At 65.6% G+C, this 56,612-nt stretch carries 52 protein-coding genes (1 of these 52 running past the window's edge); 37 read left to right on the forward strand and 15 right to left on the reverse strand.

Features of this window, described 5'->3' with window-relative positions; genetic code table 11:
* Positions 1-234: 234 nt before the first annotated feature.
* The gene (locus HV773_RS23885; protein WP_129563810.1) at positions 235-834 is read right to left on the reverse strand and encodes a LysE family translocator; all 600 of its coding nucleotides are present in this window, start codon (positions 832-834) and stop codon (positions 235-237) included.
* Positions 835-1,228: 394 nt separating this feature from the next.
* On the opposite strand from HV773_RS23885, the gene HV773_RS23890 reads away from it, so the two are divergent.
* The 17 genes from HV773_RS23890 to HV773_RS23965 all read left to right on the forward strand — a co-directional run bounded on the left by HV773_RS23890 (position 1,229) and on the right by HV773_RS23965 (position 17,823).
* The gene (locus HV773_RS23890) at positions 1,229-1,921 is read left to right on the forward strand and encodes a beta-ketoacyl synthase chain length factor (RefSeq protein WP_129563809.1); all 693 of its coding nucleotides are present in this window, start codon (positions 1,229-1,231) and stop codon (positions 1,919-1,921) included.
* Complete coding sequence (locus tag HV773_RS36960; protein WP_129563808.1) at positions 1,905-2,699, forward strand: lysophospholipid acyltransferase family protein; 795 nt, start codon at positions 1,905-1,907, stop codon at positions 2,697-2,699. The genes HV773_RS23890 and HV773_RS36960 overlap by 17 nt, the downstream gene beginning before the upstream one ends.
* Positions 2,674-2,997: a phosphopantetheine-binding protein gene (locus HV773_RS23895; protein WP_237164612.1), complete on the forward strand. Its 324-nt coding sequence runs from the start codon at positions 2,674-2,676 to the stop codon at positions 2,995-2,997. The genes HV773_RS36960 and HV773_RS23895 overlap by 26 nt, the downstream gene beginning before the upstream one ends.
* A gap of 3 nt (positions 2,998-3,000) precedes the next feature.
* Positions 3,001-3,252 carry an acyl carrier protein gene (locus tag HV773_RS23900; RefSeq protein ID WP_129563806.1) on the forward strand — a complete coding sequence of 84 codons (252 nt, stop codon included), beginning with the start codon at positions 3,001-3,003 and terminating at the stop codon, positions 3,250-3,252.
* Positions 3,253-3,263: 11 nt separating this feature from the next.
* Positions 3,264-3,860, forward strand: coding sequence for a COG4648 family protein (locus tag HV773_RS23905; RefSeq protein WP_227875549.1), 597 nt, complete (start codon positions 3,264-3,266; stop codon positions 3,858-3,860).
* Complete coding sequence (locus HV773_RS23910; RefSeq protein WP_246282384.1) at positions 3,857-5,578, forward strand: ApeI family dehydratase; 1,722 nt, start codon at positions 3,857-3,859, stop codon at positions 5,576-5,578. Before HV773_RS23905 ends, HV773_RS23910 begins: the two co-directional genes overlap by 4 nt.
* Positions 5,575-7,299: a glycosyltransferase family 2 protein gene (locus HV773_RS23915; protein ID WP_129563804.1), complete on the forward strand. Its 1,725-nt coding sequence runs from the start codon at positions 5,575-5,577 to the stop codon at positions 7,297-7,299. The genes HV773_RS23910 and HV773_RS23915 overlap by 4 nt, the downstream gene beginning before the upstream one ends.
* The gene (locus tag HV773_RS23920) at positions 7,286-8,863 is read left to right on the forward strand and encodes an HAL/PAL/TAL family ammonia-lyase (protein ID WP_129563803.1); all 1,578 of its coding nucleotides are present in this window, start codon (positions 7,286-7,288) and stop codon (positions 8,861-8,863) included. The genes HV773_RS23915 and HV773_RS23920 overlap by 14 nt, the downstream gene beginning before the upstream one ends.
* Positions 8,860-9,300: an acyl-CoA thioesterase gene (locus HV773_RS23925; RefSeq protein WP_129563802.1), complete on the forward strand. Its 441-nt coding sequence runs from the start codon at positions 8,860-8,862 to the stop codon at positions 9,298-9,300. The genes HV773_RS23920 and HV773_RS23925 overlap by 4 nt, the downstream gene beginning before the upstream one ends.
* Positions 9,288-9,971, forward strand: a complete 684-nt coding sequence (locus HV773_RS23930) for a LolA family protein (protein ID WP_129563801.1) — start codon at positions 9,288-9,290, stop codon at positions 9,969-9,971. The genes HV773_RS23925 and HV773_RS23930 overlap by 13 nt, the downstream gene beginning before the upstream one ends.
* Positions 9,971-12,415, forward strand: coding sequence for an MMPL family transporter (locus HV773_RS23935; protein ID WP_129563800.1), 2,445 nt, complete (start codon positions 9,971-9,973; stop codon positions 12,413-12,415). The genes HV773_RS23930 and HV773_RS23935 overlap by 1 nt, the downstream gene beginning before the upstream one ends.
* Complete coding sequence (locus HV773_RS23940) at positions 12,415-13,599, forward strand: beta-ketoacyl-[acyl-carrier-protein] synthase family protein (protein ID WP_129563799.1); 1,185 nt, start codon at positions 12,415-12,417, stop codon at positions 13,597-13,599. Before HV773_RS23935 ends, HV773_RS23940 begins: the two co-directional genes overlap by 1 nt.
* Before the next feature lie 8 nt (positions 13,600-13,607).
* Positions 13,608-14,087 carry a hotdog family protein gene (locus tag HV773_RS23945; protein WP_129563798.1) on the forward strand — a complete coding sequence of 160 codons (480 nt, stop codon included), beginning with the start codon at positions 13,608-13,610 and terminating at the stop codon, positions 14,085-14,087.
* Complete coding sequence (locus tag HV773_RS23950; protein ID WP_129563797.1) at positions 14,084-14,809, forward strand: 3-ketoacyl-ACP reductase FabG2; 726 nt, start codon at positions 14,084-14,086, stop codon at positions 14,807-14,809. Before HV773_RS23945 ends, HV773_RS23950 begins: the two co-directional genes overlap by 4 nt.
* Complete coding sequence (locus HV773_RS23955; RefSeq protein ID WP_129563796.1) at positions 14,809-16,035, forward strand: beta-ketoacyl-ACP synthase; 1,227 nt, start codon at positions 14,809-14,811, stop codon at positions 16,033-16,035. Before HV773_RS23950 ends, HV773_RS23955 begins: the two co-directional genes overlap by 1 nt.
* Positions 16,032-17,282, forward strand: a complete 1,251-nt coding sequence (locus HV773_RS23960; RefSeq protein WP_129563795.1) for a beta-ketoacyl synthase N-terminal-like domain-containing protein — start codon at positions 16,032-16,034, stop codon at positions 17,280-17,282. The genes HV773_RS23955 and HV773_RS23960 overlap by 4 nt, the downstream gene beginning before the upstream one ends.
* 103 nt (positions 17,283-17,385) lie before the next feature.
* Positions 17,386-17,823, forward strand: coding sequence for an excinuclease ABC subunit A (locus HV773_RS23965; protein ID WP_129563794.1), 438 nt, complete (start codon positions 17,386-17,388; stop codon positions 17,821-17,823).
* A 51-nt stretch (positions 17,824-17,874) separates the two neighbouring features.
* On the opposite strand, the gene HV773_RS23970 is transcribed toward HV773_RS23965, so the two are convergent.
* Positions 17,875-18,612: a class I SAM-dependent methyltransferase gene (locus tag HV773_RS23970; protein WP_129563793.1), complete on the reverse strand. Its 738-nt coding sequence runs from the start codon at positions 18,610-18,612 to the stop codon at positions 17,875-17,877.
* A 162-nt stretch (positions 18,613-18,774) separates the two neighbouring features.
* Here HV773_RS23970 and HV773_RS23975 point away from each other — a divergent pair, with 162 nt between their 5' ends.
* Complete coding sequence (locus tag HV773_RS23975; RefSeq protein ID WP_129563792.1) at positions 18,775-20,040, forward strand: NAD(P)/FAD-dependent oxidoreductase; 1,266 nt, start codon at positions 18,775-18,777, stop codon at positions 20,038-20,040.
* Positions 20,041-20,088: 48 nt separating this feature from the next.
* Here the strand turns inward: HV773_RS23975 and HV773_RS23980 are convergent, their stop codons facing one another.
* The 3 genes from HV773_RS23980 to HV773_RS23990 form a co-directional block, all read right to left on the reverse strand.
* Positions 20,089-20,502, reverse strand: a complete 414-nt coding sequence (locus HV773_RS23980; RefSeq protein WP_129563791.1) for a g-type lysozyme inhibitor — start codon at positions 20,500-20,502, stop codon at positions 20,089-20,091.
* A gap of 110 nt (positions 20,503-20,612) precedes the next feature.
* A complete protein-coding gene (locus tag HV773_RS23985; RefSeq protein ID WP_129563790.1) occupies positions 20,613-21,902 on the reverse strand; it encodes an RNA polymerase sigma factor in 1,290 nt (429 codons plus the stop codon).
* A complete protein-coding gene (locus tag HV773_RS23990) occupies positions 21,899-22,270 on the reverse strand; it encodes a YciI family protein (protein WP_129563789.1) in 372 nt (123 codons plus the stop codon). Before HV773_RS23990 ends, HV773_RS23985 begins: the two co-directional genes overlap by 4 nt.
* A gap of 321 nt (positions 22,271-22,591) precedes the next feature.
* Between HV773_RS23990 and HV773_RS23995 the strand changes: the two genes are divergently transcribed.
* Positions 22,592-23,494 carry an HpcH/HpaI aldolase/citrate lyase family protein gene (locus tag HV773_RS23995; protein ID WP_246282385.1) on the forward strand — a complete coding sequence of 301 codons (903 nt, stop codon included), beginning with the start codon at positions 22,592-22,594 and terminating at the stop codon, positions 23,492-23,494.
* A 10-nt stretch (positions 23,495-23,504) separates the two neighbouring features.
* Here HV773_RS23995 and HV773_RS24000 read toward each other — a convergent pair whose 3' ends face one another.
* A complete protein-coding gene (locus HV773_RS24000; RefSeq protein WP_129563787.1) occupies positions 23,505-24,446 on the reverse strand; it encodes an NmrA family NAD(P)-binding protein in 942 nt (313 codons plus the stop codon).
* Between the two features lie 169 nt (positions 24,447-24,615).
* Here HV773_RS24000 and HV773_RS24005 point away from each other — a divergent pair, with 169 nt between their 5' ends.
* Positions 24,616-25,545, forward strand: a complete 930-nt coding sequence (locus HV773_RS24005; protein ID WP_129563786.1) for a helix-turn-helix domain-containing protein — start codon at positions 24,616-24,618, stop codon at positions 25,543-25,545.
* On the opposite strand, the gene HV773_RS24010 is transcribed toward HV773_RS24005, so the two are convergent.
* The 3 genes from HV773_RS24010 to HV773_RS24020 form a co-directional block, all read right to left on the reverse strand.
* On the reverse strand, positions 25,499-27,082 hold the full coding sequence (locus HV773_RS24010) for a tetratricopeptide repeat protein (protein ID WP_129563785.1): 1,584 nt from the start codon (positions 27,080-27,082) through the stop codon (positions 25,499-25,501). The two genes, HV773_RS24005 and HV773_RS24010, sit on opposite strands and share 47 nt — an antisense overlap.
* Before the next feature lie 180 nt (positions 27,083-27,262).
* The gene (locus tag HV773_RS24015) at positions 27,263-28,774 is read right to left on the reverse strand and encodes a CoA-acylating methylmalonate-semialdehyde dehydrogenase (protein WP_129563784.1); all 1,512 of its coding nucleotides are present in this window, start codon (positions 28,772-28,774) and stop codon (positions 27,263-27,265) included.
* Positions 28,775-29,077: 303 nt separating this feature from the next.
* Positions 29,078-29,983, reverse strand: coding sequence for a LysR family transcriptional regulator (locus tag HV773_RS24020; RefSeq protein ID WP_160113482.1), 906 nt, complete (start codon positions 29,981-29,983; stop codon positions 29,078-29,080).
* 151 nt (positions 29,984-30,134) lie between these two features.
* Here HV773_RS24020 and HV773_RS24025 point away from each other — a divergent pair, with 151 nt between their 5' ends.
* Entirely contained in the window at positions 30,135-31,298 is a 1,164-nt protein-coding gene (locus tag HV773_RS24025) for an amidohydrolase (protein WP_129563782.1), read from the forward strand.
* Between the two features lie 68 nt (positions 31,299-31,366).
* Positions 31,367-32,155, forward strand: a complete 789-nt coding sequence (locus tag HV773_RS24030; protein ID WP_129563781.1) for a transporter substrate-binding domain-containing protein — start codon at positions 31,367-31,369, stop codon at positions 32,153-32,155.
* A 134-nt stretch (positions 32,156-32,289) separates the two neighbouring features.
* On the opposite strand, the gene HV773_RS24035 is transcribed toward HV773_RS24030, so the two are convergent.
* From HV773_RS24035 to HV773_RS24045, 3 genes are all read right to left on the reverse strand, one after another.
* Entirely contained in the window at positions 32,290-33,603 is a 1,314-nt protein-coding gene (locus HV773_RS24035) for an NAD(P)/FAD-dependent oxidoreductase (protein WP_129563780.1), read from the reverse strand.
* A gap of 28 nt (positions 33,604-33,631) precedes the next feature.
* Positions 33,632-35,002 (reverse strand): glutamine synthetase family protein, encoded by a 1,371-nt coding sequence (locus HV773_RS24040; protein WP_129563779.1) that lies wholly within the window; start codon positions 35,000-35,002, stop codon positions 33,632-33,634.
* Positions 35,003-35,145: 143 nt separating this feature from the next.
* Positions 35,146-35,322, reverse strand: a complete 177-nt coding sequence (locus HV773_RS24045; RefSeq protein ID WP_160113481.1) for a hypothetical protein — start codon at positions 35,320-35,322, stop codon at positions 35,146-35,148.
* Positions 35,323-35,685: 363 nt separating this feature from the next.
* On the opposite strand from HV773_RS24045, the gene HV773_RS24050 reads away from it, so the two are divergent.
* From HV773_RS24050 to HV773_RS24095, 11 genes are all read left to right on the forward strand, one after another.
* Positions 35,686-36,153 (forward strand): Lrp/AsnC family transcriptional regulator, encoded by a 468-nt coding sequence (locus HV773_RS24050; RefSeq protein WP_129563778.1) that lies wholly within the window; start codon positions 35,686-35,688, stop codon positions 36,151-36,153.
* Between the two features lie 620 nt (positions 36,154-36,773).
* Positions 36,774-38,414 (forward strand): trimethylamine N-oxide permease, encoded by a 1,641-nt coding sequence (locus HV773_RS24055; protein WP_129564445.1) that lies wholly within the window; start codon positions 36,774-36,776, stop codon positions 38,412-38,414.
* 122 nt (positions 38,415-38,536) lie between these two features.
* Positions 38,537-39,376: a polysaccharide deacetylase family protein gene (locus HV773_RS24060; RefSeq protein WP_129563777.1), complete on the forward strand. Its 840-nt coding sequence runs from the start codon at positions 38,537-38,539 to the stop codon at positions 39,374-39,376.
* Positions 39,373-40,446, forward strand: a complete 1,074-nt coding sequence (locus HV773_RS24065; RefSeq protein WP_217481934.1) for a C45 family autoproteolytic acyltransferase/hydrolase — start codon at positions 39,373-39,375, stop codon at positions 40,444-40,446. The genes HV773_RS24060 and HV773_RS24065 overlap by 4 nt, the downstream gene beginning before the upstream one ends.
* 32 nt (positions 40,447-40,478) lie before the next feature.
* Positions 40,479-40,898 carry a VOC family protein gene (locus HV773_RS36675; RefSeq protein ID WP_217481935.1) on the forward strand — a complete coding sequence of 140 codons (420 nt, stop codon included), beginning with the start codon at positions 40,479-40,481 and terminating at the stop codon, positions 40,896-40,898.
* Between the two features lie 25 nt (positions 40,899-40,923).
* Entirely contained in the window at positions 40,924-41,739 is an 816-nt protein-coding gene (locus tag HV773_RS24070; protein WP_129563776.1) for an SDR family NAD(P)-dependent oxidoreductase, read from the forward strand.
* A gap of 27 nt (positions 41,740-41,766) precedes the next feature.
* On the forward strand, positions 41,767-42,801 hold the full coding sequence (locus HV773_RS24075; protein ID WP_246282386.1) for a Rieske 2Fe-2S domain-containing protein: 1,035 nt from the start codon (positions 41,767-41,769) through the stop codon (positions 42,799-42,801).
* Complete coding sequence (locus HV773_RS24080; RefSeq protein ID WP_227875511.1) at positions 42,798-43,763, forward strand: PDR/VanB family oxidoreductase; 966 nt, start codon at positions 42,798-42,800, stop codon at positions 43,761-43,763. The genes HV773_RS24075 and HV773_RS24080 overlap by 4 nt, the downstream gene beginning before the upstream one ends.
* Positions 43,764-43,827: 64 nt before the next feature.
* The gene (locus HV773_RS24085; RefSeq protein WP_129563775.1) at positions 43,828-44,634 is read left to right on the forward strand and encodes a gamma-glutamyl-gamma-aminobutyrate hydrolase family protein; all 807 of its coding nucleotides are present in this window, start codon (positions 43,828-43,830) and stop codon (positions 44,632-44,634) included.
* 64 nt (positions 44,635-44,698) lie between these two features.
* The gene (locus tag HV773_RS24090; protein WP_129563774.1) at positions 44,699-46,198 is read left to right on the forward strand and encodes an aldehyde dehydrogenase; all 1,500 of its coding nucleotides are present in this window, start codon (positions 44,699-44,701) and stop codon (positions 46,196-46,198) included.
* 23 nt (positions 46,199-46,221) lie between these two features.
* Entirely contained in the window at positions 46,222-47,358 is a 1,137-nt protein-coding gene (locus tag HV773_RS24095) for a porin (protein ID WP_129563773.1), read from the forward strand.
* 41 nt (positions 47,359-47,399) lie between these two features.
* Here the strand turns inward: HV773_RS24095 and HV773_RS24100 are convergent, their stop codons facing one another.
* Positions 47,400-48,731, reverse strand: a complete 1,332-nt coding sequence (locus HV773_RS24100; protein ID WP_129563772.1) for an MFS transporter — start codon at positions 48,729-48,731, stop codon at positions 47,400-47,402.
* Between the two features lie 113 nt (positions 48,732-48,844).
* Complete coding sequence (locus HV773_RS24105) at positions 48,845-50,416, reverse strand: sulfatase-like hydrolase/transferase (protein WP_129563771.1); 1,572 nt, start codon at positions 50,414-50,416, stop codon at positions 48,845-48,847.
* A 260-nt stretch (positions 50,417-50,676) separates the two neighbouring features.
* Between HV773_RS24105 and HV773_RS24110 the strand changes: the two genes are divergently transcribed.
* The gene (locus HV773_RS24110; protein ID WP_227875510.1) at positions 50,677-51,222 is read left to right on the forward strand and encodes a MarR family winged helix-turn-helix transcriptional regulator; all 546 of its coding nucleotides are present in this window, start codon (positions 50,677-50,679) and stop codon (positions 51,220-51,222) included.
* 65 nt (positions 51,223-51,287) lie between these two features.
* Here the strand turns inward: HV773_RS24110 and HV773_RS24115 are convergent, their stop codons facing one another.
* The gene (locus HV773_RS24115; protein ID WP_129563770.1) at positions 51,288-52,208 is read right to left on the reverse strand and encodes a LysR substrate-binding domain-containing protein; all 921 of its coding nucleotides are present in this window, start codon (positions 52,206-52,208) and stop codon (positions 51,288-51,290) included.
* 227 nt (positions 52,209-52,435) lie between these two features.
* On the opposite strand from HV773_RS24115, the gene HV773_RS24120 reads away from it, so the two are divergent.
* The 3 genes from HV773_RS24120 to HV773_RS24130 all read left to right on the forward strand — a co-directional run.
* A complete protein-coding gene (locus HV773_RS24120; RefSeq protein ID WP_129563769.1) occupies positions 52,436-53,728 on the forward strand; it encodes an MFS transporter in 1,293 nt (430 codons plus the stop codon).
* 67 nt (positions 53,729-53,795) lie between these two features.
* Entirely contained in the window at positions 53,796-55,481 is a 1,686-nt protein-coding gene (locus HV773_RS24125) for a thiamine pyrophosphate-dependent enzyme (RefSeq protein WP_227875509.1), read from the forward strand.
* A gap of 9 nt (positions 55,482-55,490) precedes the next feature.
* Positions 55,491-56,612 carry the 5' portion of an aldehyde dehydrogenase family protein gene (locus tag HV773_RS24130; RefSeq protein WP_129563767.1) on the forward strand. The gene runs 312 nt beyond the window's last position, so 1,122 of the gene's 1,434 nt are visible here — the first part of the coding sequence; its start codon is at positions 55,491-55,493; its stop codon lies beyond the right edge, outside the window.

Consider the following 56,612-nt stretch of genomic DNA (forward strand, 5'->3'; position numbering starts at 1 on the left):
CCTGTAGCTCTGGTTCATCCATCACCCCGTAGATTTTTTGCAATCCTTACAGGGGTGGAATCTCAATAAACGTCAGATTGCCTGTTTCAACGAACTTTCGGATTTATCCTAATCAGGATCATGCGTCGCGCATGACGCGTGTTGCAGGCAGACAACTCCAGGGAGCGACGCGCAGACGTGAGGTCGATCACGTTCCGCCTGGCGAGCGCATGCCTGAAGAAAAGTGCGTGACAGCTACCGAACGAGTGGCCACATCAGCGACACGGAGAAGGTCGCCACCACCACCGCCGCGCAATGCTGAACCAGCGCGGGGCGAATGCTTGGCATGCGCCCGTTGCGTGGCGCGGCGCCGATGGCGATCCACGCGAGGCCAATCGGTATCAACAGGACCGTGAAGATCGTCATGGCCGCAAGCCACGTTGCGGGGCTCGAGAACGCTGTGGGAGGAAATATCGAGCCCGCGAATAGCGTGGCCTTGGGATTGAGCACCGTTGCGCAGAATAGCGCGCGCACACCGACCACACCGGTGGCCGAGGACGCGACCGAATCCGCCGTGAGCCACAGGCGAATGGCGAGCCATGCAAGATAGAGGCTGCTGGCCACGCGCAGGAGCTTGGGCAGCCAGCTCATCGAATGCGAGGCGTGTGTGAAGCAAATGCCCCAAAGGGAAATCGAAACGAGGTAGCCGGCCAGTTCCGCGGCGGTGAGATGCGCTGAGCGGCGCACGCCTTGTCTCAGCCCGGCGGCGGCAAGCAGGGTGTTGGTGGGGCCCGGCATGAGGAGCACAATCGCGCAGCTCAAGGCCATCAGTCCGGCGGTCGAAGGGGAGAGCATGAAGGGGCGGGGGAAGAGGACTGAAGTGAGTTTGAAGACAGCTCGCATTCTACTGATTGCGTGTTCAAGCGCCTATTTTGGAGATGGCCTTGACCCTTGTGCGTGTACGATCTGATCAGTCGAGATATGCGAAATGGATGCTTTGGGCAGGTTGCCGAGATCTCGATTTGCGGCTTGAGGATAAATATAAGGCTTTGAATAAAAACAATAATTTCTCCAGGAAGCGAAAATCAACAAAATTTTCAAAAATGTCCTAAATAATTATCAAAACCCGCCGTTAGAATACGGGCGAGAACCCGGCTTCGAGAAATGACTCGCGGCCGAGGAGAATAAATTTCTGACGTTCAGGCCGCGAGACCGCAAGCCACGGCCATCCCACTGTCCATTCTTCTTTATGTCCGACTTATCGTGGACTTTGCCCATTGCGCGATGGTCTTTCTGGTCCTCTGCTTCGGAAAGCGTGCCTGAAGTCACATTCGTCGACCCCATGATGCGACGCCGACTGAGTTCGCTCTCGCGTATGGCCCTGAAAGTGGCGGGCGATTGCGTCGACACGCAGAAAAGCACGCGCGTGATATTCGCGTCGCGGCACGGCGAGTTGCGCCGCACGACGGATATTCTGCGCGATATCGAGGCCGGCAAACCGGTCTCGCCCAATGCATTCAGTCTTTCCGTGCTCAACGCGATGTCGGGGCTGTTCGGTATCGTGCGTAAGGACCGTTCCGCGGCAACGGCCGTTTCGGCCGGCGCGCAGACGCTCGGCTATGCGTTGCTCGAAGCTCATGCGCAGTACGCGGACGAGCCCGGCAGCCCGGTGCTGGTGGTCTATGCCGATGAGCCCGCCGATGCGCGCTACGGCGTGATCGAGCAGGAAGTGCAGCGTGGTGCGTTCGCGCTGCTGCTCGACCCCGAAGCAGCGCCGCAAGGCCAGTTGGCGTGCTCGGTCACCCGGCAGGCGTGCGCGCCAGGGCGCGAGTTCGCCACGCAGAGCGAGGCGCTTCAGCACTGCCTGAGCGCAGGCGAGCGCGCGGCGTGGCGCGGCAGTGGCGGCACATGGCAATGGAGCTGGGATGCGTGCGCGGCTTGATTACGGCTGGCGGCTTTTCGCTACCGCCCTCAGCTTCATCGTATTCGGCGTGTGCGGGCTATTTTTCTCGCTATTCGTGTTTCCGCTCGTGCTGGTGTGGCCGCATCGCGCCTCGCGGCAGCGCGCGGTCACCACCGTCATCCACGGGTTCTTCCGCGCATTGGTGGCCGCCTTGCAGCGCATGGGCGTCATGGAACTCGACGTCGCCGGCGTGGATGCGCTGCGCTCGGGCACGCCCGCGATCGTGGTCGCGAATCATCCGACCTACCTCGACGTCGTGGTGCTGCTCTCGCTCACGCCTTCCGCGTGCTGCGTTGTGAAGAACGCGCATTGGAGCAATCCGTGCATGTGGGGGATCGTGCGCGCGGCCGAATACGTGAGCAATGCCGATCCCGCGGGCTTCGTGAAGGACTGCGCGCGCCGGCTCGCGGACGGATACAGCATGATCATCTTCCCCGAAGGCTCGCGCAGTCCCGCGCCGAATCGGCTGCACGCGTTTTCTCGCGGCTTCGCGCACACGGCGCTGGAGGCTGGCGTGCCGATCCTGCCTGTGCTCATGCATTGCGACCCGCCTGCTTTTACGAAGCAGATGCGCTGGTATCACGTGCCCGAGCGGCCGTTCCGCATCACCGTCAATGCGCTGGCGCCCATCGGCGTCGAGCGGCTGGCGCCGCGCGAGATGCCCGCGGCGCTGGCCGCGCGCAACGTTACACGTGCCGTCGAGGCACACATCACTCAGTACTTGTTCGACTATGGATTCTTTAAAACTGGAAATTAAACAGCTGTTGATCGAGGCGCTGGATCTCGAACACCTGACGCCCGCCGACATCGACGACGATGCGCCGCTTTTCGACACCGACGGCGTGGGGCTCGATTCGATCGACGCGCTGGAGATCGGCATCGTGCTGCGCCAGCACTATCACTTGACCCTCTCCGCGGACGACGAAAGCGTGCGCGGCTATTTTCGCTCGATCAACACGCTCGCGGATTTCGTCGCGAGCAATCGAAACACCGCTGGCAACACCGTTGGCGACTCAGACGCGACGCTGGAAACCACAGCAGGCAAGGGGGATTGAATCATGAGCGACGCCGAAATTCTTGCCCGTATCCGCGAGATCTTTCACGAAAACTTCGACATTGACCCGTCGCGCATCACGCCGGAGGCGCACTTGTTTGCCGAACTGGATCTGGACAGCATCGACGCCGTCGACCTGGCCATCAAGCTCCAGGAAATGACGGGCCGCCGCATCAAGCCGGAAGAGTTCAAGTCGGTGCGCACGGTGGGCGGTGTGATTGCCGCTGTCCAGTCGCTGCTCGCGACCCAGGCTTGAAGCGGTTCGTGATGGCTCGCCCATGGCCGGGCGGCATGCGCATCCTCGCGAAACTCGCCTACCCGGTGGTGATTTTGTGCGCGTGGCGCTGGGATTCGCCGCGCTTTGTCGGTCTGCTGCTGCTCGCGTTGCTGCTGTTGCAGCGCGTGGCCGGCACGGGGGCGCTCGCCGCGTCGCTGCGCAAGCTCACACCGGTGGACTGGGCCGTGGCCATCGCGCTCAACGTCGCCTCGGTGGCGATCGTGCTGACCAATAGCGAATTGATTATGCGGTTGTACCCTTCGCTCGTGAATCTCGGGCTGCTTGTCGCCTTCGGCGCGACCCTCGTGAAAGGGCCGTCGATGGTCGAGAAGTTCGCCCGCCGGAATTACGCCGATCCTCCCGCCCACGTGGTGCGCTACACGCGCCGCGTCACGCAGCTCTGGTGTGTCTTTTTCGCGGTGAATGCCGTGTTTTCGGCATGGACGGCGCTGGGGTGGTCGACCAGAGCCTGGTCGCTCTACAACGGAGCCATTGTGTACGGCATTATCGGGGCGCTGCTCGCGGGCGAGTTCGTCTGGCGCAAATGGGTCATGCTGCCGCGCGCTGCCCGCCGGGAGGCAGCGTGATTGCGTTGCATGAACTGCTCGTGGCGCCGCGTCGCGAGACGCGGGACGCGGTGTGCATCGACGGCGCGAACGTGAAGCGCTTCGCTGCGTTTCGCGCGCGGGCGCTGGGCATTGCCGCGCGCGCGCGGCGGCAGCCGGGCGAGCGTTTCGTGTTGTGGAGCGACGATCCCTATGCGTTCGCGTGCGCTTTGTTCGGACTGCTATCGGCCGGCAAGGTGCCGGTGATTCCGGCGAACCCGACATCGGGCTATCTCGCGGAATTGCGCGACGCGTACGACGCCGTGCTCGACGACGGCGATCTCGCCGCGTGGTGCGCCGATGCGGGCGCGCCATCGCACGACGAACCCGATGAACTGGATGAGCACGCGGGCGCGATCGACGCGAACGCCTCGCTCACGCTTTTCACCTCGGGCAGCAGCGGTGCGCCGAAGGCCGTTCACAAGACGCTCGCGCAGTTCGACGCTGAAGTGCGCACGCTCGAAGCCGAGTGGGGCGCATTGCTCGGCGATGCAAGCGTGCTGGCGAGCGTGCCGCATCACCACATCTATGGGCTGTTGTTTCGCGTGTTCTGGCCGCTTGCCGCCGGACGCGCATTCGATCGCGCAACCTGTGCCGACCCGCTTCAACTGCGCTCGCGCATCGCGCAGTGCGGCGCGGCGGTGGTGGTCTCCACGCCCGCGCAGCTTTCGCGCTGGCCCGATCTGCCGGGTTTTGCGGCGCTTAGCCCCGCGCCTCGCGCGTTCTTTTCGTCGGGCGGGCCGCTGCCGTTCGAGGCCGCGCAGCGATATGCCGACACATTCGCCGCCGCGCCGCTCGAGGTCTACGGCAGCACGGAGACCGGCGGCATCGCATGGCGCAGGCAGAGCGAAACCGATGCATGGACGCCAATGCGTCGCATCGCTGTGCGCGCGGGCGCGGCGCACGAAGGCGGCGCGCTCGAAGTGCGCTCGCCGCATCTCGGCCACGACGGCTGGCATCGCACCGACGACAAAGCCGTGTTCGACGAGCGCGGGCGCTTTCGTCTGCAAGGGCGTCTCGACCGAGTGGTCAAGCTCGATGGCAAGCGCGTATCGCTCGGCGAGATCGAGAGCCGGCTGCTGCTGCACCCGTGCGTGGCTGAAGCGAGGACGGTGCTGCTCGAAGGCGGCTCGCGTCAGCGCATCGGCGCGCTCGTCGTGCTGTCCGCGCAGGGCCATGAGACGCTGCAACGCGATGGCCGCGTGCAGTTCGTCAAGGCGTTGCGCCGCCACCTCGCGGCCTGGTTCGACGCAGTCGTGTTGCCGCGCCATTGGCGCATTCACCGCGCGCTGCCGGTCGATGCGCGCGGCAAGGTTCAGGCGCAGGCGGTGGCACGCGCGTTCGCCGCGCGCGAAGAAGGTTTCGAATTGCTCGCGGAGTGGGACGAGGCACAAGGGCGCGCGTTCGAATTGCGCGTGCCGCCCGCGCTCGTTCATTTCGCGGGCCACTTCCCCGGCTTGCCGATCTTGCCCGGCGTCGTGCAGGTCGACTGGACCCTGCGGTTCGCGCGGGAATGGGTGCCGGGCCTGTGCGCGCTCGCCTCGGTCGAGCAACTGAAGTTCGCCGCGCCGGTGCCGCCGGGCGCGGTGCTCAAGCTCACCCTCATGCACGACGCGGCGCGCCGGCGCGTCTCGTTCGCGTGGCGTCTCGGCGAGCGCGGCTGCGCCTCCGGCGTCATCGTGTACCGGGAGGCCGCGTGAGCCTTTCGGCCTGCATCGTCATTCCGATCTACAACCACAAGGACGCGATTGGCGGGACCGTGGCGAACCTGATCGTCCACGGCCTGCCGCTGATCGTCGTGGACGACGGCAGCGACGAGGCCACCCAGCAGGTGCTGGCGGATCTCGCGCGGGTTCACGCCGGCCAGCTCACGCTGCTGCGCTTGCCCGAGAACGGCGGCAAGGGCATGGCGGTGATGGCGGGGCTGCGCGCGGCGCGCGACGCGGGCTACACGCACGCGTTGCAGATCGACGCCGATGGCCAGCACGACGCCGCCGATGTCCCGCGCTTTCTCGCCGCCGCGCGGTCGAAGCCGCATGCGGTCGTGATCGGCCGGCCCGTGTACGACGAAAGCGTGCCGAAGTCGCGTCTCTACGGGCGCTATCTCACGCATGTCTGGGTGTGGATCGAGACGCTCTCGTTCACGATTCGCGACTCGATGTGCGGTTTCCGGCTCTATCCGCTCGATCTCGCGTGCGCGCTGATCGACAGCGTGAAGCTGCCGGGGCGCATGGACTTCGATATCGAGATCCTCGTGCGCCTGCACTGGCGGCGCGCCGAATTCGTCTCGATCCCCACCGCCGTCAGGTATGCGACCGATGGCGTTTCGCATTTCGACGTGCTGTGGGACAACGTCCGCATCAGCCGCAGCCATACGCGGCTCGTGGCGGGCATGCTCGCGCGCTTGCCGCTGCTGCTCGCGCACAAGGTGCTGCCGAGGCGCGAGGGCGCGCCGGGCGGCTCCCCCTGGTGGCGCACTGCCGAGCGCGGCAGCCGCCTCGGCATGCAACTGCTGGCCTTGAGCTGCAAGCTGTTTGGCCGCCGTTTCACGGCGCTCTGGCTACACCCCATCGTCGCGTATTTTCTGGTGACTGGACGCCCCGCACGCGAAGCCTCGCGGCGCTACTTCGACCGGTTGAGCCAGTTTGCGCCGCAGCCGGACACGCCGCGCCCCGGCTGGCTCACCGCTTACCGGCACATGCTCACGTTCGCGCAATCGAGCTTCGACAAGCTGGCCGCGTGGTCGGGCCGGCTCGATCTGGCCGAGGTGGAGATCGACGATGCGCGCGCGCTCGACGCGCTGATCGCGAGCGGACGTGGCGCGCTCGTGATCGGCTCGCATCTCGGCAATCTGGAAATGGCGCGCGCGCTTGCGGTGCGCGGTGCGCAAACGAAGGTGACGGCGATCGTCTACACGGAGCACGCGAAGCGCTTCAATAGCGTGCTCGCTTCCGCACACGACAATTTCGCCGAGCATCTCGTGCAGGTGAGCGATTTCGGTCCGGAGACCGCGCTGATGATGCAGCAGCGCATCGAGCGCGGCGAACTGCTCGTCATTGTCGGCGACCGCACGCCCGCGCGCGAAACGGGGCGCACGACCGAGGCCCGGTTCCTCGGCGAGACGGCCGCTTTTGCTCAGGGGCCCTATGTATTGGCGCATGCGCTGGCATGCCCGGTCTATCTGCTGTTCTGCCTGAAAGAGCGCAGCGGCTACCGGCTCTATTTCGAGCCGTTCGCCGAGCGCATCGATTTGCCGAGGCGCGCCCGCGCCGAGCATATCGCGGCGTGGGCGCAGCGCTTTGCGGCGCGTCTCGAACACCACTGCCGCAACGCGCCTTACCAATGGTTCAACTTTTACGACTTCTGGGCGCGTCCCAGTCGGAATGCGGGGAAAGCGGGGAAAGCGAATGGCCGAACATGATCTGAAGGATGCCGAAGTCGGAGCGGATGCCGTGGTGATCGGCGGTCGCCGCCTGACGATCGAGGACGTGGTGGCGGTGGCGCGCCACGGCGCGCCCGTGCGTCTGAGCGATGCCCCGGAGTGGCGCGAGCGCATCGCGCGCGGCGCCGAGTTTCTGCGTCGCCATCTGGCGGCGGGCGCGACCGTGTACGGCGTCAATACCGGTTACGGCGATGCCTGCGTCGTCGACGTGCCGATGGCGCTGGTCGAGGCCCTGCCCTTGCAGCTCACGCGCTATCACGGCTGCGGCATGGGCGAGCATCTGGACGACGTGTCGGCGCTCGCGGTGATTGCCGCGCGCCTGAATTCGCTCGCCTATGGGCTCTCCGGCGTGCGCCCGGTGTTGCTCGAACGCCTCGCCGACCTCATCAATCATCGCGTGCTGCCGCGCATTCCCGCCGAGGGCTCGGTGGGCGCGAGCGGCGACCTCACGCCGCTTTCCTATGTCGCGGCGGCGCTGGCCGGCGAGCGCGACGTGAGGTTTCGCGGCGCGCTGTGCGAGGCGCGCGATGCGTGGCGCGCGCTCGATCGCGAGCCGCTCGTGCTCGCGCCGAAAGAAGGGCTCGCGCTGATGAACGGCACGGCGGTCATGACCGGTCTTGCGTGTCTCGCGTTCACGCGCGCGGCGCAACTTGCGCGGCTCGCGGCGCGCCTGACCGCGCTGGCGACGGTGGCGCTCGACGGGCGCGCCGCGCATTTCGACGCGCTCATCTTCGAAGCCAAGCCGCATGCGGGGCAGGGCGACGCGGCGGGCTGGATCCGTGCCGATCTCGCAGGGCGCCCGGACACGTCCGGCCACCGGCTGCAGGACCGCTATTCGATCCGCTGCGCGCCGCATGTGATCGGCGTGCTGTGCGATGCGCTCACGTGGATGCGGCGCGACATCGAGAACGAACTGAACAGCGCCAACGACAATCCGCTGATCGATCCCGACGGCGAGCGCGTGCTGCACGGCGGCAACTTCTACGGCGGGCATATCGCGTTCGCAATGGACGGCCTGAAGACCGCCGTGGCCAATCTTGCCGACCTGATGGACCGGCAGCTTGCGCTGCTCGTCGACGACAAATTCAACAACGGCCTGCCGCGCAACCTGACCGGCGCGAGCGCCGCGCGCGCGCCGGTCAATCACGGCTTCAAGGCCGTGCAGATTTCGTCGTCGGCGTGGACGGCGGAGGCGCTCAAGCACACGATGCCCGCGAGCGTGTTCTCGCGCTCCACGGAAGCGCACAACCAGGACAAGGTGAGCATGGGGACGATCGCGGCGCGCGACTGCCTGCGCGTGCTGCAACTGACCGAGCAGGTCGCGGCGGCGCATGCGCTCGCCACGGTGCAGGCCGCGCGCCTGCGCCTGCGCGGCAACGCCGTGACGGTGATTCCCGCGCCGCTTCATGACTTCATGGCGGAGGTGGCCACATCGTCGCCGTTTGTCGATGAGGACCGCGCGCTCGAACAGGAGTTGCGCGCGATGACGGAGCGGATCGCGGCGGGCGATTTCATCGCCAACCGGCACGGAGACAAGTCATGAGCGAAGCGAGCAAGGTGGCGGCGGTACTGAGGGCGAGCGCGCGCGTGGAGGTGCCGTTTCATGACGTGGATGCGATGAACGTCTGCTGGCACGGCCACTATCTGAAGTATTTCGAATTTGGCCGCGCGGCGCTGTTGCGCAACTTCGATTACGACTATCGCGAGATGCAGGCGTCGGGCTACGTGTGGCCCGTAGTCGAGGCACATCTGAAGTACGTGCGCCCGGCCGTCTACGGGCAGCAGCTGGAAGTCTGCGCGGAGCTGCTCGAATACGACAATCGCCTGAAAATCGGCTACGAAATTCTCGATTTCGAATCGCGCGCGCGGCTGACCAAGGGCTACACGATTCAGGTTGCCGTGGATGCCGTCACGCAGGAACTGCAATTCGTTTCGCCGCCCGTCGTGCTCGAAAAGCTGGAGCGCGCATGGGCACGTTGAATCGATGCAAGACGGCGGCAGCGTTGCTGCTCGCGCTGCAGGCGGCGGGGATGCCGGCATGGGCGGCCACGGCGGTTTCGAACGCAAGCGCCAGCGCAAGCGCCGGCGCGGCCGATACCGCGCTGGTCTCGCGCATCACGGCCAATCTTGCGCGCGTGAAGGGCGTGCGTGCGCGCTTCACGCAAACGCAGACGCTCGCCGCGATGAAGGCGCCGCTCGTGAGCACGGGCTCGCTGCTGTATTTTCGCGAGCGCGGCGTGATCTGGCAAATCGAAACGCCGTACCGTAAAACGTGGGTCATGAGCGACAGCGGGATGGCCGTGATCGACGCGGCAGGGCAACGCGTGGCGAGCCGCTCGCCGCAAGGCGCGCGCGGCGCGGCCGAGATCGCGAAGATGATGCGCACGATGCTGGGCGGCGACCTGAGCGCGCTGTACTCGCAATTCGACGTGGCGGCGCACGGCACGCCGTCGCAGTGGCGCATGCGCCTCGTGCCGCGCCAGCCGCAGATCGCGCAGTCGCTGCGCACGATCGAGATGGAAGGCGGCGACTATCTGCAAAGCCTGCGCATCACGCTCGCGAGCGGCGATGTCGTGCAGTACGACTTTAGCGGCAGCGCCGAGGTGACCGAGATCACGCCCGCCGACCAGAAACTCTTCGGGACACCGTAGTGGATCGGACTGAACTACCGGCCGAACTCCGTACCGCGGCGCCATCGCGGCGGCAGTGGGTGCTGCGCGCCGCCTGGCTGCTGCTCGCCGTGGCGGCGGCGCTGTACTGCGGGTGGCGCTTCACGGGGCCGTCGCCGTTGCAGACGAATCTGCTCGCGCTATTGCCGGCGACCGAGGCCGACCCCGTGGCCGAAGAGGCCGTGGACCAGCTCGCGGGCGCGCTCGGCAACCGCGCCGTGCTGCTCGTTTCGAGCGACGATGCCGCGCACGCGAAGGCCGCCGCGCTGCAACTGGGCATGGCGTTGAGCGCGAGCCGCGCCTTTGCCTCCGTGACGGCGCGGGTGCCGCCGTTCGATCTGGGCCGCATCACGCGTTTCTACCTGCCGTATCGCTTTGGCCTGCTAACGGCCTCGGATCGCGCGCTGGCCGGCGGCGACGCCGAGGCGTTGCGCGGCGCGCTGGCCGAGCGCCTCTATGGACTGCCGGGCGCGGGTCTCGCGACTTCGCTCGCCGACGATCCCTTCGGCTGGCTCCAGCACTGGCTCATGGGCCTGCCGCTTGCGGCGTCGAATCTGACTCTGGAGGACGGCCTGCTCGTTGCGCACCATGGCAGCACCACGAGCGTGCTCGTGATCGGCACGCTGCCGGGCTCGGCCTTCGAGGCCGATGTTCAGCGCGGCGTGCTGTCCGCCGTCGCGCAGGGCGAGACGGCGCTCAGGGCTGCGTGGCCCGATGTCAACGTCGCGCGCACGGGCGCGGTGTTCTACGCCGAGTCCGCGCGCCGCGCGGCGGAGCACGATGTTCACGTGATTGGCATTGTGACGTTGGTGGGCATCGCGCTGCTCATGCTCTGGATCTTCCGCTCGCCACGGCTGCTCCTGCTGGGCTTCGTTTCGACTGCGCTCGGCATTCTGTGCGCGCTCGCGGCCACCATGCTCGTGTTCGGCAAGCTGCATTTGCTCACGCTCGTGTTCGGCGCAAGCCTGATCGGCGAGGCGGTCGATTATTCGATTCAGTACTTCATCGTATATCTCAGCGCGCGCCAGGGCTGGAACGCGCGGCGCGGCGCGCGCGAGGTGCTGCCCGCACTGGCGGTCGCGCTCGCCACGAGCCTGCTCGGCTACGCGATTGTGATGTTCGCGCCGTTTCCGGCGCTCAGGCAGATCGCTTGCTTCGCCATCGTGGGCATCTTCGTGGCCTTCGCTTCGGTCATCGGGTTGCTGCCGAGCCTCATGACGCAGCCCGCGCGCCGTAGTCCCCGCACGCTGTTCGCGACGGCGGGCGCGATGCTTGCGAAGTGGCACGCGCTGATTGGCGGCCGGCGCGCGTGGGGCGTCGCGCTCGCGCTGGTGGCCATCGCCGTGCCGGGCTGGCTGCAATTGCGCGGCGACGACGACATTCATCTGCTGATCCAGCGCGATCCCGCGCTCGTGGCGCAGGAGCGCGTGGTGACGAACGCGGTGGGGATGGATAACAGCGCGCAGTTCTTCGTCGTGCGCGGCGCGACGCCGGAGAGCGTGCTCGAGCGCACGGAAGCGCTGTGCGCGCGGCTGGCTGCGCTCACGGGCGCGCAGGCGTTGAGCGGCTGGCAGTCCGTGACGTCGTTCGTGCCGTCCGCGCAGCGGCAGCGCGCGGACCGCGCGTTGCTCGGCTCGCACGTGTTCGGCGACCCGGGCGCGCTGCGTGCGCTGCTGAGCGGCGCGGGCTTTCGCGATGACGTGGTGCGAACGTGGATGACTAGCTGGACGCAGTCGGGTGAAAAATCGGACGATGCCGTGCTGCGCGTGGAGGACTGGCTGGCCGAACCCTGGTCGCAGCCGTTCCGTCATTTGTGGCTTGGCCGCTCCGCGAGCACGCCGGGCGCATTCGCGGCGGTCGTGATTCCTCAGGGCATAACGGACGCGAACCAGCCGGCGCTCATCGCCGCTGCGCACGCCGTGCCGGGTGCGAGCTTCGTGGACAAGGCCGCGAGCGTGTCGCGGTTTTTCGGCGTCTATCGGCACGACGGCGCAATCTGGCTGGCCGGCGCGCTCACGCTGATCCTGTTGCTGACGGCGGCTCGCTATGGCTGGCGCGGGGCCATGCTGGTCGCGATGCCGGTCTGGCTGGCGGTTGGCGTCACGCTTGCCGTGTTCGGCTATGCGCACGTGCGCATCAATCTCTTCAACATGCTCGCACTGATGCTCGTGCTCGGCGTGGGCGCGAATTATGCGGTCTTTCTGCGCGAAGGCGCGATGCGCGCCAACGCCGATATCGGCGCGGTGTGGGCGGGCGTGCTGCTGTCGGCGGCCACCACCTTGCTATCGTTCGGCATGCTCGGCATGAGTTCGATGCCCGCGCTCAAGAGCTTCGGCTCGACGCTGTCGCTCGGCATCATGGTGTCGGTCATGCTCGCGCCGATCGGCATCGGCGGCATGTCCACGATCCAACGGAGAAAGGCGTAATGGCGCTTCCTGTGTATCTGCATGCGCTCGGCATGGTCAACGCGCTCGGCGGCGACCTGGCGTCGATCGCCCGGGCGCTTGCGCGCGCCGAAGCGCCCGGCATGGGGCCGGTCGCGACGCGCACGGGCGTGGCCTTTGCCGGGAGCGTGAAGACGCCGCTCGACGCGGCGCCGCCCGAGGCGCTCGCGCGTTACGACTGCCGCAATAACCGGCTGCTGCTCGCCGCGCTGGCGCAGATCCGGCCCGCCATCGAGGCCGCGCGCGAGCGATACGGCGCGGGCCGCATCGGCGTGGTGCTCGGCACGAGCACGTCGGGCATCGCCGCCGTGGAGAGCACGTTCGCGCAGCCGGAGCAGGACACCGGGCTACACGCTCCGACCTTCGATTATCGCCAGATGGAAATCGGCACGGTCGCGCCGTTCGCGGCTGCCGCGCTCGATCTGGGCGGCCCGGCGTTCACGATTTCCACGGCGTGCACGTCGAGCGCCAAGGCCTTTGTGGCTGCGCGGCGCTTGCTGCGGGCGAACCTTTGCGATGCCGTGGTCGTGGGCGGCGTCGATTCGCTCTGCGAATTAACGCTGCAAGGCTTCGCCTCGCTCGAGTCGACGAGCGCCACGCGCACCAACCCGATGAGCGCGAACCGGCGCGGTATCAACATCGGCGAAGGCGCGGCGGTGTTCCTGATGAGCCGCGAGGAGGGGCCGGTGATGCTAGCGGGCGCGGGCGAATCGAGCGACGCTCACCATATCTCCGCGCCCGACCCCCAAGGCGCGGGCGGCGAACTCGCGTTGCGCGCCGCGCTCGCGGATGCGGGCGTGGGCGCGGCGGCGATCGGCTATGTCAATCTGCATGCCACCGCGACGATCAAGAACGACCAGATGGAAGCGCGCCTCATGGCGCGCGTGTTTCCCGACGGCGTGGCCGCGAGCGGCACGAAGCCGCTCACGGGCCATACGCTCGGCGCGGCCGGCGCGAGCGAACTGGGGCTCGCGTGGCTCACGCTCGCGCGCGGCGACGTCGCGCTGCCGCGTCATCTGTGGGACGGGCAAGCCGATCCGGCGTTGCCGGCGCTCGATCTCGTCGAAGACGTGAGGCATCTGCCGCACGGTACGGCGCGCCAATATGTGATGAGCAACTCGTTCGCGTTCGGCGGCAGCAACGTTTCGTTGATACTCGCGCGGTGATCGAAGCCATGAACCCGACCCATTCTTCACCGCTGTTTCCGCCCATCGAGGCGATCATTCCGCACCGTGGCACGATGCTGCTGCTCGACTCGGTCATCGCATGCGGCGACGAGACGCTCACGGCGCTCGCCACCGTGCACGCCGATGCGTGGTACGCAAACACCGAGGGCGCGATGCCGGCATGGATCGGCATCGAGCTGATGGCGCAGGCGATTGCGGCCCATGTGGGCCTGCTGTCGATGCGCGCGGGCAAGCCGGCGCGCCCGGGCGTGCTGCTCGGCACGCGCCGCTACGAAATGGCGCGCGACGCGTTCGCGCCCGGCGCGCCGCTGCGCGTGACGGTCAATGAAGTGCTGCGCAGCGAAGAAGGCCACGGGGCCTACGGCTGCACGATCGAGCAGGACGGCGCGCGGTGCGCCGAGGCCACGGTGAAGGTGTACCAGCCACGCGATTTTCAGACTTTTATCGAGGAGAATTACAGACCATGAGCCGGCGTGTTCTCGTCACCGGCGCGAGCCGCGGCATCGGCCGCGCGATCGCGCATCAACTGGCCGCGGACGGCTTCGCCGTCAGCGTGCATTGCCGTACGGGCCTGAGCGAGGCGCAGGCCGTCATGGCCGACATCGTCGCGCAGGGCGGCAAGGCCAGCGTCTTGCAGTTCGACGTGCGCGAGCGCGCCGCGTGCCGCGCGATCCTCGAAGCGGACGTGGCGGCGCACGGCCCGTACTACGGCATCGTCTGCTGCGCGGGCGTGACGCGCGACGCGGCGTTCCCCGCATTGACCGACGAAGACTGGGACATCGTGCTGGAAACGGGCCTCGACGCGTTCTACAACGTGGTCCATCCGCTGATCATGCCGATGGTGCGCGCGCGCAAGGGCGGCCGGATCGTGACGGTGTCGTCGGTGTCGGGCGTGACCGGCAATCGCGGCCAGGTCAACTACAGCGCCGCCAAGGCGGGCCTGATCGGCGCGACCAAGGCGCTCGCGGTGGAACTGGCCACGCGCAACATCACGGTCAACAGCGTCGCGCCCGGGCTCGTGGACACCGGCATGCTCGACGACGTGCCGCTCGAGCACGCCCTGAAGGCCGTGCCGATGAACCGCGTGGGGCGGCCCGCCGAAGTCGCGGCCGTGGTGGGCTTCCTGATGTCGGATGCGGCCTCGTATGTCACCCGCCAGGTGATCGGCGTAAACGGCGGGATGGTCTGATGAAGCGCGTCGTCATTACCGGCATGGGCGGCGTGACCGCGCTCGGCGATCGGTGGGACCCGATCGAGGCCGCGCTCAAGCGTGGGGTCAACGCGGTGCGGCGCGTGAGCGAGTGGGATCACTACGAGTCGCTGCATACGCGTCTGGCGTGCCCGATACCCACGCTCAGCACACCTGATCATTATCCGCGCAAGAAGACCCGCTCGATGGGCCCGGTGTCGCTTTACGCGGTGCGCGCGAGCGAATTCGCGCTCGCCGACGCGGGTCTGCTCGACGATCCGTCGATCAAGGACGGCCGCATGGGCGTGGCGTACGGGTCCTCGTCCGGATCGATCGAGCCCATTACCGCATTCGGCAAGATGCTCGAAACGGGCTCGATGACCGACGTGAATTCGAATAGCTACGTGCAGATGATGCCGCACACGACGGCCGTGAACGTGAGCCTGTTCTGGGACCTGAAGGGGCGCATTGTGCCCACCTCGTGCGCATGCGCCTCGGGCAGCCAGGCCATCGGCTACGCCTACGAGATGATCGCGAACGGCAAGCAGGCGCTGATGCTGGCGGGCGGCGCGGAGGAACTCTCCGGGCCGGCGGTCGCGGTGTTCGACGTGCTATATGCCACGAGCACGCGCAACGATGATCCGCAACTCACGCCGCGCCCGTTCGATGTCGCGCGCGACGGGCTCGTGGTGGGAGAAGGCGCGGCCACGCTCGTGCTCGAGGAATACGAGCATGCCGTTGCACGCGGCGCACGCATTCATGCGGAAGTGGCGGGCTTCGGATGCAATTCGGATGGCGCGCATATCACGCAGCCCACCGCGTCGACGATGGCGGTGGCCATGCGCCTCGCGCTGGCCGACGCGGGGCTCGCGCCCGAGGCGATTGCCTACGTGAATGCGCACGGCACTTCGACCGATCGCGGCGACATCGCCGAAAGCCAGGCCACCGCGGAGGTTTTCGGCGCGCGCATGCCGATCAGCTCGTTGAAGAGCTACATCGGCCATACCCTGGGCGCGTGCGGGGCGATCGAGGCGTGGTGGACGATCGAGATGATGAAGCGCAACTGGTTTGCGCCCACGCTCAATCTGAGCGAAGTCGACCCGGCCTGCGCGCCGCTCGACTACATCATGGGCGAGCCGCGCACGATCGACGCCCAGTATGTGGTGAGCAATAACTTCGCTTTTGGCGGCATAAACACTTCGCTGATTTTCTCGCGCATCCGATGAGCACGCGGACGTCGCCGGAAACGCAGGGCATGCAGCGCGTCGTGGTGACGGGCATGGGCATCGTCTCGTGCCTCGGCAATACGCTCGACTCCGTCAGCGCGCGGCTGCGCGAGGGGCGCGGCGGTATCACGCGCGTGGCGGCGTGGCGCGAGCGCGGCTTCGCGAGCCAGGTGGCCGCCGTGGCGTCGGTGGAGGGCGAAGCGCCGTTCGGGCGCAAGGCCGAGCGTTTCATGGGCGACACGGCGCGCTTCGCCTGTCATGCCGCGCGCAGCGCGATCGCCGATGCGTCGCTCGAAGCCGATGCGTTGCGCACGCCCCGCGTGGGCGCGGTGGTGGGATCGGGCGTCGGCACGATGTCGGCCTACGACGCGGCCATGGCGTGCGCGAATGCGCGCGGCGTCGACCGCGTGCCGCCCTATACGGTCCCGCAGGCGATGGGCAGCACGGCGTCGGCGAATCTCGCACATGTGTTCGGGATGGAAGGTGTCACGTATTCGCCTTCTTCGGCGTGCACGACATCGGCGCTTGCGATCGGCCAGGCCATGCAGTTGATTCAGACGGGGCGGCAGGACGTCGTGCTCGCGGGCGGCAGCGAAGCGCTGCACGACAACATGACGCTGATGTTCGACGCGATGGGCGCGCTGTCGCGCGGCTTCAACGCGACGCCGGAGCACGCGTCGAGGCCGTATGACGCGCAACGCGACGGCTTCGTGATCGGTTCGGGTGCGGGCGTGCTCGTGCTCGAATCGCTGGCGCACGCGCAAGCGCGCAACGCGCGCATCCACGCCGAGCTGGTGGGCTTCGGCCATTGCACCGATGGCCTGCACATGGTCGCGCCGCGCGCGGGCGGCATCGCGCGCGCGATGCGCGCGGCGCTCGACGAAGCGGGCTGCCGCCCGGACTACATCAATACGCATGCGCCTTCGACGCCATCGGGCGATAGCGAGGAACTGCTCGCTTTGCGCACGGTGTTCGGCGATGCAGTGCCGGCGTTCTCATCGACGAAGGCGTTGAGCGGTCATCCGCTCGGCGCATGCGGCGCGCACGAGGCGATTTACACCTTGCTGATGATGCGCGAAGGCTATATGGCCGGCGCGGTGGGCATCGAAGCGCTCGATGCGCTGGCTGCGGGCATGCCGCTCGTGCGCGAAACGCGCAATGCGCGCATCGGGACGGCGATGTCGGTTTCGTTCGGGTTCGGCGGCAGTTGCGCGAGCCTGATGTTTCGTGACTGGGATGAGCGGTGATATTCCCGGCGTATTTGTGGTTTTGCAGGGCAATTGAGCTTTGCATGGGTCCGGAGCAAGTGCTGAAGCATTTACTCCGGCGGACAGCTAACGGAGAAAAACGATGAAAAAACTGTGGATGCTTACCTCGTTGTGCGCGGTTCTCGCGACGTCGCACGCGTACGCGCGCGATACGGTCAACGCTTACCCTGTGGATGAGGCGATCAAGAGCGAGCCCGGCAAGGTGAGCGACGACATCAAGCTGTATTTCGCCGGTCAGCAGCATCCGGCCGTGCAGAAGACCATGGGCGAGTTCGCGACGAACAAGAAGACCAACGCGTTTGGCAAGAGCGATTTGCAGGCTTGCCAGCACGTGTTCCTGTCCGCCGTGATCGAGTTGCAGGAGCGCGCGCGCAAGGAAGGCGGCAACGCGGTCATCAACATCAAGAGCAACTACAAGAACCAGCTGAGCTCGAGCGCCACGGAGTTCACGTGTGGCGCAGGCGCGGTGGTGGCGGGGGTTGCGCTGGTGGGCGACGTCGTGACGTTGAAGGCGAAGTAACGGTTTTGCCGGTGGCGTGATGGGGGTGGCGCAAATTACCTCGGGGCCACCTCAGGCCGCCTTCACCGCCGCCACGTTAACCAGGGTTTCGCGCCGCTTGCCGACCTTCGGATGATGAAGGCCGAGGCGCTCGAACAGGCCGAAGTCGGTCGCGCGGCTCCACCACAGATAGGGGAGCGAAACGTTGCGGTTGGTGAATTGGAACCCGGCGTCGCGGATCATGGCGAGGTAGCCGTCGGCGCTTTTTTGCACCTGCATCGGATGGCGGAACAGCAGGCGGATCACCCAGGAGCGGATATAGGCCTCGGTGGACTCGGCGAACAGCAGTATGCCGCCCGGCTTGAGTACGCGATGGAACTCCGCGAGCGCGCGTTCCTGCTCGACCAGGTGGTGGAAGGTCTGGTGGCAGAACACGATGTCCGCGCTGGCCGTCGGCAGGGGCAGGCTCGCACAGTCGCCGCGCAGCAACTCGAATTCCGGCCGCGCCGGCAAGCGTGCTTCGCACTCGCGCGCCGCTTGGGCCGCCTTGTCGAGCGATGCTTCGTGATAGTCGATGCCGACAATGCGCCCCGGCGCGAAGGCCTCGGCAAGCAGGCGGAACGACTTGCCTTGACCGCAGCCGACATCGACGATCGCGGGCGCGTCCGGCAAACGGTGATCGATCAGGCGCTTGAGGTCGTCGATGGCGACGCGCAGCACGTGGTGTTCCCACGTGTGAGTGCGCAGAAACCAGATGCCGAAGGCCGTTTCCGGCACGAACGGCACGCGATTTGATTCGGAAGCCGACATGTTTTTACCCCGATGCGTACGGTCGTGGACGACAACGGGGATTGTAATGGCAAGGTCGGCGCGGGAGGTGCCGGACTCTCCGGCACTTGCGCATTGAATACCCTGGGCGTATAGAACGTGCAGGACGCACAGGACATTTAGGACCATAGGACGGAATCAGCAATGGAACATAGCCCCGCAGAAGCAGTGCAGACCCCCGCGCCCCGGCGCGAAGCCGTGGATGTGGCGATCATTGGCGCCGGCCCGTCCGGCGCGGTAGCGGCCGCGCTATTGCGCAAGGCCGGGCATTCGGTGCTCGTGCTGGAACGGCAGCATTTTCCGCGCTTTTCGATTGGCGAGAGCCTGTTGCCGCAAAGCATGGCCTACCTCGAAGAAGCGGGCATGTTGCAGGCCGTGGTGGAGGCAGGCTTTCAGTACAAGAACGGCGCCCATTTCGCGTGGCGCGACCGGACATCGTCGTTCGACTTCCGCGACAAGCACTCGCCGGGTTGGGGCACGACCTATCAGGTGGAGCGCGCAAAATTCGACGAGGTGCTGATCGGTTGCGCCGCGCAGCAAGGCGCCGAAGTGCGCTTCGGTCATACGGTGCTGGCCATGCGCACGGGCGCTGCGCCGATGCTGGAAGTGGCCGACGAGAGCGAGGCGCGCTACGAGGTGCACGCGCGTTTCGTGCTCGATGCGAGCGGCTTCGGCCGGGTGCTGCCGCGACTGCTGAATCTGGAAGCGCCCACGCGCCAGCCGACGCGCACCGCGATCTTCAGCCATGTTCGCGATGGGCTGCCGCTCGACGCGTTCGATCGCAACAAGATCTGCGTGGCGACGCACCCCGAGCATCGCGACGTGTGGTTCTGGATGATTCCGCTCGCGGGCGGCCGTTCTTCGGTGGGATGCGTGGCCGAAGCCGCTTTCCTCGACGTCCCGGAGGCCGAGCGCGAGGCGCGCCTGCGCGAGCTGATTCGCGAGGAGCCGACGCTGAACCGCCTGATCGGCGACGCGCCGTTCCTGATGCCGGTGCGGCAGATCAGCGGTTATTCGGCCAACGTCGCAAGCCTGCACGGGGCAGGCTATGCGCTGCTCGGCAACGCGGGTGAGTTTCTCGATCCGGTGTTTTCGTCGGGCGTCACCATCGCGTTGCGATCGGCGCATCTGGCTGTCGAGGTGTTGAAGCGCGCACTCGCTGGCGAAACGGTGGACTGGAGCGCCGAATACGACGTGCCGTTGCGCAAGGGCATCGACACGTTCCGTGCTTTCGTCGACCGCTGGTACACGGGCGAGTTGCAGGACATCATTTACTACCCGCAGCAGGCGCCCTCGATCCGGCGCATGATCAGCTCGGTGCTGGCGGGCTATGCATGGGACGAAAGCAATCCCTTCGTGGCGGACCCGGTGCGCAGGCTCAACGTGCTGCATCAGGCGTGCACGCAGTAAGCGAGGCTATGCGCGCGGCGACTCCTGGGTTGCCGCGCGCATAGCGCGTTAGCGAATGTCGAAGGTGATCGTGTAGGGCACCTTGGCGCCGCGGCGCGCGGACGCCCGCATCTGGTAAACCTGCACCGTGTATTGCCCATCGGCGGGCAACTCGCCGCGCCAGTCGGTGCCGGTCGCGCCGGCGCCTAGCGCTTGCGCGGCGCCCGGCACGTCACCCGGTGAAAACACGTTGAAGTTAGCATTGCTGCTGCCGGCGATTTTCACGTGCAGGGTTTGCTTTGCGCGTGCCGACAAGGTGTATTGCACGCTGTCGTAACCGGAAAAGCTGCCTTTCATCGTCGCGCTGCTTGCGCCTTGGGTGAAGTGGACCGCTTCGGTCGTTACTTTATCCGCTGCGCTTGCAGGAAGCGTTAATGCCGAAAATGCCGCTGCAAGCACGATGAGCGCGTGGTGAAGTTTCATGGTCGATTTGCGATTTTGGAAAGGGGGTATGCGGAATTGGCCTGAATACCCGAGTGGACAATATCGCACACATCGATCGGAAATACGGACTCCCTGCGCATGGACTCGCGCTAGTCGCTCCCCAACGACAATTCCGCCCGCTTGCGCTGCAAGAAGCGTCGCACGGCCGGATCCGGTTCGAGACCGATCGCGAGATCATAGGCATCGAGTGCTTGCGCGTGCGCGCCCGCCCGCGCGAGCAGATTGGCGCGCGCGGCCCAGTACGGCTGATAGTCGGCCAGCCGTGGATCGTCCGCATACGGTTCGAGCGCGTCGAGCGCGGCCTGCGGGCTGTCCCGTTCCGCGAGTGCGAGCGCGCGGTTCACCGCGACCACCGGCGACGCCGCAATCGCGAGCAGCGCGTCGTAGAGCTGCACGACTTCGTCCCAATTCGGGCGGCGCGTCTGGCAGCGGTGCACGTGCGCCGATTGCAGCGCGGCCTCCAGTTGAAAGCGACCGATTGCGTTGAAGGCACTCGCGCGCCGGAGCAGCGCGTTGGCGGCGTCGATCATCGGCGCGTTCCATGTCGCCGGATCTTGCGCCGATAGCGGCACGTACTCGCCGGCCCCATCGCGTCGCGCATCGCGCCGCGCTTGCGCGAACAGCATCAGCGCGAGCATGCCGAGCGTCTCCGGCTCGTCGGGCATCAGTTCCACGAGTAGTTGTGCGAGGTACAGCGCCTCATCGGCGAGATCGCGGCGTTCGGTATCGTTGCCGAGCGGGTCGGCCCATCCTTGCGCATACACGGCATAAACCGCTTCCAGCACCGCAGCGAGCCGGCCGGGCAACACCTCGCGCTCGGGCACGTCGAACGGAATGCCCGCCTCGCGGATCTTGTGCTTCGCGCGCACGAGGCGCTTGGCCATGGCGGCGGGCGACATCAGGAACGCGGACGCGATCGTCTTCGCTTCGAGCCCCAGTACCACTTGCAGCATCAACGGCGTGCGAATCGCGGCGTCCAGCGCGGGGTGCGTGCAGGCGAACAGCAGCGCGAGCCGCCGGTCGGGCAGGGCGTCGGGTTCATGCTCGTCGATCTCATCAGCGAGGATGGCAAGCTGGTTCGACACCTCGTCGCCGATGCGGCGATGACGCGCGCCATCGATCGCCCGGCGTCGCGCCACCGTCATCAGCCATGCTTCGGGATTCGCGGGGCAGCCGCGCTCGGGCCAGTCCGCGAGCGCGGCTGCAAACGCTTCGGCCAGCGCGTCCTCGGCGGCGGCGACGTCGCGCGTGCGCATCGCCAGTAGCGCGACGAGCTTGCCGTAGCTGCGGCGCGCCACCGCCTCGGCAATCGTATGCGCGGCGGCGCCGGTACTGCGCGCGCCGCCGTCGACACCGTTGCGTTCGGGAGATGGACTCATGTAGCCGAGGGCGCGTCGTAGGGAGCGGTCCAGACCGGACGCACCTCCATGACGCCATGCCCCGCGCCGGGGCAACGCGACGCCCACGCGATCGCCGCGTCCAGATTGGGTGCGTCGATCAGGTAGTAGCCCGCGAGCTGCTCCTTCGAGTCGGAGTACGGGCCGTCGAGCACCTGCGGCTTGCTGTCGACGAGCCGCACCGTGGTGGCGGTGCTCGTCGGCTGCAAGCGGTTGGCGCCCAACAGCACTTCGGCCTTTTTCAGCGCTTCGGTGTACGCGTGATAGGCGGCCACGCCTTGCTGCCGTTCGCTGTCGGTCATCTGGTTCCAGCTGCCTTCCTTCGAATAGATCAGCAGTAGATATTGCATTTGAGCCTCCGTCATGGGGTTGAGGCGGCCGAACGATAGTCGGGCGATTCGGGCAATAGTCGCGCAATATCGGGCCGTCATCACAATGACGCGCGAGCCGCGGGCCAGCGGACACGTAGCGTCAAAAAATTCGCGGATGGCGGATCGGCCAGCTGGATGGGTGATGAAATTGTAGGACGCAAATTCAACTCGTCCCCCGATATTGCCGCCGTGGCCGACCTGCGGACCAATAGGCGTGAACTATGACGGGCAGAGTTAAACGATAGTTGTCGTGCGCCGCGATCCCACGTGTAATGCGTGTTCTGGTCGCGCATATGAAACGTGGAGAAAGCGAAAATGGGGATTGAGGCGCCCGAGGGACGTGTTGCCGATTACAACGCCGATGACGCCGGGCGAGCAACGTTCTCGCCGCAGTCGTACCTGTTCGTGCCGGGCAGCCGCCCAGGACGTTTCGAGCGGGCGCTTTCCAGCGGCGCGGACGCGGTTATCGTCGACCTCGAAGACGCGGTCGAGCGCGACGCGAAGGAGGCCGCGCGCGACGCCATCGCCACCTGGGTTTCGCGCCAGCATCCGGTGCTCGTGCGCATCAACGCGCGCGCTACTCAGTGGTTCGAGCGGGATGCGAAACTTGGCGCGCTCGATGGCGTTGCGGGCATCGTGTTGCCGAAGGCCGAATGCGCGGAGGACGTCGCGTCGGTCGTCGAACTCGCGCGCCGCCGCGTGCCGGTCTATCCGCTGATCGAGAGCGCTCAGGGCATGTGGAACGCGATGGAGATTGCAAAAGCGCCATGTGTGCAGCGGCTGATGTTCGGCACGCTCGATTTCATCGCCGAAATGGGCATGCCCGACGACGGCGAGCCGCTCAATCACTATCGCAGTCAGCTTGCGCTGATTTCGCGCGTGGCCGGCATCGAGGCGCCTGTCGACGGGGTCACGCCCGATATTCACGATCTCGCGCGCATCGAACGCGATGCGCTCAATGGCAAGCGGCTTGGCTTGGGCGCGAAGCTCTGCATTCATCCGCAGCAGATCGAGCCGGTGCACCGCTGCTACCGGCCCAGCGAGCAGGAGCTCGCGTGGGCGGTGCGCGTGGCCGAGGCGGCAAGCAAGGCCGATGCGGGCGCGATTACCGTGGACGGAAAAATGGTCGATCGTCCCGTGATGTTGCGCGCGCAACAAATAATCGCGCTGGCGGAATCGCTCAAGCAGCAAGCGGAAAAATAAACCCCACCCCTCAAACCCGCTCCACGCGCGGCTGCGCATTCAGCCCGGCCACGACCGGCGCGAACACCTCGACTAACTCCGTCTTGCCGAAGCGCCGCTCGGGCATGCCGAACTCGACATCGATCTTGCCGGCGTTGTGCACGTCATAGAGGTCCGTGATCAACTGCGCATGACGTTCGCTGAGCCCCGCGCGCAGCAGCACGGGCGTCCACTGCTCGCGCGGCAGTTCCCGCGCGACGATTTCGCGGTTGCTGATTTCGGCGAGCACATTGGCAACGTACGCAGCACTGATGCGCCTCGGCCCTTCGATGCTCACGATGCGCGTGCCGTACCCGTGCGCCGGGTCGAGCAGCAGTTCGGCCGATGCAACGCCCACGTCCTGCGCCGCCACCGTGGGAAAGCGCTTGTTAAGCGGATGATGAAAGCTCGCCAGCACGCCCGAGCCCAGCGCGGCGGGAATCGTGCGGCGCCAGTTCTGCATGTGCTCGGCGGAGCGAAGCAGAATCAGCCGCGTGGCAACGGATTTGAACTGCTGTTCGAGATAGTGATAAATCCGCGTGATGCCGGTATTCCCTTCCAGTTCCGCACCGTAATCGGACAGCGCGAGTACGGTCTCGGGCGGGTCCGCGCGCAGCGCCTCGGCGGCTGCGTCGATCATCTTGCGCATCGTGGCTTCGGGATGCGCATCGGCCATGGGCACCGGGCAGAGGATTTGCACCGCCTGCGCGCCGCGAATCGCCTCGGCAACCGATGCGCGGTCGCTCAGGTCCGCGAATGCGACTTCGCAGCCAAGCGCGGCCAGACGATCGCTGTGATGCGAGTTGTGAGGCGCGCTGTGATGCACACCGTGACGCGTTTCGCGCAACACCGCGCGCACGGCGTGGCCCGCGCGGCGCAGGGCCGTGGCGGTGGCGAATCCAGCGTTGCCCGATGCTCCGAAAATGACGTACATGGCGACTCCTCGTGAATGTGGTCGTCATGATCGTAAAAGGGACGGGGCAGCAAAGCGCGCAGGGAAGGATGGAGGCGAGCAAAACTAGATGATGGATTCAAGACGCGCAGCGTAGCTCGTACTAGACTGGCCGCTCCGATCGCTTTGATAGCGCGCCAGGGGACATGCCATGAATGCAGTGCTGGAAGACGCGTTTGCGCCGGCCGCTGGCCGGGTTGCCCTGAAAGGCAGCGACGCTTTGGGCTGGCGTGGTTTCGGCGCGCAAATGCTGGCGATTTCGGCGGGCCGCCATCGGATTCCCGGTACGGCGTATCACCGTGTCGGTGTGCATTTCGGCGCGCCGGTGCGCGCCAATTGCGTCTGCGATGGCCGGCGCCTCGCGCGCATGCAGGCCGAAGGCGACGCCGATGTCATTCCCGCCGGACTCGACGGCGTATGGACCGACGACGCCGATTGCACGGTGTTGAGCATTCGTCTGGAAGACGCCTTCGTGCGCACGATTGCCGAACAGCTCGTGCGTAAGCCCGATACCGCAACAATCCAGCCGCGCCTTCAGCTACGCGACGCGCGCGTGCAGCATCTCGCATGGGCGCTGCGCGCCGAACTGGATGCGGGCGAGGCCTCGGACCCGCTCTACGCGGAGAGCATTGGCACGGCGCTCGCGGTGCGTCTGCTCGACGCCGCCGAGCCGCTCGAGGCGCGGCGCGCCGTGCTCTCGCCGCGTCTTGCCGCCCGTGTGACCGATTACATCGAGAGTCATCTCGATGCGCGTCTCACGCTCACTGAGTTGGCCGCCCTCGTCGACCTGAGCGTGCCCCATTTCAAGGTGCTGTTTCGCGGGACGCTCGGCATGCCGGTACATCAGTATGTCGTGCGGCGCAGGGTGGAGCGCGCGCGGTCGCTGCTGCTGAAGGGCGGCCTCAATGCGACCCAGGTGGCGCTGGAAGTGGGGTTCGCGCATCAGAGCCACCTCGCGCACTGGATGAACCGCGTGCTCGGTGTGACCCCGCGCGAGCTCATGCGCGAAGCCGCGAGCGACACGGTCGTTCGGCTTACAGTTTGCGCAGATCCACGAGCGCCTGACCCACGCGATCGATGACATCGGCCCAGTTGCCGGGCTCGGTCTGACGAAACAGGCGCGCGCCCAGATACCACGGCGTATCGTCCCGGTCGCGCAGCCAGCGCCAGCAGCCGTCGTGGCGCGAGAGTATCCACACCGGTTTGTTCAGCGCGCCGGCGAGGTGCGCCACCGACGTGTCCACGCTAATGACCAGGTCGAGACATTCGATGATCGCTGCCGTGTCGGCGAAGTCGCGCACGTCGTGCATTGGGTCGAAGGGGCGCAGATGGGGTGGCAAGTCTTCGATTTGAGACTGCGCGGCGTCGCCTTTTTGCAGACTCACGAATTTCACGCCGGTCGAATCTGCGAGACCGAGCAAGGGCAGGAACGCGCGCGCCAGCACGGAGCGGCGCTTGTCGATCGCATTCGAGCCGCGATCATGGGCGCGCGGGTCGCCCGACCACACGAGACCGACCTTGAATCCGTGCGCGGGCAATCGCGCGCGCCACGCGCGCGTCAGATCGGCGGGCGCGCGCAGGTAGGGCGTGCGCGCCGGGATCGTGTCGAGTGTCGTGCCGCAATGCATCGGCAGACTCAGCATCAGGCACCAGTAGTCGTGGCCGGGAATCGTGGTTTTGCCGTCGAGCGGATAGATCGCGTCCACGCCTTCCAGGCTTGCGAACAGCCGCACGAGCGCGGGCGGGCAGGCAACGCCCAGGTGCGCGACGCCGCGTGCCTTCATCAAGGGCAAATAGCGGCAGAATTGCAGCAGGTCGCCGTAACCCTGTTCGGGCCAGACGAGCAGCGACTTGCCTTGCAACGGCTCGCCGCGCCATTTCGGATAGGGCACCGGCGGCAGCGTTCCGACCGCCGCGCCTGTGGACTCGTCAGTGCGCGATTCGTAGAGGCGCCAGCCTTCCTCGAAGGCGCCGAGCCGGAGCAGCACCATCGCGAGATTTCCGCTTGCCGTCGGGTAATCGGGCCGCAGCGCGAGCGCCTGACGATAGGCCGCAATGGCTTCGCGCGCGCGGCCCTGCCGATTCAGTGCATTGCCGAGGTTGTTGTGCATTTCCGGCGCGCTTGCATCGATGGCGAGGGCGTGCCGGAACGCAGCTTCCGCGTCCTTGGGCCTGCCGAGGTCGAGCAGGAGCAGGCCGAGATTGTTCTGTGCGAGGGGGTGGTCGGGCTGAACGCGGAGAATCTCGCGATATTGGGCTTCGGCATCGGCGGGGCGCCGCGTTTGCCACAGCAGCACCGCGAGGTTAATGCGCGCCGATACGTAGTTGGGCGCGACGGCCAGTGCGCGTCGAAAGCTTGCCTCGGCTTCCGGCTCGCGCTGCTGTGTGCGCAATACGAGGCCGAGATGGTTCAGCGCAGGCAAACAGTCTGGATCGATCGACAGCGCCAGTTCGAAGGCGTGCTGCGCTTGCAGCCATTGCTTGCGGCTATAAAACCCGTAGCCGAGATTGTTGAGCGCTTCCAGCCGTTCGGCTGGGTGACGATGCGCCAACGCCTCGTCGAAAGGTCCCGATGAATAAAGCGACTGAGACGTCAGCCAGGATTCGGCATTCGACATGCTTCACCTATGTCTGGAGATTGCTCATCCTCCTACGCTTTTTTCGGACCTTGAACGGGATAATTCCTAAAAGCACCTTTCCCCGTGGATCTCGGCTACCCAATATACGACTGCGCCGCTGCCCGTTTTATCGGAACAGCGGCGCAGTATTTTTACTTCACGATTACTTCGATATACGAATTACTTGGCCACGGGCATGGTGAATTCCGCGCCCTTCTCGGTGCTTTCGGGCCAGCGCTGCATGATCGACTTCTGCTTCGTGTAGAAGCGCACGCCTTCTTCGCCGTAGGCATGCATGTCGCCGAACAGGCTGCGCTTCCAGCCGCCAAAGCCGTGCCATGCCATCGGCACCGGAATTGGCACGTTGATGCCCACCATGCCCACTTCGATCTGGCGGCCGAACTCGCGCGCCACGTTGCCGTCGCGCGTGAAGCAGGCCACGCCGTTGCCGAACTCGTGGTCGTTGATCAGTTGCACGGCTTCGGCGAAGTCCTTCACGCGCACGCAGGCCAGCACCGGGCCGAAGATCTCTTCCTTGTAGATGCGCATTTCGGGCGTGACGTGGTCGAACAGCGTGCCGCCAGTGAAGAAGCCATTCTCATGGCCCGCCACCTTGTGGCCGCGGCCGTCCACCACGAGCGTCGCGCCTTCTTCCACGCCGTTCGCGATGCAGCCTTCGATGCGCTCCAGCGCCTGGCGCGTGACGATCGGGCCCATTTCGGCATCGGCTTCCATGCCGTTCTTGATCACGAGGTTCTTCGCGCGCTCGGCAAGGCGCGGCACGATCTTGTCGGCCACGTCGCCCACCAGCACCGCGACCGAGATCGCCATGCAGCGCTCGCCCGCCGAGCCGTAGCCGGCGCCGATCAGCGCGTCCACGGTCTGGTCGATGTCGGCGTCGGGCATCACGACCATGTGGTTCTTCGCGCCGCCGAGCGCCTGCACGCGCTTGCCGTGCTTCGCACCGGTTTCGTAGATATAGCTGGCGATGGGCGTGGAGCCGACGAAGCTCACGGCCTTCACGTCGCGGTGCTCGAGCAGCGCGTCCACGACGACCTTGTCGCCCTGCACGACGTTGAACACGCCGTCGGGCAGGCCGGCTTCCTTGAGCAGGCGCGCCATCAGCAGCGACGCCGAGGGATCGCGCTCGCTCGGCTTGAGCACGAACGTGCAGCCCGCGGCCAGCGCGACCGGGAACATCCAGCACGGCACCATGCACGGGAAGTTGAACGGCGTGATGCCGGCCACCACGCCCAGCGGCTGGCGCACGGTCCAGTTGTCCATGCCCGTGGAAACCTGCTCGGTGTAGTCGCCCTTGAGCAGTTGCGGAATGCCGCAGGCGAATTCGATGATGTCGATACCGCGCGAGACTTCGCCTTGCGCGTCGGCGAACACCTTGCCGTGTTCGGCGGTGATGATGGCGGCCAGTTCGTCCTTGTGGCGATTCATCAGCTCGAGAAAGCGCAGCATGACACGTGCGCGGCGAATCGGCGGCGTGTCGCGCCAGGCCGGGAAAGCGGCTTTCGCGCTGGCCACGGCGGCGTCAATGTCGGCCGCTTCGCCCAGCACCAGACGGCGCGCCACCGCGCCCGTGGCGGGATTGAACACCGGCTGGCTACGGTCGCCCGTGCCGCGCTCGCTTTTGCCGCCAATGAAGTGGACTACGTCCGCGCTATCGGTATAGGCCTGCATGTCTTCTCCTTCTCTTCGCCAGGTGGGTTGATGGAGGCCAGTGTACGGAGGCGCTGGCGCGCTGCAAAGGCGCGCGCGCTGAATTGATTGTTTTTATCAGCGAACAATTAGCGTGATCTGTTCAGGGAAGTTGATTCTAGAAATATGAAGTGTCAGCTGCAATTAAGAAGTGTCACGCTTGTACCACCATGTGAAATTCTGAAAGGAGTTCGGTCGCCACGATGCCAGAACGAAAGGACGCGCAGGATTGGAATTAAAGGCGGGTCATAAAGTCAGGATGTCTGATGAAATAAGGGCGCCTGCCTAGCCCGGCAGCGCCTTGCTCTTCAGACACTCGATGAAATACTCCGCCTCGCCGCTCAGGACGAGGTCCTTGCGATAAATGACGCTGAGTTCGAGCCGGGGCAGTACCCAATCTGGCGCGATGCGCTCCAGCGTGCCACGCGCGATTTCCTCTTCGAGCTGAAAATCCGGCCAGACGCTCACCACGCCCGCCTCGCTGGCGAGTTCCGAATAGAGCCGCCGCGCGGTGCAGACGGTGATGCGCGACGGCAGCGCCAGATTCGCTCCGGCGCCGGCCCGCGCGGTCAATGAGGCCCAGAACGCCGGCATGCTCTTGCGTGTGTAGTTGTAGAGCCAATGCGCTTCGCGCAAGCGCGCGAGCCGCGTTTCGCCGGCCAGCGGGTCGCCGCGCCTGAGCGCGAGCGACTGCGTCACGCTGCCCAGCGGGACGACGCGGAATTCGGCGCCCGCGTCTCCCGGGGCCGTAAAGCCGATACACATGTCGAACGAGCCGTCGCGCAGGCCATCGATGAGCCGGGTCGTCTGGTACTCGAGCACGTCGAGCGGCACGCCAGGCAAGCGCACGCGGAACGCGTGGATGGCATCCGGCACGACAATCGTGGCGGCCAGCAGTGACACGCCGATCCGGATCGTCAGCACCGACGATGTCTTCATCTCCTCCAGTTCCTGCTCTGCGCGCTCAATCTCGCCAACCACGGTGCGCGCGCGCCGCAGCAGCGCTTCGCCATAAGGTGTCAGACGAATGCCCGAGCCGCTGCGCACGAGCAGTTGGACGCCGAGGCGCGCCTCCAATTCCTTGATGCTCTTGGTCACGGCGGGTTGGGACAGGCACAGCGCATCGGCGGCGGCCATCAGCGTGCCGTGCTCGGCAATGGCCACAAGGGTACGCAGTTGGGTGGTTTTCATCGCTTTCGTGGCCCATAAGCCCAAGCTATGTACATAAAAAACTGGAAATTGACCGGTCGCGGCGCTGGCTAGTATAGCCACTTCGCGTTCCGCAGGCGGGCGCGGCCAGAGGCACGGAATACACCGATAGCACCGAATACAGGGAGGGAAGGTGGGACTGGACTTGATCGATGCAGATATCGACGAGCTCGTCGCGTTGCGGCGGGACATACACGCAAACCCGGAGACGGCGTTCGACGAGATGCGCACGAGCGAACTCGTTGCGGCGAAACTGCGTGCCTGGGAGATTGAAACATATACGGGCGTGGGCAAGACAGGCGTGGTGGGCGTAATTCGCGGCACGCTCAGCGCGCCAGGCAACACCCGCACGATCGCGCTGCGCGCCGACATGGATGCACTGCCCATGAGCGAGGAAGGGCGTCCGTTGCACCGTTCCACGCGACAAGGCGTATTTCACGGCTGCGGTCATGACGGCCACACGGCCATGCTGCTTGGCGCGGCGCGCCATTTCAGCCGCCATCGCAACTTTGCCGGCACGCTGGTGTTGATCTTCCAGCCCGCGGAGGAGACGGGCGGCGGCGCGCTCGCCATGCTTGACGACGGTCTCGAGGAGCGCTTCGCCTACGATGAAATCTATGCGATGCACAACGCGCCACATTTCGCACCGGGCACATTCGGCGTGCGCGATGGCGCAATGCTCGCGTCTTGCGACGAGTTCGAGATCGAGGTGACTGGGGTCGGCGGTCATGGGTCCTCGCCGGAAAAGACGAAGGATCCAGTGGCCGCCTCCGCGCAGCTCATTTGCGCCCTGCAGACGGTCGTGAGCCGCGCAATCGATCCGGCAGCGGTGGCGGTGCTCAGCGTCGGCAGTATTCATGCGGGTAGCGCGTCGAACGTGATTCCTTCGCATGCCAAAATGACGGGCACCGTGCGAACCTTCGACGAACACGTGCGTTCGCGCATGAAGGCCCGCATCGAGACGATCTGCGAGGGCGTCGCGCTTGCGACCGAATGCGAGATCACGGTGCGCTTCTACGGCAGCTCGCCGGCGACGATCAACCATCGCGCGCAGGCCGAGGCCGCTGCGGCCGCTGCGGTCGAGGTATTCGGCTTGGAGAACGTCCTGCGCGAGTTCGCGCCGCTCAACGGCTCCGAGGACTTCTCCGAATTCCTGCTGCGCCGCCCCGGCGCTTACGTGCTGCTCGGCCAGGGCGGCGTGTATTGCCACCATCCCGAGTTCGACTTCAACGATGAAGTGTTGCCACTCGGCGTGCGCTTCTTCGTGACGCTGGCGCTCGCGCGCCTGAACGCGTAACGCTTCACGCTTGCGCGTCTTGAACAGATTTATCAAAACAGATTGACCAATCCAGTCAAGAGACACTGATGAAACCTCAATTGTTGCCGATGCTCGGCGCAGCACTCGCCGCTGCCGCCTCGTTCGCCTTCGCGCAATCCGCGCAGGCCGAGACCTTGCGCTTCGGTACTGACCCGACGTATCCGCCGTACGAGTACAAGCTGCCGAGCGGCCAACTCGCCGGCCTCGACATCGAGATCGGCAATGCCCTGTGCGCCGCCGCCCACATGAAATGCGAATGGGTGGAGGGCAGCTTCGACGGTCTGATCGCCGGCCTGCAATCGCGCAAGTTCGACGCCATCAACTCGTCGCTCGCAGCGACCGCGGCGCGACGGGCCGTGATGGACTTCACCACGCCAATCTATCCGGCGGACATTCGTTTGCTTGCGCCGAAAGCCGCTCATCTGCTGCCCAATGCGGCCTCGCTCGCCGGCAAGCGCATCGGCGTGCTGCAGGGCTCGACCCAGGAGGCCTTTGCGAAGCGCAACTGGGCCACGCACGGTGTCACGGTCATTGAGTACCCGGACCAGAACAGCGTCTATGCCGACCTCGTGAACGGGCGGCTCGACGGTACGCTGCTCGTTGGCGCCGCGGCTAAACTAGGATTCCTTACGAAGCCTGAGGGCAATAGCTTCGAGTTGGCGGGCCCGCAGATCGTCGATCCCGCGATGCTTTCCGCGAGCAGTGTGATCGGCGTGCGCAAGAACGATCCGAAGACGCTGCAGGCGCTCGACGCAGCGATCGCGCAGCTCAAGCAGGACGGTACGATCGGCCGTCTGACGCACAAGTATCTGGATGCCACCACGGTAGCGAAATAAGCGCCGCACCCGCCAGGAACGCGCTAGCCAGCGTTTCTCCGGTGGTCGGCTGGATCGATGCGCTTCCGCTCACCTTCCTCTGATTGAGCCGGCTACGCAGGCGCAGGTAGCGGAGTCGTCCATCACATCGGAGCCTAGCGAAGCCGCTCGAGCATCTGGTAGTACCACATGCCTGCGGCCAGCAGCGGATTGCCGATGACGTCGCCCATGGGAACGCGGATGTGGCGACAAGCCGCGAACGTATCGAAACGCCCGAGCGTTCCCGTGATGGCTTGCGCCATGATCTCGCCCATGATGTGACTGGTCGCTACACCGTGCCCGGAGTAGCCCTGGCAATACCACACGTTGGGCGAGAGCTTGCCGAGTTGGGGAATGCGATTGACGACGATGCCCATCGCACAGGTCCACCGATAGTCGATTCGCACGCCTTTCAGGCGTGCGAACGTGCGCTCGATATACGGCAGCAGTTCTTGTGCGACATCGCGCGACGTTTGCCCGGAATAGTTCGCGCCGCCGCCGAAGAGCAGGCGGCCGTCGGCCGTCATCCGGTAGTAGTCGAGCACGAAGCGGCAATCGTACACGGCGAGGTCGTGCGGATTGATCTGCCGCGCGAGGTCGCCGAGCGGCTCGGTCGCGACGATGCCGCCCATCGCGGGAAAGATCTTGCCCTTGAGTTGCCCGGGTTCGAGCTTGTGATACACGTCGCCGGCGAGCAAGATCTGCTGCGCGTTGATCCGGCCGCGCGAGGTCACGACGGCCGGCCTGGCTCCGTGCACGATGTCGAGCACCGGCGAATGCTCGAAGATCAGCGCGCCCATGCGCTCGGCCGCGCGCGCTTCGCCGATGCAAAGATTGAGCGGATGCACGTGCATATTGCGCGTATTCTTCAGCGCCCCGAGGTAGAGGTCGGTGTCGAGATGCGCCTTCACGCCGTCGCGATCGAGCAGCTCGACCCATGCCCCCATGCCGCGCCGCTGCGCTTCCTCGAGGCTTGCTTCGAGCTCGCGCAGATGCGATGGCTTCATCGCCGCATGCAGATGGCCATGCTTCAGATCGCAGGCAATGCCATAGCGCTCGACGCGCGACTCGATGATCTCGTGCCCGCGCCAGCGCAGCCACCAGATGAAGTCGTCGACATCGCTGCCGAGCGTCGCGCGCATCTGCTTGCGCATCGCGTGGTCGCCGGACAGGCTGCCCGTGATCTGGCCGCCGTTGCGGCCGCTCGCGCCCCAGCCGATCTTGTTGGCCTCGACGATCGCGACTTTCAGGCCGCGCTCGGCCAGCTCGACGGCGCTCGCGACGCCCGTGAACCCGCCGCCGATGATGGCGACATCGACATGATGCTCGCCTTCGAGCGTCGGGTAGTCGGTCTCGCGATCGATCGTCGCGGTGTAGTAGGAGGGGCTGCGCTCCGGGGCGGCAGCCAGAAGGGGAAGTGCGGCGTTCATGAGAGGCTCCGTTGAATGTCGATGACGATCAGGCCTGGTGCAGATACCAGCGCCAGTCTTGCTCACCGACTTCACCCATGAACTGCCGGTACTCGGCGCGCTTGATCGCGAGAAATACCTTCAGGAATGCCGCGCCGAACACATCTCTTGCCCATGACGACTTTTCGAGCGCGTCGAGCGCGCTGAGCCAGTCGGTCGGCAGCAGCGTATCGGCTTGCGCATAGCCGTTGCCCTCGACAGGCGCGCCCGGGTCGAGCTTTTCACGTACGCCATAGTGCGAAGCCGCGAGAATCGCCGCGGCGGCCAGATAGGGATTCGCATCCGCGCCGCACACGCGGTGCTCGACGTGACGGCTCGGCGCGGGACCGCCGGGCACGCGCAGGCTCACCGTGCGGTTGTCGACGCCCCAGGTCGGCGTGAACGGCGCATAGCTGTTCGCCTGAAAACGCCGGTACGAGTTCGCGTTCGGGCAGAACATCAGCATCGAATCGAGCAGGCCGTGCAGCATGCCGCCGACCGCGTGCCGCAGCATCGGCGTGCCCGCCTTGTCTTCGGACGCGAACAGGTTCTCGCCGGCCTTGTTCGCAAGGCTCACGTGCATGTGCATGCCCGATCCGGCAATCTCCGCGAACGGCTTCGCCATGAAGCACGCGTTCATGCCGTGCGCGTTGGCCACGCCCTTGACGATGCGTTTGTAGCGCACGGCATGGTCCATCGCTTCGAGCGCGGGGCCGTGTTCGAGCGTGATTTCGACCTGGCCCGGCGCGTACTCGGAGATCGCGGTGCGCACGGGTATGCGCTGTTCGCGGCAAGCATCGTAGAGATCCTTCAGGAACGGCTCGATCTGCTCGAGCTCGCGCAGGCCGTAGACCTGGGTTGCGCGCGGGCGCCCGCCGTCGGTATCGCGCGCGGGCTGCGGACGGCCTTGCGCATCGGGCCGGGCGTCGAGCAGGTAGAACTCGAGTTCGCACGCCATCACGGGATACAGGCCGTCCGCTTCGAGGCGCTCGACGATGCGCGCGAGCAACTGGCGCGGATCGGCGACGCCCGCGGGCAAGCCTTCTTCGGGATGCATCTGTACCTGAACGGCGGCGGTGGGCATCTTGCGCCACGGCAGCCGCACGAGGCTGCCCGGCAACGGATAGGCCCGGCAATCGATATCGCCGACGTCCCAGACGAGGCCGCTATCCTCGGTATCGTCGCCGTTGATCGTCAGATTCATGATTGCGCTCGGCAGCGGACGGCCGCTGCGATACACGGCGAGCAGCTCTTCGCGATGCAGCAGCTTGCCGCGCGGCACGCCAGCGGCGTCGACGATAAAGAGTTCGAACAAATCGATATCGGGATGCTGTTCGAGAAACGTGATGGCTTCCTGTTCGCGGGCGAATGTCGTGGGCATGGCAATACTCTTTGCGCGTGAGCGCATGCGTGGTCCTCCGCGCGATGCGGATGGCCGGGATCGATGAATGAATGGCGAAGCTGCGTGCGCTGCCGGCCTGTTATTCGCTCAGGCGGCTGCCTGCGAGGGACGGCGCGACAGCACTACGGGCGGCATGACGGACAGCACAGCGGAGGGCGCGCGTGACGGCAATGCCAGATTGCCCAGAACGCGAGGATCACGTTCGACAGCGGATTGAGCCGGGCCGCCTGGAGGCGCGTGTCCCGTTCCGGCGTGACAGCGCCGAGGGTGTCGCGAAACGCAAGGGTTGCCGTGTTCATGATGGACTCGCGGTTGGAGGTGGAGAGCCGCTTGGGGAGCTGCACGCAACGCGCAGCATCGCGGCCATACTGCTGCGCATTGCCGACCGACGATCGAGTGTCCGCAGATGGCGCAATCAGCCGTGCTGAATTGCGCATTCAATCTACTATGCCTTATTTGAAATTGCAATGCGCAAAAAAAGTCCGAAACAATTGCGCAAACAAACTGCTGAGGCAGACGACTGTGCAGGTGGAGGATTGCCGCGGCGCGACGCCGCGTTGCTGCATTGCGCGAGGTTTCTGATAGCCTTCTGCGTTTGAAGCAAACGGCGCACGGCGTCGTTGCGTTCGCCCACTCTCCATTCCGAGCGACACCTTCTCACTATGCAGACATCGACACTCGATCCTCTCGACTTCCAGATCGTCCGTGAATTGCAGGAAGACGGGCGGCGCGCCTTCCGCGAGATCGCCCGCAACGTGGACGTGCCGGAAGCGACCGTGCGCACGCGCGTCAAGCGTCTTCAGGAGCTGGGCATCCTGCAGATTCTCGCGTTCACGAATCCGTCGAAGCTCGGCCACGCCAAGCTGGCGCTGCTCTTCGTCGAAGTCGATCCCCAGGATCACGACCGCGCCGTCGACAATCTCGGGCGCTGGTCCGAAGTGAGCTATCTGTCGACCATACTCGGCGGCGCCGATCTGTGCGTGCAGGTGCTGTGCCGCGACGACGAAGGCCTGTTCGCGCTGCAACAGCGCATTCGCGCCTTGCCAGGCGTGCGCACGGTGCGGACCATGCACGAGGTCAAGGTGCACAAGATCCGCTTCACGATTCCGCCGGTCGAACCGGAGGAGTGAGGCCCGGCCTCGCTTTATCGACTCCAGCACCGTCGTCGCACGCATCGGCAGTGTCCGGTGCGTTGCGCAAAACAGACGTTCAGATTCCGCGCAATGCGTAATCTTCAGGCGCAAGTCTGGTGCGATGCGTTTCCAGCGCACCGCGTCCGCCATCTCCCGTCTCTCTCGCTCTAGCCCGCCGAACCCCGGTGGGCATTGACGCACGCCCCCTGTGCTCAAGGCCGCCGCGCGCCATGCCGCGCCGCCCAGCCACGGTGCAGTTCGCCCCAAAATTGCGCAAAACAAAAGAGATAAGTCTTACAAATACGCAACGCGCAGCACTAAGGGTTAAAAAGTATACACATGCGCAACTTTCGGCCTTAGGATTCACTCATCGCGAGCTCGCCGTCGTTCAACCCCGAGATGAGAGTGACATCCATGCGAACAGCTTTTCCAGACGCCACCTCGAAGGTGGCCGCGAAGTTGGCCGTTATAGCAGCACGCCGGTGGCAGGACCGGGCGGCATCGCCGCGAGCCTCCAGCCTTGCCGTTTTCGATCAACCCGATCAACCCGATCAACCCTCGGCTCGCGTTCGCGGGTCCCATCGTGCAGCGCCCACGCTGCAGCAGGGAGAACGATGATGAGCGTCCAGGAAGACGTCTTGTCGGCACAGGCCGGCGCGTGCGGACCAGCGGCGCACGATGAAGCGTCCGCCCGACATGAACTGCACCGCAATCTGACGTGGAAAGACGCATTCTGGGTGACGAGCGGCGTCCCGGTCGGCGTGCTGTTCACGATCGGCGGCGTGGCGGCGACGATCGGCCAGCCCGCGTGGCTCATCTGGATCATGGCGATCCTGATCGGCTTCGCGCAGTGCTTCACCTACGCGGAGATTTCCGGGCTGTATCCGCACAAGTCGGGCGGCGCATCCGTGTACGGCGCGCTCGGCTGGGTGCGCTACAGCAAGTTCGTCGCGCCTGTCTCGGTGTGGTGCAACTGGGTCGCGTGGTCGCCCATGCTCGCGCTCGGCACGAGTCTCGCCGCCGGCTATATGTTGAGCTGCCTGTTTCCGGCCAACGCCGCAATCAATACCTGGCACATCACGCTGGTCGATCTCGGCTTCATCACCAAGGGCCTGACGCTGCGCATCAACGCGACGTTCCTGCTTGCGCTCGCGTTCCTGCTGTTTGCGTTCAAGCTCCAGCACGCGGGCGCATCGGCGGCGGCGAAGACGCAGCGCATTCTCGGCATCGCCTCGCTGGCGCCGTTGCTGGTCGTATCGCTGGTGCCGCTGATCACGGGCGACATGCCGTCCACGCATTTCCTGCCGATGCTGCCGCTCACGCACGACGCGTCCGGCGCGGCGGTGATGGGACACTGGAACGCAGCGGGCGTGAGCACCGCCATGGGCGCGATGTTCCTCGCCTGCTGGTCGACCTTCGCGTTCGAAACGGCGGTCTGCTATACGCGTGAATTTCGCAATCCTCAGAAAGACACCTTCAAGGCGATTTTCGCGTCGGGCCTGCTGTGCCTGTTCATGTTCATTGCGGTGCCCATTGCGTTCCAGGGCGAGCTCGGACTGAAGGGCATGCTCGAGCCGAGCGTGGTGGACGGCTCCGGGGTGGGCGCGGTGATGGCGAGCTTCGTCAACGGCGGCGCGGTCGTGGTCAACGTGATCGTCGTGATGATGGTGCTTTCGATCCTGCTGCTGGTGATGACCTCGATGATGGGCTCGTCGCGCACGCTGTACCAGGCGTCGGTGGATGGCTGGCTGCCGAAGTACCTTTCGCACGTGAACGAGCACGGCGCACCGACCCGCGCGATGTGGACCGATCTCGGCTTCAACCTGATCCTGCTGCTGATGTCCGACTACATGACCGTGCTTGCGCTGTCGAACGTCTGCTACATGATCTTCGTATTCCTGAATTTGCAGTCGGGCTGGATTCACCGGCTCGACCGCGCGGACTGGCCGCGTCCGTATCGCTGCCGCAACTGGCTGCTCGGACTGGGCGCGCTGTGCGGTTTCGTCGACCTCGCGTTCGTGGGCGCGGGCGCGAACTTCCAGGGCGAGAACACGCTGCGCAACGGGCTCGTCGCGATGCTGCTGATCGTCCCGGTGTTCTTCTACCGTCACTACATTCAGGACAAGGGCCGCTTTCCCGAGTCGATGCGGCGTGACATCGAACTGCCGCGCCCGCGCGCCGGCATGCTGCCGTACCTGGCTCTTGCCGCCGCGGTGGCCGTCGTGTGGATTTCCGCGAAGCTGACCGTGATCACCTAGCCCCCGCTTCACTTCCCCAACTGTGCAACGACCAGCAGTGCGTCCGGCGAGAGCCGGCGCACTGACGGGGGACGCTTTTCGCCGTTTTTTCGATTCAACCCGCAACCAGCGAGTCGACCACCATGACTACTCCCCATGCGGCCACGTTGAAGTGGCCCAACGCCAAATCGACGGCCGTGTCGCTGACCTTCGACGTCGATGCCGAGGCCGGCTATCTCGGCGAGAGCCCGGCCTATGCGCGCCGCCTGACGAGTCTCTCCGAAGGGCGCTTCGGCGTGGTGCGCGGCGTGCCGCGCATCGTCGAGATGCTGCGCCGCCACGGCATTCGCGCGACGTTTTTCGTGCCCGGCTACACGGCCGAACAGCATCCGCACCTCGTCGAACTGCTGCTCAAGGATGGGCACGAGATCGGCCATCACGGACATATGCATCTGCGCAGCGACAGGGTGTCGGCGCAGGCGCAAGCCGATGAAATGCGCCTGGGTCTCGCCGCATTGCAGAAGGCCGGCGCGCCGAAGCCCGCGGGCTACCGCTCGTCGTCGTGGGAACTGACGCCTGAAACATTCGATCTCGTGCTCGACAACGGCTTCGTGTACGACTCCAGCTGCATGGGCGACGACCGCCCGTACCACGAATGCTGGAACGGCCGCTCGATTCTGGAGTTGCCCGTGCACTGGTCGCTCGACGACTATCCGATGTTCGGCTGGACCATCGACAACGGCGGCAACTTCACGGCGCCGCGCACGCTGGTCGATACGTGGCTGGCCGAATATGAGTCCGCGCGCCGTGACGGACGCCACACGACCTTCACGATGCATCCCGAAGTGATCGGGCGAGGCGCGCGCTTCGATCAACTCGAACGCTTCGTCGAACGTCTCGTAGCGGATGGCGACGTATGGTTCGCCCGTCTCGACGAAGTCGCGCGCCACGTGAGCCCGCAACTCGAACGGGTGGCGGCATGACGCTCGTGTTCCGTTCTACGCAGACCGAGCCCGCCGCGCGCGGCCGCGAGTTCGGCGAGGTGCACGCGCAGCGCATTCATACGGGCGTCGAACGCTATCGCGCGTTGTTCGAGCGCGTCGCGCAACGCCCGTTCGATCTCCACGCGATGGGTGCGCAGGCGCTCGAGTGCATCGCGCGCTTCGCTGCGCCCTTGCACGCCGAGATCGCGGGCATGGCCGAGGGCGCGAAGATCGACGTGCGCCTGCTTGGTGCGATCAACGCGCGCACCGAGATTCTCGCGGCGTTGCATGCGCCGTTGCGCGGCGAATGCTCGACGGTCGTGCAGGCCGACGCGCACAGCGCACACGCGGTCGCCGTGCAAACGTGGGACTGGTACGCCGATTTCGCCGATCAATGGTTGACGTGGGAAATTCCTCATGCCGATGGCCATATCACGACCACGGTGACGGAGTTCGGCATCGTCGGCAAGGCAGGCGTGAACGATCGCGGCATCGGCGTGCATTTCAACATCCTGCATCACGAGCGCGATGGCGCGACCATTGGCCTGCCCGTGCACGTGGCCTCGCGCTGGATGCTCGACACTTGTGGCGACGTGAACGAAGCGTTGCAACTGCTGGCTTCGGCCGAGGTGTCCGCGTCGTCGTCGTTGACGGTGATCGCGGCAGCGGACAACAGCAGCACGGCGGTATCGGTCGAACTGCATCCGGGCGGGCCCGGATTCGTGTTTCCCGACGCCAGCGGATTGCTCGTGCACACCAACCACTTTCTTTCCTCACCAGCGGCGGCGGGCGATACCGAGCCGCGCCAGTACCCCGACACGCTGGTCCGCCACGACCTGCTCACGCGCAGGCTCACGGGCCGCGCGAAGCTTTCGGCGTTGCAGGTGATCGGCGCGATGAACAGCCATCTCGGCACCACGGGCGCGCTGTGCTGCCACCCCGATCCCGCGCTGCCCGAGAGCGGTCAGTACGCCACCCTCGCCACCATCGTCATCGACGTGGCGCGCGGCACGCTTCGCGCGTTGCGCGGCGGCCCGTGCCATCACGTGCAACTGCTTGCAGCAGCCTGATTTCCATTCACACCGACAACAAGGAGTTCGCCATGCTCAAACTCAAGCGCATCGATAACATGGACATCCTCACGCCCAATGTGCAGCGTCTCGTCGACTTCTATCACGGCACGCTCGGTCTCGGCTTCTTTCTGCCGTATCAGCCCGAAGAGCATTGGGCCGCCATCGAAATGGGCAACGTGACGCTCTATCTCTTCCGTACGGAAGACGCTACGCCCGTCGAGCGCCGCACGGCCGTGAACCTGAGGGACAAACCCGGCTTCGATTCCTTCGCCTTCGAAGTCGAGAACCTCGACGACGCGATGCGCGTGCTCGACGGCAAGGTCCAATGGGTCACCGATGAGCCGATCGAATGGCAGCACCCGAACGGCACGCATTATCGCTATCGCCCGATGTTCGATCCGGACGGCAACATGCTGTACGTGACCGAGCCGCACAAGGTCGCGGCCTGAGCCCGCGCCGATGGGAGTCATGGATATGAATCAGGCAATCAGGCGCGCGCCGTCGCGCCAGGCACCCGAAGCCGTGCTCGCGCTGTCGCCCGACGCTGGGCGTCTCACCGGGCGTGTCGCGCTCGTCACGGGCGGCGGCCGTGGCGCGGGCCGCGCGCATGCACGGCTGCTCGCGCTGCGCGGCGCAGCCGTGGCGATCGTCGACATCGACGCCGATGTCGCGCGTGAGACCGCTGAAGAAATCGAACGAGCCGGCGGCCGCGCGATCGCGTTGAGCGCCGACATCACGCGCCGCGATCTCGCGGAGCGCGTGATTGGCGAGGCCGCCGAGCGCTTTGGCGGCATCGACATTCTGGTGCACAACGCGGGGCTCATGTATTCGCTCACCGGCCTCGAAAGCACCGATGACGCCAACTTCGATCAACTGCTGTCGATCAACGTGCACGCGCCGCTCCACCTCACGCGGGCCGCGCTGCCCTGGCTGCGCAAGAGCCGTGCGCCGCGCGTCATCTTCATCAACTCGCAGTGGGGGCAGGTGCCCGATGGCCATTCGTATGGCTACATGGTCGCGAAGGCTGCGCAACTCGGCTTGATGAAGACGATGGCGAAGGAGTTCGTGGGCGAAGGCATTCTCGTGAACGCCGTGACGCCCGGCGCGATTCTCACGCGCATGGTCCCGGACGAATACGTCGAAGGCGAGCAGAAGGCGATCCCGCTCGGCAGGCTCGCGCACCCGGAGGAGATCGCCAGCACCGTGGCGTTTCTCGCCTCCGACGAGGCCGCCTTTATCGCCGGCCAGGCGATTCCGGTGAATGGCGGCGCGCTCGTCGTCGGTATCTGAATCCATTATTTAGCATCAGAGGTTTCTATGTCCGCACAATTTCCGCTGCGCTCGCAAGCCGAACTGGCGATGCGCCGCCAATGGTTTCCCGTCGCCCGTTCCGTCGATCTGGGCACGCCCCAAAGCGCGACGCTGCTCGGCCAGCGCCTCGCCGTGTATCGCACCGAATCGGGCAAGGCCGTCGTGCAGGACGCGCGCTGCCCGCATCGCGGCGCGGACTTCGCGCTCGGCAAGGTGCATGGAGAAAACATCGCCTGTCCGTATCACGGCTGGCAGTTTTCGGCGGAGAACGGCAAGTGCACGCATGTGCCGTCGCTCGAGGATCAATGCAAGATTCCGCCGCAAGCCGCGATCCGCACCTATCGCACGATCGAGCGCTTCGCGCACGTGTGGACCGTTCTCGAAGAGCCCGTCACGGACCTTTACGATCCGGCGCGGTGGCGCGAACTCGAACTCGACTGGCTGGCGGCAACGCCGCTCGAATCGCCTACGGGCGTCGCTGTCGCGATCGAAAATTTCCGCGACGTGGCGCATTTCCCGTTCGTGCATGAAGTGTCGATGGGGCCGTCGAAGCATGTGGTCGAGCCGCTGAAGGTGAAGCGCGAGGGGCTGGACATCTGGATGGAGCGCAAGCTCGATGCAGGCGACGGCGACTGGGCAAACGACGGCGACTGCATGATGTTCTATCACTGCATCGCGCCGGGCATGGCGTCGATTACCTACGACTACGAGAAATTCGGCAAGCGCATCGTGGCCGGCTTCCCGTCGCCCGTCGCGTACGACCAGGTGCGCATCTTCTGGAGCGTGGGGAACGAGCGCAGCTATCGCGGCGCGAATCTGGAGGAATGCTTGCGGATCGAAGAGATGGTGTATCTGGAGGATATGCCCATCGCGGCGGGTATCCAGCCGCGCGAAATCGACTGGGATGGCACGTATGTCGAGCATTCGGTGCCGGCCGATCTTTTCACGCTGAATTATCGGCGCGCGTTCCGCGAGTTCATGGAGCGTGCGAAGCAACCGGCGCCGGCTGTCATGGCGCAAGCGAAGGCGGAGGTGGTATGAACGCGCGCAACACGGCGTTCGATGTGCGGATCACCGGCATGCGCATCGAAGCGGAAGGCGTTATTTCGCTGGAGTTGCAGTCGTCCGACCGCTCGGCGTTGCCCGCGTGGACGGCGGGTTCGCACATCGACCTCGTGTTGCCGTCGGGTCTGACGCGTCAGTATTCGCTCTGCGGCGACCCCGGCGACTCCGGCGACAGGCAGTCGTTGCGCATCGCCGTGCTGCTCGAACCGAATGGACGCGGCGGCTCGCGGGAAGTGCACGGCCTGCGTCTCGGCCAGCAGGTGCGGATTCGCGGACCGCGCAACGCATTCGAATTGCAGCCTGCGGATGCCTTTCTGTTCGTCGCGGGCGGCATCGGCATTACGCCGATCTTGCCCATGATTCGCACTGCGCAGCGCGCGAACGCCCGATGGCGTCTGCTGTATGGCGGTCGCTCGCGGGCTTCGATGGCGTTCGTGCGCGAGCTAGAGCGCCTGGGGGGAGAGCATGTCGAAATTCTGCCTGCGGATGAAACCGGCTTGCTCGATCTCGAGCGCATTGTTGCGAGCGCGGCTGAAGGCGCCCAGGTGTATAGCTGCGGTCCTGCTGCGTTGCTCGATGCACTCACTGAACGCTTTGCGGCGGCGGGGTTGAGCGGGAGTCTGCATATCGAGCGCTTTGGTGCGGCGCCCGCCGCTGCGGTTGGTTCCGCCGAGACGCTGCGCGTGGTTCTTGCGCGTAGTGGCGCCACCGTCGATGTGCCGCACGATTGCTCGGTCATGCAGGCGCTGCGCAATGCGGGGCATGAAGTGCCGTCGTCGTGCGAGCAGGGCGTTTGCGGGATGTGTGAGACGCGTGTGCTTGATGGTGTGCCGGATCATCGCGATATGTTGTTGACCGAGGCGGAGCGGCAGCGCGGCAATGTGATGATGGTCTGCGTATCGCGTGCGTTGACGTCTACCCTCACGCTCGACCTCTAAGGGCGTTTCCGGCGCCCACGGCCGAGCTCGTCCAAGCGGATGAAATTCAACTATTAAATTAGTCATGCAAAGCAATATCATCATCGGAATCACGGCGGATCGCGCAAGGATCGGTTTGCACTGGTCGCACGCGGCGGGAGAGAAATACATCGATCCGATCGTAGACGGCGCACAGGCCCTCGCTGTCATCCTGCCGGCCCTCGGCGAGCGGCAATCGACGGAAGCGATTCTTGCATCCGTCGATGGCTTGCTGTTCACGGGCAGCTACTCGAATGTCGAACCGCATCACTATGGCGGCGCGGCGAGCGCGCCCGGCACCTTGCACGATCCGCAACGCGACGCGACGACACTCCCCTTGATGCAGGCGGCAGTCGAGCGTGGCGTGCCCGTGCTCGCCATCTGCCGTGGCTTCCAGGAGATGAACGTCGCCTTCGGCGGCACGCTGCATCAGGCCGTCCACGCGGTCCCCGGCTTGCTCGATCATCGCGAAAGCAAGGCCGATCCGATCGAAACGCAGTATGGCCCCGCGCATCGCGTGCGCATCGAGACAGGGGGCGTATTGCATGCCTGCAGCGGCATGACGGAGGCCCTCGTCAATTCGCTGCATGGTCAGGGTATCGCGCGGCTGGGCGGCGAACTGAGCGTCGAAGCCGTTGCGTCCGATGGCCTGATCGAAGCGTTCAGCGTCAAGTCAGCGTCTGCTTTCGCACTTGGCGTGCAGTGGCATCCTGAATGGCAGCACGCGGATAACGCGCTATCGACCGCAATTTTTCGTGCGTTCGGCGCGGCGTGCCGCGAAAGGCGGCGTGCGAAAGACACCGCGTTGATGCGTGGCGCGTGCGATGCCGGTGCACAACTCGCCAGCGCGTGAACGCGATGGAACTGCGCGTGCTTCTGCGATTGACAACCGAAACGACACTGGAATGGTTTCTTGCATGGAAACGCAAATCAAGGATCTGAAATACTGGCAGGCGCGGCGCGCGGCGCTGGCAATCGAAGGGCGCGCATTTATCGACGGCATGTATCGACACGCGCGAAGCCATGAAACGTTCGACTGCGTGAGCCCTGGCGACGCCACCGTGCTTGCCCGGGTCGAGGCATGCAACGCGGCCGATGTGGACGACGCGGTGTCGGCTGCGCGCCGCGCCTTTGACGCGAACGTCTGGGCGGGTTTGAACCCGCGCGACCGCAAGGCGACCTTGCTGCGCTGGGCGGCGCTCGTTCGCGAACACGCGGACGAACTGGCGCTGCTCGAAACACTCGATGCCGGCAAGCCGATTGCCGACACAACGACCGTCGATGTGCCCGGCGCGGCGTATTGCATCGAATGGTTCGCGGAGGCCATCGACAAGTTCGGCGGCGAAGTCGCGCCGGCCGATCATCACCTCGTGGGGCTCGTCACGCACGAGCCCATTGGCGTCGTCGCCGCCGTGGTGCCGTGGAATTTCCCGCTGCTGATGGCGGCATGGAAATTCGCGCCGGCGCTCGCTGCCGGCAACAGCGTCGTGCTGAAGCCTTCGGAGAAGTCGCCGTTGACGGCGATCCGCGTGGCGCAACTGGCGCTCGAAGCGGGCATTCCAGCGGGCGTATTCAATGTGCTGCCCGGCGGCGGCGAAGCCGGCAAGGCGCTCGCATTGCACGGCGATGTGGACTGTATCGCGTTCACGGGTTCGACGCAGGTGGGCAAGCAGATCATGCAGTACGCCGGTGCATCGAATCTCAAGCGCGTGTGGCTCGAACTCGGTGGCAAGTCCCCGAACATCGTGTTGCCCGATTGCCCCGACCTCGACCGCGCGGCGAAGACGGCAGCAGACGCGATCTTCTACAACATGGGCGAGATGTGCACGGCGGGCTCGCGGTTGCTCGTGCATCGCGACATCAAGGACGCGTTTTTGGACCGGCTGATCGACGCGTCGCGTCGCTATGCGCCGGGCAATCCACTCGACCCCTCGACCGCGATGGGCGCAATCATCGATCAAGCCCAGCTCGATCGCGTACTCGGCTATATCGAAGCGGGGCGGCGCGAGGCAACGCTATTGCTTGGCGGCTCGCGCGCGCCCGCGATCGAAGGCGGTTTCTATATCGAACCGACCATCTTCGACACGAGCCACGGCGACGCGCGGATCGCACGCGAAGAAATCTTCGGGCCGGTGCTGTCCGTCATCACGTTCGACACGCTAGACGAGGCCGTGCGGGTGGCGAATGCGAGCGACTATGGGCTCGCCGCCGCTGTCTGGACCGCGGACCTGACCACGGCGCACGAGGTATCGCGCAAGCTGCGGGCCGGCACGGTCTGGGTCAACTGCTACGACGAAGGCGGCGACATGAACTTTCCGTTCGGCGGCTACCGGCAGTCGGGCAACGGCCGGGACAAGTCGTTGCATGCGCTCGAGAAGTACACGGAACTCAAATCCACCCTGATCCGCCTGCGTTAATTCAAACCCTGGAGAGAAACGACATGAATGCCAAGATCGCTCTGGCAGTGGGACTGCTGTTCGCGTCCGCCGCCGCTCATGCGCAAAGCAGTGTCACGCTGTTCGGCGTGCTGGACGAAGGCCTCAATTTCACGAGCAATGCGGGCGGCCACACGGCGTGGCAAACGTCGAGTGTCGACCTGGCGACTAGCCGATGGGGATTGAAGGGCAGCGAGGATCTCGGCGGCGGGTTGCACGCGATCTTCGACCTCGAAAGCGGCTTCATGCTGGACAACGGCAGCGCTTATTACAGTGGGCGCCTGTTCGGTTATCAGTCGTACGTCGGGTTGCAATCCGATACGCTTGGGACAATCACCTTCGGGCGCCAATTCGATTCCGTTACCGATGTCATCGGCCTGATGACGGCGAACGGCAACTGGGGCGGCTACCTGTTTTCGCATCCGCTCGATAACGACAATACCGATGCCACCTTTCATGCGAACAACGCGATCAAGTTGACAAGCAATGAATACGGCGGCTTTTCGGCCACCGGGATGTACGGATTCAGCAATCAGGCGGGTGCTTTCGCGAGCAATCGGATGTACAGCGCGGGCCTCAAGTACAGCTACGCGACGTTTACGATCGGCGCCGTTTATGAAGACCTTTCGAATCCGGGCGCGACTTCGACAGGAGCCGTGGCGTCGGACGATCTGAATTTCGCTGCGTCAAACCAGAAGATCTACGGGATCGGCGCGAGCTATGGAGCCGGACCGGCGACGCTGAGCGCCGTTTATACGCATGTGAACATGCAGCAGCCGACCTCGTCGGTTTATCTTGGCGATCTGGGGCTGAACAACGCGGGCCTGCGTTTCGACAACGTGGAATTTAACGTGAAGTACGACATTCGCCCCGATCTGTTCGTCGGCGGCATGTACACGTACACGATGGCGCATCTGAAACGCGACGGCGCCGAAAGCGCGCTGCACTGGAATCAGGTCGGGCTAATGGGCGAATACCTGTTATCGAAGCGCACGGGCATCTATACCCAGGTGGTGTACCAGAAACTGAGTGGCGGCAATACGGGTACGCCACTCGATACGGCGTTTATTCCCGGCGCCGCAAGCCCGTCGTCGAATTCGCACCAGGTGGTGGCGCGCATTGGCATGACGCACACTTTCTAAGGGGGTTTGTCGCGAGTTCATCGTCCCTGTCGCCTCTGCTTTCATGACCTCAGCATATTAGACCGTCTTGTTGCGACAGAACCCGGCGCGGGTACGGCGCACAACAGCATGACCATGCCGGCCGCGAGCAGCAGTGCGATCACCACGAACCCCGCATAGAGGCTGCCGGTCGATGCCTTGAGCAAGCCGACGAGCGACGGACTCACCGCGCCGCCCAGCGCGCCAATTGCCGTAATCACGGCAATGCCGCCCGCAGCGGCGCCGCCGTCGAGCCAGGCCGTTGGTATCGTCCAGAAAATGGTGAGCGTTGCGTAGATACAGATCGATGCGGCCATGAGCAGCACGACGGTGAGCGTCACGCTGTGCGCGGCGAACGGCAGCAGCAGGAAGCTGGCGGAGACGACGAAGCCGCAGGTTGCCACGTGCCAGCGGCGCTCCATGCGGCGATCGGAGCTGCGGCCGATGAGGGCGATGCCGATGGCCGTGCACACCGAGATCGCGCCACTCAGCCAGCCGACGTCGCGCACTTCGTGCACGCCCACCTGGTGCAACAGCGTGGGAATCCAGAAGCCGATGGCGTTCAGGCCCATGAAGATGCAGAAATAAATGGCCGAGAGCACATAGATGCGCGGATTGCGCAGCACGTCGCGCAGGTGCACGGGCGACGCCGCGTGGGTGCGGCGGCGCTGGCGGTCCGCTTCGAGCGCGGCCGCCACGTGCTGTTTCTCCTCGTTCGAGAGCCAGCGCGCATCGGCGGGCCGGTTGTCGAGATAGAGCATGGCCATCACGCCGAGCGCGATGGCGGGCAAGCCCTCGATCAGGAACAGCCATTGCCAGCCGCGCAGGCCCATGGCGTCGTGCAGATGGCTCATGATCGCGCCCGACATGGGACCGCCTATCACGCCCGCGAGCGGCACCGCCATGATGAAGAGGCTCATGATGCGCCCGCGCCGGCTGTCGGGAAACCAGTAGGTCAGGTAGAGCACGATGCCGGGAAAGAAACCCGCTTCGGCTGCGCCCAGCAAAAAGCGCAGCACGTAGAGCGAGGTGGCGTTGTGCACGAACATCAGCAGCACGGTCAAGCTGCCCCACAGCACCATGATGCGCAGCAGCGTCTTGCGCACGCCAATGCGCGCGAGCAGCAGGTTGCTCGGCAGCTCGAACACGACATAGCCGATGAAGAACATGCCCGCCGCGATGCCGAATATCGCGTCGTTGAGCTTCAGATCCTGGAGGAACTGCAGCTTCGCAAAGCCGATGTTGACGCGGTCGATGAAGTTGACGACGTAGCAGATGAACAGGAAGGGCACGATACGGCGCGCGATTTTCCTGAAAGTCGCATCGTCGTGCTGCGTGGCTGATGAGTTGTGCATCGTGTGTCTCCTCTCGACCCGAGTTCGCGCTTTGGCGCGCGTTCCTCGGGGTCTCCTGCAAAACTCGCCCTTTACCGGGCTTCGTTATCTTCGTGAACGTCGGGCCGCGGGGCTTACCACTCGCCGAAGAACACGCCCCACTGCTTGTGCGTATCGGTCTTGCTCTCGACGCTCGCGTGGTCGACGGTCACGCGCTGCTTGAGCGTGCCGTGCCACTCGGCGAGCCGTGCGTGCATGCGCGCGCGGATAGGTTCGTGGCTCGCATCGGCGCCGAGGTCGACGTACTCGTCGGGGTCCGCCGCGAGGTCGAAGAGCTGTGGCCTGAAGCCTTGCCAGTACACATATTTCCAGCGCGCGTCGCGCACCATCCAGCCGCGGCAGGCATCGGGGCTGCGGCCCAGCGTGAGGCGTGCGCCGCGGAAGCTGTAATCGAGCTCGGAGACGACATAGTCGCGCCAGCCCTCGGCCTTGTCCGCGTCGCCGCGCGTGAGCGCCAGCACCGAGGCGCCTTCCACGCGCTCGTCATAAGCCGGCAGGTCGAGCGCATCGAGTATGGTCGGCACGACGTCGATGCCCGACATGAAGCGCGCTTGCGCGCTCCCGCGCGTTGCATCGGCACTCGGCGACGGGTCGTACACGATCATCGGCACGCGCTGCACGGTGTCGTAGAACATTTCCTTTTCGCCGAGCCAATGGTCGCCGAGGAAATCGCCGTGGTCGGCCGTGAAGACGATCAGCGTGTCCTGCCAGCGGCCGAGGCGCTCGAGCGTCTCCCACAACCGGCCGAGGTGATCGTCGATCTGCTGGATCAGGCCCTGGTAGACGGGCCGCACGGTGTTCGACACTTCCTCGCGCGAGAAATTGAGGCTTTCCTCGTGCTGTCGGTAGGCGGCCAGCACGGGATGCGCGTTGTCGAGTTCGCTGCGCTGGCGCTTGGGCGGCAGGCACTGGTCGAGCGAATACATGTCGTGGTACGGGCGCGGCGCCACATAGGGCCAATGGGGCTTCACGTACGAAAGGTGCAGCGCCCACGGCTGGTCGCCTTGCTGCTCGATGTAGCGGATCGCCTGATCGGTCATGTACGCGGTTTCCGAATGCGGCTCGGCCACGCGCGAGGGCCAGCGCACGTTGCGCATCTGCCAGCCCGAATGCACGGCGCCTTGATCGTCTTGCACGCCGATCACGAAGTCGCTCCAGGGCTGGTCGCTCACATAGCCGTGGTGGCGCAGGTAGGCGGCGTAACCGCTTTCTTTGCCGGGCTCGTGATGGCCGTCGTAGCGATCCAGTTCGAGGAAGGAGCCGGTCGAGAGCCGCTGGCCGAGCGCGCTCGCGCGGGCGATCTCCAGACGCTCCATGCCCTGCGCGTCCACCTGCACGTGGGTCTTGCCGGCGAGCGCGAGCGTCCTGCCGTGGCGCATCAGGTATTCGCCGAGCGTGAGCTCGCCGAGCGACATCGGCACGCGATTCCAGTTCGCGCCGTGGCTCGTCATCGTGCGTCCGGTGTAATACGACATGCGCGACGGACCGCACACGCCCGAGGTCACGAAGGCGTTGTCGAAGCGCACGCCGCGCGCGGCCAGTGCGTCGATATTGCGGGTGCGCAGGTAGGGATGCCCATAGCAGCCGAGATGATCGCGCCGCAACTGGTCGCACATGATGAAGAGGACGTTTCGGGTCGATGCCATGCTGGATGCTGTTCCTGATGCGGTTTGGGTGCGGTTTGTGTGCGGTCGGCCGGGGGCGGCGCGATTGGCTGCGCTTGCACCGATTGCAGTGGCACGATAGTAGGGAGGGGATCGACGATTGACCTAGTCAAACGTATGTGCAGATGCACAATGGCGCGCGTGTCTGGTGCTTGCTGCATGGCGTGGCGGCGGCATAATGGCGGATCGACCCGCTTTCAGCCACATTCGTCCGATTTCATCCGCTTTCATCCGAGCCGACCGTGCCGCGCCCGAAACCCGTTTCCCCCGCGCCTCTCGCGTCCGACCCGCCCGCGCTGAAGCGTCCCGCGCATATCGAGGAATTCCTGCTGTACAGGATCCACAACCTTTCGCGGCTCGCTACGCAAGGCGTCGGCATGATGTTCCGCCGCGAAATCGGCATCAGCCGGCGCGACTGGCGCATCCTTGCGTTCGTCGGGCGTTATCCGGACCTGAACCTCACGCGGCTCGCCGAACTCGCGGCGCTCGACACGGTGGTGACGAGCCGCTGCGTCGCCCAACTGGTCAAACGCGGCTTGATCGCCAACTCGCGGCTGCCGTCCAACAAGCGCATCACTGTCCTCACGCTCACCGAGGCGGGCAAGGTGGCCTACGAGCGGGCGCGTGCTAGCGGGCAGAAGTACAACGTCGAATTCATGGCCTGCCTGAGCGACGAGGAGGCCGGCGTGCTCGATGCGCTGCTCACGCGCATGGAGCAGCGCGCGCAAGAGCTGACGCGGCGCGAGATCGAGAAAAGCGGCGGCGTCGTGCCTGAGGACGACGCGTGACGCGTTGACGTCACTGCGCAGGCCGTGTCGTTCGCACGTGCCCTCACGCCCCCATCGCCTTCCGATCACGTTCCCATCACGCCCCGGCCGATCTTCGCGTATGACACGAGCATCGAAGTCAGCGCCGCCGCGATGGGCGACAACGGCGGGCTCGCGCGATGCACGATACAGATCGTGTAGATCTTTTGCGGCTCCGCGATCGGAATGCGCGCGAGACCCTCGCGCATCAGGCTGTGCGTGAGCACGGTCTGCGGCAGGGGCGCGAGCAGGTCCGTTCGCGTGATCAATGAAAGCGTATCGAAGAGCGAGTCGCAGACCACGGCGATATTGGGCCGGCCCAGCCCCGCTTCGGCGAACAGGTCGACGATGCTGCTGCCGGGCGCGCCGAGGCTGTCCGCCGCGCCGGTGACGATCCATTCGCAGTCGGCCAGCTCGCGGATCGAGCGGCAGTGCGCGCGCGGGTGGCCGCGCCGGCCGACGATGGACGGCTCGGTCGGAAAGAGCGGGATCGTGTGCAGGCCGGTCGCGTCGAACGGCTCGGGCACCGGCGTGATCGCGATATCGAGCTGGCCCGAGCGCACCGCCGGCAGCAACGAATGTGAAAGGCCGTGCGTGACGTGCAGCCGTCCACGCGGAAAGCGGCGGCGGAATTCGGGCAGCACGGCCGGCACGAGGTGAATCGACGGGGCCGGCGAGACGCCGATATCGACTTCGCCGCTTGCGTCGCCCCGCAACTGGTTCATGCCGGATTCCGCGCGATCGCACTCGCGCAGGATGATGGCCGCGTGCTCGAGCAACCGCTCGCCGAAGGTGGTGAGCGCCACGCCGTGCGAGGTGCGCACGAACAATTCCGCCTGCACCGAGGCCTCCAGCTTCGCCACGCTCTTGGTCAGCCCCGCTTGCGAGACGCCAAGCGCGCGCGCTGCCGCACGCACGCCCCCTTGGCTCACGATCGCTGCGAAATCACGTAACTGCTGAAGTGTCATCTCTCGCTCCGCCGGGCTTCCGTGTGAGGTTTCCAGCGATCTTAAGCGACCTCCCGTCTACTTCAGTGATCGCCAAAGGCGAACATGATAGCCAAATTCGGCTTCCCGGGTTATCTCCCGAGTGTCACGATTCGGCCACGTTTCGGCTACGGCCAATCCCGCGACAGACGAGGATGTGCCGCATGCGCCTGCGAGATTCAGAAGTGACCTCATAGGAGATTGGAGACATGCAGGAACTGCTTAAATACCGGCGCGTGATTTTCGCGTCGACGGTCGGCAACGTGCTGGAGTGGTATGACTTCATTGCGTTCGGTTATTTGATGGGCGTGATCTCGCGCCATTTCTTTCCGGTCGGCGCGGGCATGTCGGCCACGCTGCTCACGGCGGCGACGTTCGGCGTCTCGTTCGTCGCGCGCCCGGTTGGCGGCATCGTGCTCGGCATCTATGCGGACCGGGTCGGGCGCAAGGCGGCCCTGCTCCTCGTGATTGTGATGATGACGGTGGCCACCGCGATGATCGGCTTTGCGCCCACTTACTCACAGGCCGGCGTGGCGGCGACGATCATCATGGTGCTCGCGCGCGTGCTGCAAGGGATCTCGGCGGGCGGCGAGTTCGGCAGCGCGACGTCGATGTTGATCGAATACGCGCCCGCCAACCAGAAGGGCTTGTTCGGCAGCTTCCAGATGTTCGCGCAGGCCGTGGCCGGCGTGCTCGCATCGCTTGCGGGCGTGCTGATCACCCAGGGGCTCACGCCCGCGCAGCTCGAATCGTGGGGCTGGCGCCTGCCGTTCCTGTTCGGACTACTGATCGGTCCGGTCGGGCTCTACATCCGTCATCGCGTCGATGAACCCGAGGTATTCCGCAAGACGATGGAATCCGGCGGCAAGCTGCCGTTCGGGAAACTGCTGAGCGGCTACTGGCGGGAGATGACGATTGCGGGCGCACTGGTGGCGGGCACGACCATCATGCAGTTCGTCTTCAACATCTATATGCCGACCTACGCAGTGAACTACCTGCATATGTCCGCGGGCACGCCGTTCGTCGTGATCGCGCTGTCGGGCGTGGTGCGCATTCTCGCGTGCCCGGCGTTCGGCGCGCTCTCCGACCGGACTGGGCGCAGGAGCGTCCTTGCATGGGGGTTCGTGGGCAGCCTGCTTGCTGCGTGGCCCTGTTTCGCGTGGCTGAAGGCGGTACCCACGCTCGCCACGCTGCTCATGATCGAGCTGATCTTCGGCGTGCTCGGCGCGGCTGTGCTCGGGCCGCTCTCCACCGCGCTCGCCGAGATGTTTCCGATTCACGGGCGCTCCAGCGGTCTCGCGGTCAGCTACAACGTCTCGACCACGATTTTCGGCGGCTTCACTCCGCTGATCGTGACCTGGCTGATCGTGACGACCGGCGACCGCATGGCGCCCGCCTGGTACGTGATCTTCGGCGCGGCGCTGGGTCTGGCCGCCGCCTTGAAGCTGGCTGGCGGCGCTTGCGAGCCGCAGCCTGTGACCGATACCCCGCTGCATAACTAACTAACTGACCTGCGCGCGGCATTGCCGCTCGCGCATTCTTTCTTCGATACTCAAAAGGAATCTGGCCATGAACATGACAGGCGGGCAAGCGCTCGTACAGCAACTGCTGCGCGAAGGCGTCACTGATATTTTCGGCATCCCGGGTGTGCAACTCGACTGGGCAGTGGAAGCGCTGCGCCAGGAGAGCGAGCGGATCCGCTACTGGGTGCCGCGCCATGAGCAGGCAACGGCCTACATGGCCGACGGCTATGCGCGCACTACGGGGCGCATCGGCGTGAGCATGGTCGTGCCAGGCCCTGGGCTGCTCAATGCGATGGCCGGTCTTTCGACGGCGTACGCGTGCAATTCGCGCGTGCTGGCGATCAGCGGCAATATTCATTCGAGCGGCGTGGGCCGTGGTTATGGACTCCTGCATGAAATCCCGAACCAGACCCAGGTGCTCGCGAGCGTGACGAAGTGGCAGGGCAACGCCGCCACCCCGCAAGCGATTCCCGCGCTCGTGCGCGAAGCGGTGAAGCAGTTGCGCAGTGGCCGGCCGCGCCCGGTGGGCATCGAGATTTCGCACGACCTGCTCAGCGCGAGCGCCGACATTGCGTTGATCGACCCGCCGGCAGGCGAGGACGACGCCGGGCGCGTACGCCCCGATCAGGCCGCGATCGAGAAGGCGGCAGCGCTGCTCGAAGGCGCGCGCTTTCCGGTGATCTATGCGGGCGGCGGCGTGCTGGCTGCGGGCGCGAGCGACGCGCTGCGCCGTTGCGCGGAGAAGCTGCAGGCGCCGGTGGTGCTTGACGACAACGCACAAGGCGCGCTGTCGAGCCGCCATCCGCTCGCGCTGAACACGCTCGGTGGCCGTGCCGTGTTTCCCCACGCCGATGTCGTGCTCGTGGTGGGCAGCCGCTTTCTCGACATCATGCAGCCCGCGCCGTCGTGGCCCGCTGCCGGCATCCGCTATATCTACCTGAATGCCGATGCCGCCGACTGGTCCGCGCCGCGTGCGCCGGGTCTGGGCATTGCCGGCGATGCGCGGCTCGGCCTCGATGCACTCAGCGACGCACTGAGCGCCACGCACCGCACGCCGCCTGCCGACCTCGAAGTGGTGCGCGCCTGGGCGCAGCGCCAGGCCGACGAGATCGAGCCGCAGAGCGCTTACACGCGCGCGCTGCGCAATGCGATTCCCGACGACGGCATTCTCGTGAACGAGCTCACGCAGGTGGGTTACTTCGCACGACTGATGTATCCCGTCTACCAGCCGGGCACCTTCGTCACGCCGGGCTATCAGGGCACGCTCGGCTACGGCTTTGCGACGGCACTCGGCGCGGCGGCGGGCAATCCCGGGCGCGCGGTCGTCAGCATCAACGGCGACGGCGGCTTCGGCTGGAACATGCAGGAGCTCGCTACCGCGCGCAAGTACGGCATGGGGCTCGTCACCGTCGTGTTCAACGACGGCCATTTCGGCAATGTGCGCACGATCCAGAAGCAGACGTTCGGCGAGAACATCGCGGTCGAGCTCTGCAATCCGCATTTCGACCGGCTCGCTGCGGCCTTCGATCTGGACTTCGAGCGCGTGCGCAATCCCGCTGAGCTGGAGGGCGCCGTGCGAAACGCGATCGCGGCGCGCGCGCCGGTGGTCATCGAAGCGCAGGTCGGCGAAATGCCGAGCCCCTGGCACCTGTTCCGCCTGAAGGCACCGCTCAAGCTCGCGGGCCGCGAGGCGCCGCCGAATCCGCTGGGCGAACCCGCCAAGGCCGCGTGAGGAGGGGCCGTGGAAAAGATCGACACTTTCTATTGCGACGGCCGCTGGGTTCCGGTGGACCCAGACGCCACGCTCGCCGCATATGACCCGTGCACCGAACGCCAATTCGCCTCGGTTGCCGTCTGCGATGCATCGGCCGTGGACTTGGCGGTAGCCGCCGCGCGCCGCGCGTTCGATGGCTGGAGCGCCACGCCCGTTGCCGAACGTTGCGCGGCATTGGGCCGTGTGCGTGACGCGATGGCACGCGAGGCCGAGGCGTTCGCCGCCGATCTCGCGACGGAGATTGGCGCGCCACTGTGGGTGTCGCGCCAGATGCAGGTGCCCATGCCGCTGCGCAATCTCGAACTCGCGATCGAGGCGATCGGCGAGATGAGCCTTGAAACGCGCGTCGAGCATTCGCTGATCGTGCGCGAGCCGGTGGGCGTGGTGGCGGCTATCACGCCGTGGAATTTTCCCTTGCATCAGATCGTCGCCAAGGTGGGGGCGGCGCTCGCGGCCGGCTGCACCGTCGTGCTCAAGCCAAGCGAGCTCGCCCCGCTGGCGGCACGGCGTTTCGCGAGGATCGTGCATGAAGCCCGCCTGCCGCCGGGCGTTTTCAATCTCGTGTGGGGCGACGGACCGCGCACGGGCGCGGCGCTCGCGGCCCACCCCGATGTCGACATGGTGAGCTTCACGGGCTCCGTGGCAGGGGGGCGCGCCGTCGCGCATGTGGCGGCCGACACGGTGAAAAAGCTCGCGCTGGAACTGGGCGGCAAATCGGCGACGATTCTGCTCGACGACGCACCGCTTGCCGATGCCGTTCAGACCGTGCTGCGCCAATGCTTCACGAACAGCGGCCAGATCTGCGCCGCGCAGACGCGGCTGCTCGTGCCGCGCGCGAGACTCGCTGAAGTCGAGGCCGAGTGCGCGAAATATGCGCAAGGCTGGACGGTTGGCGATCCCGTCAATCCCGGGACGCGGCTCGGGCCGGTCGCGAACCAGCGCCAGTTCGAAACGGTGCAGCGTCACATCGAGACGGCGCTGGCCGAAGGGGCGCGGCTGGTGGCGGGCGGCCCCGGCCGCCCCGAAGGTCACGCGCGAGGGTATTTCGTACGCGCGACGGTGTTCTCCGGCGTCACGCCGCATATGTCG

The organism is Paraburkholderia caffeinitolerans, from assembly GCF_902859945.1.
Taxonomy (GTDB): Bacteria; Pseudomonadota; Gammaproteobacteria; order Burkholderiales; family Burkholderiaceae; genus Paraburkholderia; species Paraburkholderia caffeinitolerans.

Excerpts from the sequence above, each read along its gene's own strand:
- HV773_RS23885 (WP_129563810.1), bottom strand. The coding sequence starts at position 834 with ATGCTCTCCCCTTCGACCGCCGGACTGATGGCCTTGAGCTGCGCGATT.
- HV773_RS23890 (WP_129563809.1), top strand. The coding sequence starts at position 1,229 with ATGTCCGACTTATCGTGGACTTTGCCCATTGCGCGATGGTCTTTCTGG.
- HV773_RS23965 (WP_129563794.1), top strand. The coding sequence starts at position 17,386 with ATGAAAAAACTGTGGATGCTTACCTCGTTGTGCGCGGTTCTCGCGACG.
- HV773_RS24070 (WP_129563776.1), top strand. The coding sequence starts at position 40,924 with ATGAATCAGGCAATCAGGCGCGCGCCGTCGCGCCAGGCACCCGAAGCC.
- HV773_RS24035 (WP_129563780.1), bottom strand. The coding sequence starts at position 33,603 with ATGAACGCCGCACTTCCCCTTCTGGCTGCCGCCCCGGAGCGCAGCCCC.
- HV773_RS24095 (WP_129563773.1), top strand. The coding sequence starts at position 46,222 with ATGAATGCCAAGATCGCTCTGGCAGTGGGACTGCTGTTCGCGTCCGCC.
- HV773_RS24020 (WP_160113482.1), bottom strand. The coding sequence starts at position 29,983 with ATGAAAACCACCCAACTGCGTACCCTTGTGGCCATTGCCGAGCACGGC.
- HV773_RS24045 (WP_160113481.1), bottom strand. The coding sequence starts at position 35,322 with ATGAACACGGCAACCCTTGCGTTTCGCGACACCCTCGGCGCTGTCACG.
- HV773_RS23930 (WP_129563801.1), top strand. The coding sequence starts at position 9,288 with ATGGGCACGTTGAATCGATGCAAGACGGCGGCAGCGTTGCTGCTCGCG.
- HV773_RS24125 (WP_227875509.1), top strand. The coding sequence starts at position 53,796 with ATGAACATGACAGGCGGGCAAGCGCTCGTACAGCAACTGCTGCGCGAA.
- HV773_RS24015 (WP_129563784.1), bottom strand. The coding sequence starts at position 28,774 with ATGCAGGCCTATACCGATAGCGCGGACGTAGTCCACTTCATTGGCGGC.
- HV773_RS23985 (WP_129563790.1), bottom strand. The coding sequence starts at position 21,902 with ATGAGTCCATCTCCCGAACGCAACGGTGTCGACGGCGGCGCGCGCAGT.
- HV773_RS24105 (WP_129563771.1), bottom strand. The coding sequence starts at position 50,416 with ATGGCATCGACCCGAAACGTCCTCTTCATCATGTGCGACCAGTTGCGG.
- HV773_RS24080 (WP_227875511.1), top strand. The coding sequence starts at position 42,798 with ATGAACGCGCGCAACACGGCGTTCGATGTGCGGATCACCGGCATGCGC.
- HV773_RS23920 (WP_129563803.1), top strand. The coding sequence starts at position 7,286 with ATGGCCGAACATGATCTGAAGGATGCCGAAGTCGGAGCGGATGCCGTG.
- HV773_RS23960 (WP_129563795.1), top strand. The coding sequence starts at position 16,032 with ATGAGCACGCGGACGTCGCCGGAAACGCAGGGCATGCAGCGCGTCGTG.
- HV773_RS23955 (WP_129563796.1), top strand. The coding sequence starts at position 14,809 with ATGAAGCGCGTCGTCATTACCGGCATGGGCGGCGTGACCGCGCTCGGC.
- HV773_RS24120 (WP_129563769.1), top strand. The coding sequence starts at position 52,436 with ATGCAGGAACTGCTTAAATACCGGCGCGTGATTTTCGCGTCGACGGTC.
- HV773_RS23970 (WP_129563793.1), bottom strand. The coding sequence starts at position 18,612 with ATGTCGGCTTCCGAATCAAATCGCGTGCCGTTCGTGCCGGAAACGGCC.
- HV773_RS23950 (WP_129563797.1), top strand. The coding sequence starts at position 14,084 with ATGAGCCGGCGTGTTCTCGTCACCGGCGCGAGCCGCGGCATCGGCCGC.
- HV773_RS24085 (WP_129563775.1), top strand. The coding sequence starts at position 43,828 with ATGCAAAGCAATATCATCATCGGAATCACGGCGGATCGCGCAAGGATC.
- HV773_RS23945 (WP_129563798.1), top strand. The coding sequence starts at position 13,608 with ATGAACCCGACCCATTCTTCACCGCTGTTTCCGCCCATCGAGGCGATC.
- HV773_RS24075 (WP_246282386.1), top strand. The coding sequence starts at position 41,767 with ATGTCCGCACAATTTCCGCTGCGCTCGCAAGCCGAACTGGCGATGCGC.
- HV773_RS24065 (WP_217481934.1), top strand. The coding sequence starts at position 39,373 with ATGACGCTCGTGTTCCGTTCTACGCAGACCGAGCCCGCCGCGCGCGGC.
- HV773_RS24060 (WP_129563777.1), top strand. The coding sequence starts at position 38,537 with ATGACTACTCCCCATGCGGCCACGTTGAAGTGGCCCAACGCCAAATCG.
- HV773_RS24100 (WP_129563772.1), bottom strand. The coding sequence starts at position 48,731 with ATGCACAACTCATCAGCCACGCAGCACGACGATGCGACTTTCAGGAAA.
- HV773_RS36960 (WP_129563808.1), top strand. The coding sequence starts at position 1,905 with ATGCGTGCGCGGCTTGATTACGGCTGGCGGCTTTTCGCTACCGCCCTC.
- HV773_RS24000 (WP_129563787.1), bottom strand. The coding sequence starts at position 24,446 with ATGTACGTCATTTTCGGAGCATCGGGCAACGCTGGATTCGCCACCGCC.
- HV773_RS23980 (WP_129563791.1), bottom strand. The coding sequence starts at position 20,502 with ATGAAACTTCACCACGCGCTCATCGTGCTTGCAGCGGCATTTTCGGCA.
- HV773_RS24040 (WP_129563779.1), bottom strand. The coding sequence starts at position 35,002 with ATGCCCACGACATTCGCCCGCGAACAGGAAGCCATCACGTTTCTCGAA.
- HV773_RS24115 (WP_129563770.1), bottom strand. The coding sequence starts at position 52,208 with ATGACACTTCAGCAGTTACGTGATTTCGCAGCGATCGTGAGCCAAGGG.
- HV773_RS36675 (WP_217481935.1), top strand. The coding sequence starts at position 40,479 with ATGCTCAAACTCAAGCGCATCGATAACATGGACATCCTCACGCCCAAT.
- HV773_RS23990 (WP_129563789.1), bottom strand. The coding sequence starts at position 22,270 with ATGCAATATCTACTGCTGATCTATTCGAAGGAAGGCAGCTGGAACCAG.
- HV773_RS24005 (WP_129563786.1), top strand. The coding sequence starts at position 24,616 with ATGAATGCAGTGCTGGAAGACGCGTTTGCGCCGGCCGCTGGCCGGGTT.
- HV773_RS23905 (WP_227875549.1), top strand. The coding sequence starts at position 3,264 with ATGGCTCGCCCATGGCCGGGCGGCATGCGCATCCTCGCGAAACTCGCC.
- HV773_RS24030 (WP_129563781.1), top strand. The coding sequence starts at position 31,367 with ATGAAACCTCAATTGTTGCCGATGCTCGGCGCAGCACTCGCCGCTGCC.
- HV773_RS23925 (WP_129563802.1), top strand. The coding sequence starts at position 8,860 with ATGAGCGAAGCGAGCAAGGTGGCGGCGGTACTGAGGGCGAGCGCGCGC.
- HV773_RS23900 (WP_129563806.1), top strand. The coding sequence starts at position 3,001 with ATGAGCGACGCCGAAATTCTTGCCCGTATCCGCGAGATCTTTCACGAA.
- HV773_RS24010 (WP_129563785.1), bottom strand. The coding sequence starts at position 27,082 with ATGTCGAATGCCGAATCCTGGCTGACGTCTCAGTCGCTTTATTCATCG.
- HV773_RS23975 (WP_129563792.1), top strand. The coding sequence starts at position 18,775 with ATGGAACATAGCCCCGCAGAAGCAGTGCAGACCCCCGCGCCCCGGCGC.
- HV773_RS24055 (WP_129564445.1), top strand. The coding sequence starts at position 36,774 with ATGAGCGTCCAGGAAGACGTCTTGTCGGCACAGGCCGGCGCGTGCGGA.
- HV773_RS23895 (WP_237164612.1), top strand. The coding sequence starts at position 2,674 with ATGGATTCTTTAAAACTGGAAATTAAACAGCTGTTGATCGAGGCGCTG.
- HV773_RS24090 (WP_129563774.1), top strand. The coding sequence starts at position 44,699 with ATGGAAACGCAAATCAAGGATCTGAAATACTGGCAGGCGCGGCGCGCG.
- HV773_RS24050 (WP_129563778.1), top strand. The coding sequence starts at position 35,686 with ATGCAGACATCGACACTCGATCCTCTCGACTTCCAGATCGTCCGTGAA.
- HV773_RS23940 (WP_129563799.1), top strand. The coding sequence starts at position 12,415 with ATGGCGCTTCCTGTGTATCTGCATGCGCTCGGCATGGTCAACGCGCTC.